Genomic DNA, 41,158 nt, shown 5'->3' with positions numbered 1-41,158 from the left:
CTGCCCACCGGCGGCAGGACGAGTGCGAACGGGCAGGCCCCCGTGGTCTCCCTCGGCACCGGGCCCTCGCAGACCGGCCCCATGCCCGCCGTCCCGCCCTCGCGGGCCGCCCACGCGCTGCCCACCTATCCCGGCTACTCGACCGAGCCGCCTCCGCCCGCGCCCCCGGCGCCGCCCGTCCCCCAGCCGCAACCGCAGCCCCAGCCGCAGCAGCAGGCTCCGGCCCCGCCCGCCTCGTCCGGCCAGGGCGGTTCGGCGGGCTCGCCGCAGTCGCCGTACGGCTCGGCGGGCACCGGCGGGCCCTCGGCCTACCGGCCGGGTCAGATGGGCGCCTACACCGGGCCGCACCCCGCGCCCGTCCCGCAGCAGAGCACGGGCGGCAACGGCACGACCACCCTCTCCGAGGCGGTGAAGGCCGCGCACAAGGAGGGATACGACTTCGGCGAGTCCGTCGCCAAGGACGCCCCGGCCCTGTGGCTTGAGGCCGTGCTCGCCCGCAAGCCGCGGATGCCCTCCGACCTTGAGGCCCGCCTCCTGCAGGGTTCCTCCCTGCCGATCGACTTCCTGCTGCACGACGAGGTCCGTCACGCCCTGCGCCGGGGCTTCTGGGACGCCCTGGAACGAGCCCGCCGCTAGTCCCGGGCCCCGGGGCCGCCGCGTGAAAGCCGTCGCCTGAAAACGGTGAGGCCGCCGGGGAAGGTCCCCGGCGGCCTCATGCTCCGTGTCAGGAGAGGGCGTCGAAACCTGCCCTGAGATGGTTGAGACGGTGGGAGAGGTCGGACAGGGGGCCGACGAGGTTCGGGTCGCCGCCCTTGCGGGCCAGCTCGACGACCCGGGCGAGCTCCTCCTCAACGGCCGTCAGCCGCCCGGACAGCTCCGGCAGCACGGCCGTATGGACGTCGGCCTCCCCCGAGGGGATCTCGGAGGCCAGCCGGTCACGGAGCATGAAGGCCTGCTCGGCCAGACGGCGGTTCATGTTGTACAGCTCGACGAAGACCGCGACCTTGGCCCGCAACACCCAGGGGTCGAACGGCTTGGTGAGATAGTCGACCGCCCCGGCCGCGTAACTGCGGAAGGCGTAGTCGGGGGCGCTGTCCACCACCGTCAGGAAGATGATGGGGATGTTGCGGGTACGCTCACGGCGCTTGATGTGCGAGGCGGTCTCGAACCCATCCATGCCGGGCATTCGCACATCCAGCAGGATCAGTGCGAACTCCGTGTTGAGCAGGGCCTTCAACGCCTCCTCTCCCGATCTGGCCCGTACGGGCACCAGATCGAGCGAACTGAGGATCGCCTCAAGCGCGATGAGGTTCTCCTCCCGGTCGTCGACCAGGAGGATCTTGGCGCGGTCCGCCATCTACTGTGCCCCTTCGTTGGAGTCGTCCGCCGGCCTGCCTCTGGTGAGCCAGCCGCGCAGCCGTTCCAGTAGCCGGTCGACGTCCACGGGCTTGGGAACGTAATCCGAGGCACCCGAGGCTATGCTCTTCTCCCGGTCGCCGCGCATGACCTTGGCGGTCAGCGCGATGATCGGCAACTCGGCGAACTGGGGCATCCGGCGGATCGCCGACGTGGTCGCCCAACCGTCCATCTCGGGCATCATGATGTCCATCAGCACGAGGGCGACGTCCTCGTTGCGTTCGAGCTGCTCGATGCCCTCACGGCCGTTCTCCGCGAAGACGACCGTGGCGCCGTGCCGTTCGAGCACGCTGGTCAGCGCGAACACGTTGCGGATGTCGTCGTCCACGATCAGGATCTTGGTCCCGGTGAGCGGATCGTCGCCCTTCCACGTCTTGGTCTCCTGCTTCGGGAAGTGCGAGACCGGCATCTCCTCCGGCATCGGGATCTCGGGCAGCTCCTCGGGCTCCTCGGCCACCCCCACGATCGTCTGGCCGCGCGGCAGCGTCTCGGAGACGGCGGCGCCGCCGTCCCGTGAGGCCAGCGGGCCGACGTAGGAGGGCGGGAGGTACAGCGTGAAGGTGCTGCCCTGCCCGACCTCGCTGGCGACGTGGATCTCACCGCCGAGCAGACGGGCGATCTCCCGGCAGATCGACAGACCGAGGCCGGTGCCGCCGTACTTGCGGCTGGTCGTCCCGTCGGCCTGCCGGAACGCCTCGAAGATGAACTCCAGCTTGTCGGCGGCGATGCCGATGCCGGTGTCGATCACCTCGAAGGCCAGGGTGCCCTCGGCGCCGCGCAGGGTGTCGTCGACGTAGGGGACGTTCGAGGGGGCGCGGACGACGCGCAGCCGTACCTCGCCCTTGGGGGTGAACTTGATCGCGTTGGACAGCAGGTTGCGCAGCACCTGCTGCAGGCGCTGCTCGTCGGTGCGCAGCTCCTGCGGGACCGAGGGGTCGACCTCGACCGCGAACGACAGCCCCTTGTCCTGCGCCAGCGGGGCGAAGGTGGCCTCGAAGTAGTCGACGAGCTTGGGCAGCGAGATGCGCTGCGGATGGATGTCCATCCGCCCCGCCTCGACCTTCGACAGGTCGAGGATGTCGTTGATCAGCTGGAGCAGGGCGGAACCCGCGCCGTGGATGGTCTTGGCGAACTCGACCTGCTGCACGGTGAGGTTGCCCTCGGCGTTCTCGGTGAGCAGCTTGGCCAGCACCAGCAGGCTGTTCAGCGGGGTGCGCAGCTCGTGGGACATGTTGGCCAGGAACTCGGTCTTGTAGCGGGAGGAGACCGCCAGCTGCTCGGCCCGTTCCTCCAACGTACGGCGCGCCTGCTCGATCTGGAAGTTCTGGATCTCGATGGCGCGGTTCTGCTTGGCCAGCAGGGCGGCCTTGTCCTCAAGCTCGGCGTTGGAGCGGCGCAGCTCCTCCTGCTGGCGCTGGAGCTCGTCGGAGCGTTCACGGAGCTCGGTGGTCAGACGCTGCGACTCGGTCAGCAGGTCCTGCGTCCGGGAGTTGGCGATGATCGTGTTCATCGTGACGCCGATTGTCTCGACGAGCTGGTTCATGAAGTCATGGTGTATCTCACTGAACTGGCTGAAGGAGGCCAGTTCGAGCACTCCCAGGACCTGCGTCTCGAACAGGACGGGCAGCACGATGATCTGGGCGGGCACCGAACTGCTCAACCCGGTGTCCACGGTCAGATATCGGGCGGGCACCTCTCCCAGGAAGATGCCCTTGCCGTCCATGGCGGCCTGCCCCACGATGCCCTCGCCGGTCGCGAAGCGCTGCCTGATCCGCGAACCGGGGCGGGCGCCGTACCCGGCGATCAGGTGCAGGTCGTGGTCACCGGACGGGTCGGCGAGGTAGAAGGCGCCGTAGTGGGCCGCGACCAGCGGGGTCAGCTCGCTCATGATCAGCCTGGCGACCTCCATCAGGTCGCGGTGGCCCTGCATCAGACGCGAGATCCTGGCCAGATTGGACTTCAGCCAGTCCTGCTCCTGGTTGGCCTTCGTGGTGTCGCGCAGGTTGGACACCATCGTGTTGATGTTGTCCTTCAGCTCGCCGATCTCACCCCCGGCGTCCACGGTGATCGAACGGGTCAGGTCACCCCTGGCCACGGCCGTGGTGACCTCGGCGATCGCGCGGACCTGCGTGGTCAGGCGGCCCGCGAGCTCGTTGACGTTCTCGGTGAGCCGCCGCCAGATGCCCTCGACGCCCTCGACCCGGGCCTGGCCGCCGAGCTTGCCCTCCGAACCCACCTCACGGGCGACCCGGGTGACCTCGGAGGCGAAGGAGGACAGCTGGTCGACCATGGTGTTGATGGTGGTCTTCAGCGCCAGGATCTCGCCCTGGGCGTTCACGTCGATCTTGCGGGTGAGGTTGCCGTTGGCGACGGCGGTGGTGACCTCGGCGATGTTGCGGACCTGGTAGGTCAGGTTGTTCGCCATCGAGTTGACGTTGTCGGTGAGGTCCTTCCAGACGCCGGAGACGCCTCGGACGCGGGCCTGGCCGCCGAGTTGCCCCTCGGTGCCGACCTCGCGGGCGACGCGGGTGACCTCGTCGGCGAACATGGACAGCTGGTCCACCATCGTGTTGAGGGTGTCCTTGAGCTGGAGGATCTCGCCCTGGGCGTCGGCGGTGATCTTCTTGGACAGGTTGCCCTGCGCCACCGCGGTCGAGACGGCCGCGATCTGCCGGACCTGCGTGGTGAGGTTGTTGGCCATGACGTTGACGTTGTCCGTCAGGTCCTTCCAGGTGCCCGAGATGCCGGGAACCTGTGCCTGACCGCCGAGTTGCCCCTCGGTGCCGACCTCGCGCGCCACCCGGCTCACCTCGGAGGCGAAGGAGGACAGCTGGTCGACCATGGTGTTGATGGTGGTCTTCAGCGCCAGGATCTCGCCCTGGGCGTCGACGTCGATCTTCCTGGTCAGGTCGCCGTTGGCGACGGCGGTGGTGACCTCGGCGATGTTGCGGACCTGGTAGGTCAGGTTGTTCGCCATGAAGTTGACGTTGTCGGTGAGGTCCTTCCAGACGCCGGAGACGCCTCGGACGCGGGCCTGGCCGCCGAGCTGCCCCTCGGTGCCCACTTCGCGGGCGACGCGGGTGACCTCGTCGGCGAACATGGACAGCTGGTCCACCATCGTGTTGAGGGTGTCCTTGAGCTGGAGGATCTCGCCCTGGGCGTCGGCGGTGATCTTCTTCGACAGGTCGCCCTGCGCCACCGCCGTGGCGACGGAGGCGATCGCGCGGACCTGCGTCGTCAGGTTGCCCGCCATGAAGTTGACGTTGTCGGTGAGGTCCTTCCACACGCCGGAGACCCCGCGGACCTGCGCCTGACCGCCCAGCTCACCCTCGGTGCCGACCTCACGGGCCACCCTGGTGACCTCCTCGGCGAACGCCGAGAGCTGGTCGACCATCGTGTTGACCGTGGTCTTCAGCTCGAACATCTCGCCGACCGCGTCGACGGTGACCTTGCGGCTCAGGTCGCCCTTCGCGACCGCCGTCGTGACCAGCGCGATGTCACGCACCTGCGCCGAGACGCGGCTGGACATCGTGTTCACGGCCTCGGTCAGGTCCTTCCAGCTGCCCGACATGCCCCGCACGTTCGCCCGGCCGCCCAGACGACCCTCGGTGCCGACCTCGCGCGCGACCCGGGTCACCTCCGAGGTGAACAGCGAGAGCTGGTCGACCATGCCGTTGATCGCCTTGCCGAGGCGGCGCACCTCGCCCCGGGAACCGCGAACCAGGTCGATCCTGCGCGACAGGTCGCCCTTGGCCACCGCGTCGATCACGTCCGCGGCCCCGCTGACCGGGCCGACCAACGCGTCGATCAGAGCGTTCACCGAATCGACGCTCTCCGTCCACGAACCGACCCCGGGGCCGGGGGAGAGACGTTCACCGAAGCGGCCCTCCCGCACCACCTCCCGGCGCACCCGGTGCAACTCGTTCGCGAGGTGCTCACGGCGGTCGGCCACCTCGTTGAGCAGCAGGCGGATCTCGCTCAGGATGCCCGGCGGGGCATGCGGCACCCGGCGGCGGAAATCGCCATCGCGCCAGGTGATCAGTGTCTGGAGAATCGGCTGCAGGTCCGATTCGGTGTACCGTCGTTCTTCGACGCCAGACACGGTGTTGGCCGTGGTCATGAGACCTCCTTGACTCCCGGGGGGCGCAGCCGTGAGTCATCCCAGTCTGTCACGGTGCGCAACTCCGAGTCCCGCCTTCGATTTACCCCATGTCAGCAGCAAGTGTGGTAGGCACGGAACAGTGACGAACGCTCCCCGCGCCGTCCTGGCCGCGACATTCGCCCCAGGAGACACGGCCGTCCCGGCAGCCAGGCGGTTCACCATGGAGGTGATGACCGCCTGGGCGGCCGCGTCCCTGCTCACGCCCGCCGAGCGGCTGGTCGCGGAGTTCGCCCGCCAGGCCGGGGACGCGCCGTTCGAGGTCGTCTGGAGTCACCTCGGCGACGGCCTGCGGATCGAGGTGCGGCGGCAGGACACCTCGGAGCCGGCGTTCGAACGCCCGACCGTGCCGGTGGAGGAGTGGGGCGTCACCTTCACCGACGACCAGCGTACCCACTGGGCGGTACTGGGCCTGTCCGGCGAGGCCGAGGGACAGGCCGCCGAGTGGAAGGCGGAGGAGCCGAGCCGCGGGCCGCTCTGGATGGGCTTCCTCGCCAACGCCAGCGACCTGCTCGCCGGAACCCTCAACCCCGACATGGTGCCCGCGATCATCTCGCAGATCGTGGTGCCCCGCCTGGCCACCTGGTGCGCCGTCTACACCTGGAGCGACAACGGCGGCCCGCAGCGCCCCGCCTACCTGTGGCACACCGACGAACGCGGCATCGACGGGCTGCGCGAGGAACTCGCCACCGTCCAGATACCGCAGGCGGGCGGCGCCATGCAGCTCGGCGACTGGCAGGTGCTCGTCGTCCCGCTGCTGGCCAGGGGCAGGGCACTCGGCGCGATGTGCCTGGGGCGCCCCGACCACTTCGCCGAGGACGTCTTCCAGTACGCCGAGGACATCGGCCGCCGCGCCGCCCTCGCCATGGACAACGCCAGGCTCTACGCCACCCAGGCCGCGGCCAACCGGGCGCTCCAGCGCAGCCTGCTGCCTCCCGACGAACCCGGCGAGATCCCGGGCCTCGACCCGGCCGTCGTCTACGAGCCCGCCGGTGAGACCAACGAGGTCGGCGGCGACTTCTACGACCTGTTCGCGGCCGGGGACGACTGCTGGCGCTTCGCGGTCGGCGACGTCTGCGGCACCGGCCCCGAGGCCGCCGCCGTCACCGGCCTCGCCCGCCACACCCTGCGCCTGCTCGCCAGAGAGGGGTACGGCGTCGCCGCCGTCCTCGACCGCCTCAACCAGGCCATCCTCGAAGAGGGCGACCGTGCCCGCTTCCTGACCCTGCTGCACGGGGAGATCAAGCCGGTGCCGACCGGGCTGGACGTCTCCATGGTCTCCGCGGGCCACCCCGAGGCGCTACGGCTGCGGCCGAGCGGCGTCGTGGACACGGTGGTGACCTCCCAGTCGCTGCTCGGCGTCTTCCCCGAGGCGACGTTCAAGGCCCAGCTCGTCCACCTCGACCCCGGCGACGTCCTGCTCGCGGTGACCGACGGGGTGACCGAACGCCGCCAGGGCGGCAGGCTGCTCGACGACGACGGGGGACTGGCCAAGCTGTTCGCCGAGTGCGTGGGACTGTCCGCGCGGGCGGTCGCCGAACGGATCCGCCGCGCCGTACAGGACTTCGCCACGGAACCCAGCGCGGACGACCTGGCGATCGTGGTTCTAAGAGCTAGGTGATCAGGGGCCTGGGGTTATGTGTTTGCGGGCGAAGTCGAGTTGGGCGGACATCTGGGTGATGCGTTCGGCGACGACCAGGGAGCCGTGGCCGGCGTCGTAGCGGTAGACCTCGTGGGGGTGGTCGCGTTCGGCCAGGCGGGAGACGTAGGTCTCGATCTGTCCTATGGGGCAGCGGGGATCGTTCTCTCCGGCCAGGATCAGCACCGGGGCCTCGACCTGGTCGACGTAGGTGATGGGGGAGCACCTCGCGTAGCGTTCGGGCTGTTCCTCGGGGGAGCCGCCGAGCAGGGCGCGGTGGTAGGCCCGCAGCGCCTCGGTCTCCTCGCGGTAGGTGGCCAGGTGGTCGGCGATGGGCACGGTGGCGATGCCCGCCGCCCACATCCCCGGCTGGGTGCCCAGGCCGAGCAGCGTGAGGTAGCCGCCCCAGGAGGCGCCCGCCAGCACGAGGCGGGTGGGGTCGGCGATACCCCGTTCGATCATGGTGGTCCGCACCGCGGCCACGTCGGCCAGCTCGATGTGGCCGACCTCACCGACCAGGGCGTCCCGCCAGGCGGAGCCGTACCCGGTCGAGCCTCGGTAGTTGATCCGCACGACGGCGAAGCCGTGGTCGACCCAGGCGGCCACCTGCGGCACGAAGGAGTCGTCGTCCTGCGAGGTCGGGCCGCCGTGCAGCAGGAAGACCGTGGGGAAGGGGCCGGAGCCGCGTTCCGGGCGTGAGACCAGGGCGTGGATGCGCCCGCCGGGCCCCTCGACGTCCAGGTCCTCGACCGGTACGGACAGCGGCGCGGTCGGGCCGCCGTGGCTCACCACGATGTGGCCGTTGGTCGACCTGATCACCGGTGGGTGGGCGCCGCTCGACCAGGAGTACTCGACGGAGTCGTCGGGCCGGGGCGTGGCACCGTCGATCACCCCGTGCGGGGTGTCGATCGGGGACATCCTGCCGCCGGGAAGGTCGTAGTGGTGCAGGTACGTACGGCCCCGGTTGGCCCGCACGAGCAGCAGGGAGCGGCCGTCGTCGTACCAGTCGGCGGTGATCTCGCCGGAGTCGCGCAGCCAGATCTCCCGCTGGTCGCCGGTCTCCGGGTCCCAGACCAGGGGTTCCCTGCGGCCTCTGCGCTCATGCAGGGCCAGCAGCCTGCGGTCGCCGAGCACGGGCGCGAAGCGCAGGCCCAGCACGCCCTTGCCCTCGCCGTCGCGCAGGTCGCCGACCACCGTGCCGTTGCGTCTGAGCACCCGCAGCGCGGGGTGGCGCGAGTCGCCGTGCTCGCTGTGGCTGATCGCGATGAGGGAGCCGTCCAGGGAGATCGCGGCGACGGAGGCGGCCTCGGTGTGCTCGTAGATCACCCGGGCGGGTTCGCCGGGCCGTACGAGGCTGACGGTGAAGCCCTCGCCGGGCCTGGCCATGCCGATGGCCGCCTCACCCGTCGCGGCCAGGGCGATTCCCGAGGGGAAGCCGGGCTCCAGGTCGATGGGCTCGTCGGGGCCGCCGTAGAAGGGCTGGCGCATCCAGCCGCCCCACTCGTCACCGTCGGTGTCGGAGAACCACCAGATCCACTTCCCGGTGGGGTCGATCGTGCCGTGCGAGGTGCCCTTGGGACGCGTGGTCACCTGGCGGGTCGCGCCTGTCGTGCGGTCCCAGGCGTAGATCTCCCAGGTGCCCGAGGCGTTGCTCCGGTAGACGTTCCTGGCGGGGGCCCGCCGCGCCCACACGGGCAAGGTCACGCGGGGCGCTCGGAACCTGGATTGCCAGCGTTCCTCCGCCTTCATATATCGCTTCCCCTCGTCAAGGCGTGGCTTCAAGCGTCCAGGCGCGGGCTCGCCGGATTGCCGTCCAGTATGTCGCCTCCACCACTGGTTTGCTTCATTAATGTGTGGGAATTTCGGACTAAATGTCACTCCAGTAACACGAATCTCGGCGGCATCTGTCAAGTTAACGGCTTGATCAGAGACGGCGGTGAAAGATAGACATATAGAAAGAAGCCGTCACTTCACTGGATTCCGGTAGGTCTGCGATCCTCGCTCGCATAGCGTGAGAATCGGTGTGCCAGGCGCTCGGTCCCATGCCCACGACGGCCTCGACCGCGTCACGTCCGAGGGTCATGCCGAACTCGTGCAGGCTCCGCCCGGCCTCGACGAACCGGTCGCCCAGGCTGTCGGCGACCCGCCGCTCCTTGTCCTGGTCGACCGAGAGCAGCCCGAGCCGTTCGACCAGCGGTTCCAGGTGCCTGGAGGTCGGGGTGACCACGACCAGCGTGCCGTCGGGCGCGAGGACCCTGGCGAACTCGGGACCGTTGCGCGGCGCGAACACGTTCAGCAACACCTCGGCCGAACCGCTCCTGAGAGGCAGCGGTCGCCACACGTCGGCCACGACGGCGCCGAGCCGGGGATGGGCCCGCGCGGCCCGCCTGAGCGCGTGCTTGGAGACGTCGAGCGCGACACCGACCGCCCCCGGCAGCCGGTCGAGCGCCCCGGCCAGGTAGTGCCCCGTGCCCGCCCCCGCGTCCACGACCACCCCGGCGTCCGTACGGCAGGCACCCGCGACGGCCTCGGCGAGGGGGGCGAAGTGCCCGGCCCCGAGGAAGGCGTCCCTGGCCGCGACCATGTCCGCGCTGTCGGCCGTCCCCGGCGCCCGCGAACCGGTCAGCAGGCTGACGTATCCCTGCCTGGCCACGTCGAAGGTGTGTCCCGTGTCACACCGTACGGCCCGCTCGTCGAGGGCCAGGTCGCCGCCGCAGACCGGGCAGACGAGAAGATGGACGACGTCGGCCAGCATCCGTCCATCATCCCGCCTCCCGGGGAGTGCCCCGCCCCGGCCCCTCGTCCTGTTCTGAAGGGGAATTCAACTCAGTGCCGTACAAGCCGGTTCCAAGTGGCGGGCCGTACAAATTCGAAGCATGAGAAGGACATTTTTCGCCGGTGCCGTCCTCGTGGCCCTCGCGGCGGGCCCGGTCACCGCGCTTCCCGCCGCGGCGGACTACCGGCTGGGGTCGGTCAGGACCTCGGCCGGCCACGGCGGCTACGCGAAGGCGACCGTCAGGATCACCTCTTTCGGCGCCGAGACGTTCAAGGTGTACGGCACGCTCTACGACCGCGACCCGCACCGTGACCACTGCGCCTACATCAGGGCCAGGTTCCACTACACGGGCGGCGGGACGGGGTGGGCGCAGCCGCGCGTGACATGCGCCCCCAGCGGCTCCTACCGGCTCGGCTCGGACGGCGAGATCACGAGGGTCGACATCAAGATCTGCCTTTACGACCGCAGGACGCGTTCACTCGGGTACTGCCGGGTCGACTCGATCAGGAACGAGGACCTGGCGTACTGAGCGGGGTCGGCGAGGCTTGACACCCCTGGCGCCCTGGTCGGGAGACCTCGGACGGGTCGGCACGGGGAGAGGAAAGGGGCGGTGAGGGAGAATGGGCGGATCATCGCACGCGGCCCGGCCTGCGGTGCGTCACACCCACATTCGCCATAGCGCCGTCAAGCCGTGGACGAACAGGAGAGCCGATGCCACATCAGCCGATGACAGTCGCCGGAGTCGAGGTGTTCCCCCTCTGCGACGCCGTGGGCCCGATGGGCGGGACGGTCCGGCGCCCGCTGACGGAGCTGTTCCCCGGGGGCGGGCACCGGGAGACCGACGAGTGGGTGCTGCACTTCCACTGCTACCTGCTGCGTGACGCGGCCGGCCGTACGGTGCTGGTGGACACGGGGGTCGGGCCGGAGGACTCGCCCGCCGCGAGCTGGGCGCCGGTTCCCGGCGTGCTCGGCGCGGAGCTCGCGCGGGTCGGCGTCGCCGCAGAGGAGATCGACGCGGTGGTCGTCACCCACCTGCACAGCGACCACGCGAGCGGCGTCGTGGTCGGCGGGTCGCCCGCCTTCCCCAACGCCAGGCACCTGCTCCAGCGGGCCGAGATCGAGACGGCGGAGGAGACGGCCCTCGACCGGTTCGTCAGGCCGCTGGGCGAGCGGGTCCAGGTCGTCGAGGGCGGGGCCGAGGTGTTCCCCGGCATCAGGGTCCTGCACACCCCGGGCCACACACCCGGCCACCAGGTCGTCCGGGTGGGAGACCTGGTGCTGACCGGTGACGTGGTGCTGCACCCGGTGCAGCTGGCCGATCCGTCGATCCCCTATCTGTACGACGACGATCCCGACCTCGCCGTGGTCACCCGTACGAAGCTGCTCGAACAGGTCGAGGCCGAGCGGGGCGTGATCGCCACCGCCCACTTCGCCGAGCCGTTCACCCGGCTTGGGGGGTGACCTCGGGCTCGGCCGTCCGTACGGCCGCCAGCAGCCTCCGGGTCCTGCGCCGGTAACGCAGGACCTGGAGGGCGCTCAGCGCCCAGATCGGATACTGGACGGCCAGGGCCCAGCGGAAGGACTCCAGGGTCGTCTGTCCCGTCAGGTCGAGGACGATCCCGACCAGGGCGATCAACGACATCGAGGCCACGAACCCGCCGCCGTTGACGATGCCGGTCGCCGCGCCGATCCTGGCGGCCGGGTTGAAGGTCCTGGCGTAGTCGAAGCCGATCATCGACCCCGGCCCGTTGGAGGCCAGCACGACCACGAGCACCACCAGCAGCCACAGCGGGGCCCGTCCCGGCCAGGCCAGTACGGCGGTCCACGCCGCGGCCGTGCTGCCGACCACGACGAACACCATCCGTGAGCGGTGGAAGGGGAAACGGCCCGCGAGGTAGCCCATCAGCGGTCCGCAGACCATGCCGCACAGCGTCAGCGTGGACAGCAGCACACCCGCCGTCGCGGGGGACAGGCCCTGCCCCTGGACCAGGAACGGATACCCCCACAGCAGCAGGAACGCGGCGGCCGAGCACTGGGTCGCCGCGTGGGTCCACATGCCGAGGCGGGTCCCCGGCTCGGCCCAGGCGGCGCCCAGGCTCGGCCGCTCCGCCGTCCGCACGGGCCGGGCGTCGCGGAGCACGACCAGCAGCAGCACCGCCGAGACCGCCCCGAGCCCGGCCGCGCCGACGAAGGTCGGGGTCCAGCCGTTGACGCGCAGGGAGTGGATCAGCGGCACCGTGGAGGCGATCGCGCCCACCTGTCCGATCAGGCCGGTGAGCTGAACCATCAGCGGGTTGCGGCGGGCGGAGAAGTGGACGTTGACCAGCCGGATCACGCTGATGAACGTCATCGCGTCGCCGCAGCCGATCAGCGCCCTGCCCGCGATGCCGCCGGTCAGGCCGTCGGCGAACGCGAAGACCAGCTCGCCGCAGCCCATCACGACCGCGCCGGTCACCAGCATGCGCTTCGAGCCGAACCGGTCGACCAGCACCCCGACGGGCACCTGCATGGCCGCGTAGACCAGCAGCTGCAGCATCGCCAGGACGGAGAGCCCGGCCGCGCCGACCCCGAGCCGCGCGGCGGCCTCGATGCTGGAGACGCCGAGGGACTGACGGTGGAAGACCGCGATCACGTAGGCAAGGACGCCCACGGCCCAGAAGAGCCCCGCCTTGGCTCGTGGAGTCATGGGATGAATATACGTTTATGCCCTTTTTGCCGAACCATTGGGGTCCCCGGGGTGGGCTGTGGGCGGTACGTGTGCCCCGGGCCGGCTTTGGGCGGGCGGGATCGTGGTCGGGTTTCGGTGGTGTGTCCTGGGTGGGGCCGTGGGTGACGCTGATGTCGTGGATGGGCGTCAGCGTCGTGGGTAGCGGATGAGCAGGCTCGCGTGGACGTCCCGGTCGCCGACGGCCTCGTAGGAGTGCGGCACGTCCGACACCCAGCCGATGTGCTCGCCCGCCCCGGCCGTCAGCGTGCGGTCCGCGGCGACGACCCTGAGCGTCCCGGAGAAGACCGTGATGTGCTCGGTCACCCCCCGGTGATGGGCCGGGGAGGTCTGCGCGGCGCCCGCCGGGACCGTCATCCGGTAGAGCTCGTAGGTCACCTCCCTCTCCTCGAACACCTCAAGGAGCACGGCGGCGACGGCCGTACCCCTGATGGTGGTGCCCGGGGCGGCGGGGGCGGTGCCGAGGGCCACGGCCAGCGGCACGCCGAGTTCGGCGGTCACCGACCAGAGCGTCTCCAGGGTCGGATTGCGGGTGCCGTTCTCCAGGCCGGAGAGGGTGGCCTTCCCCACGCCCGCACGACGGGCCAGTTCGGAGAGCGACATGCCGCGTTCCTCGCGCAATTGGCGGATTCGCAGGCCGATGTCGTGAGTGTTGCTCTCCAGAGCCGGACGAGGGGTTTGTGAGTGGCACTCCATGGGGCTATGGTGCAGCATGCCCGCTGTTCCGTTTACGGAACGATCGTCCGCGCGTCGTTCGGAACGGGCCGGGTGAGATGCGCATGCCGTCGGGCGGGGTCGCGTGCCGCCGGGCGGAGAACGGAGAACGATGTCACGCCTTCTGCAACCGGCCCTCGCCGGGATCGTCACCGCGCTCGTCGGCTTCGCCAGCTCATTCGCCGTGGTCCTGGCCGGGCTGCGGGCGGTCGGCGCGGACCAGGACCAGGCGGCGTCGGGACTGCTCGCCCTGTGCCTGGCCAACGGGGTGGTCGCGATCTGTCTCGGGCTGTGGCGGCGGATGCCGATCACCATCGCCTGGTCCACCCCCGGCGCCGCGCTGCTGGTCGCAACCGGCGCCGTCGAGGGCGGCTTCCCCGCGGCCGTCGGCGCCTTCGTCGTCTGCGGCCTGCTGATCGTCGCCGCCGGGCTCTTCCCCGCGCTCGGCCGACTGGTCGCGGCCATCCCGGCCCCCATGGCCAGCGCCATGCTCGCCGGGGTCCTGCTCGACCTGTGCGTGGCCCCGGTCAGGGCGCTCGGCGAGGTGCCGCTGATGGCCGCCCCCGTGGTGCTCACCTGGGCGCTGCTGAGCCGCTTCGCCGCCCGGTGGGCCGTCCCCTGCGCCCTGCTGGTCGCGGTCGTGGCCATCGCGCTGACCAGCTCCGGCCTCGGTGCCGTGGACATCCGTCCGGTCGTGGAGCTCACCGTCCCCACCTGGAGCCCCCAGGCCATGATCAGCGTCGCCCTGCCGCTGTTCCTGGTCACCATGGCCTCCCAGAACGTGCCGGGCATGGCGGTCCTCGCCCAGTACGGCTACCGCCCCCCGCTGCGCGGCATCCTGCTCGGCACCGGCCTGGCCAGCACGGTCGGCGCCCCCCTCGGCGGCCACGCGGTGAACCTGGCCGCCATCACCGCCGCCCTGGCCGCGAGCCCCGACGCCGACCCCGACCCGGGACGCCGCTGGATCGCCTCCGTCACGGCCGGTGTCTCGATGATCGTCCTTGGCGTCGGCTCCGGACTGGCCACCGCGCTGGTCCTGCTCTCCCCGCCGGTGCTCATCGAGGCCGTGGCGGGCCTGGCCCTCGTCGGCGCGCTCGTCTCCGCGCTCGCCGCGGCCCTGGCGGACCCGGACGGCAGGCAGGCGGCCGTGATCACCTTCGTGGTCACGGCCTCCGGGATGACCCTGTTCGGGATCGGCGCCGCCTTCTGGGGTCTGGTCGCCGGAGGCCTGATGACCCTCCTGCACGGCGGACGGAAGGCTCCGGTGGCTCCGGCGGAGCCGGAGAAGGCCGAGCCCGCCCTACGCTGACCCGCCTTCCCGTCCGGCGGCCGGGCGCGAAGCCGTACCGGGCGGGAAGGCGCGGTCCCATCTCGTGGTCCCTACTTCGACGGGCGGGTGTGGCGGCCCGCGACGAGCTGGTCGGCCGAGTGCTGACGGGGGACCTCGACACGGGGGTGCGGGGCCGTCGTCTCGGGGTCGGCCGTCTCGGGGGTCTCCGCGAGCTTGCGTTCGAGCTCCTGCTTCTCCCGCTCCAGGCGGTTCATGCGGTCACGCGCCTCAAGACGGGAGGCGCGCAGCCTGCTTCGCCGTACGGCGGAGCGGCGGGTCCCGGCGATCAGCAGGGCCAGGCCGAGCAGGAAGACCGCGCCGGTCGCGGCTCCGGCGAAGAAGAACTCCAGCTGGGAGAGCTGGAGGGTGCGGTCGAAGACCGTGAACGTCGCGGTCGCCGTCGCGGTGGCGGCCTCGTCCCAGGAGACCGCGACCACAGTCGCGCCCGCGAGGACGATCAGGAGGACTCCAAGAACCAACATGTGACCTCATCTCGGGCTGCTTGTGCTGTGCTGGTCACCCAAACTGCCCCGGGACGGCCCGATTATGCGGGTCCGGCCGCAGGAGGGGGAATCGCCCGAGGTGGGCGGCCCGACACGGTCCGGTGCGCGTCGGGCCGTGTGTGGAGGCGTCCGCGGCTGACATGGTCAGGCGCGCGTTCGGCCGCGTGGGGGATTCGCGGGGGATTATCCATGGACGGGCCGTGGTTGCCAGGGAGCATGACGCAGATCGACGTCGTGGTCATCGGAGCGGGGCAGGCCGGGCTGTCCAGCGCCTACTTCCTGAAGAGGGCCGGTCTCGACTTCGTCGTGCTCGACCGCTCACCGGCTCCCGGCGGCGCCTGGCAGTTCCGCTGGCCCTCGCTGACCCTCGGCGCCACGCACCGGGTGCACGACCTGCCCGGCCTGCCGCTGGGCGACCCCGACCCCGGCCGTCCCTCGGCGGAGGTCGTCTCCGAGTACTTCGCCCGCTACGAGCGGACCTTCGACCTGCCGGTGCTGCGCCCGGTCGAGGCGCGTTCCGTCGAGGAGGGCGCTGAGGGCAGGTTGCTGGTGCGGACCTCGGCCGGTGACTGGTCGGCCCGTGCCCTGGTCAACGCCACCGGCACCTGGGAACGCCCCTTCTGGCCGCGCTACCCGGGGCAGGAGACCTTCGCCGGACGGCAACTGCACACCGCCGACTACGTGAGCGCCGAGGAGTTCGCGGGCAGGCACGTCGTGGTGGTCGGCGGGGGCGCCTCCGGGGTGCAGCTCCTCATGGAGATCGCCCGCGTCACCACGACCACCTGGGTCACCCGCCGCCCGCCGGTCTTCCGCGAGGGACCGTTCGACGAGGAGGCGGGCCGTGCCGCCGTCGCCAGGGTGGACGCCCGGGTCCGGGCGGGTCTGCCGCCGGGCAGTGTGGTCGGCGCGACCGGTTACCCGCTGACCCCCCAGGTGCGGGCCGCGATGGCGGCCGGGACGCTGAACCGGCTGCCGATGTTCGACAGGATCGTCCCCGAAGGGGTGGTCTGGGATGACACCGGTGATCTTGTCAGGGCCGACGTGATCCTGTGGGCCACCGGGTTCCGGCCCGTCGTCAACCACCTGGCCCCGCTGCGCCTGCGCGAGCCCGGCGGTGGCATCCGGGTCGAGGACACCGTCGCGGTCCTCGACCCCCGCGTCCACCTGGTCGGATACGGTCCCTCCGCGAGCACCATCGGGGCCAACCGCGCGGGCCGTACCGCCGTCAGGCACATCAGGAGGCTTCTCGAAGCCGTTTCCGAGGCCGCCTGACCGGGTTAGTGTGAAACGCCATGGACCGCACCCGCCTGTACCGCAACGGGGCTCTGAAGACCGAGGGTTTCCCCATCGACGAGGTCTCCGAGCATGTCGGGGACCCCTCCGCCGTGGTGTGGTTCGACCTGTGCTCGCCGACGCCCGCCGACCTGGAGACGATCAGCGAGGAGCTCGGACTCCACCGCCTGGCCGTCGAGGACGCCCTGCAGAGCCACCAGCGCCCCAAGCTGGACAGCTACGACAGCCACCTGTTCATCACCGTCTACGGTGCCAAGCTGCACAGCGGGAGTCTCGACCTCGTCGAGATATCCGTCTTCGTCACCAAGAACGCCCTGGTGACGGTGCGGGAGAACCCCGGGTTCGACATCGACGAGGTGGTCCGGCGCTGGGACGCCAACCCCGAGATGGCCAGGTACGGCGTGCCGTACCTGCTGCACGGCCTGCTCGACTACGTCGTGGACGGCTACTTCGACGTGCTGCAGGCCATGGACGACCGGGTCGAGGCGCTTGAGGACGACCTGTTCGCCGACGTGCCGGGGGACCGGGTGCACATCCAGCGGCTGACGTTCGAGATGCGCAAGAAACTGGTGCGTTTCCGGCGGCTGGCCGTACCGGTGCGGGAGGTCGTCGGCAGTCTCCTGCGGCGCAGCGTGGAGATGGTCGACCCGGCGCTGACGCCGTACTACCAGGACGTCTACGACCACACCCTGCGTGCGGCGGAGTGGACGGACTCCCTGCGCGAGCTGGTCGGCAACGTCAGGGAGGCCCACATCAACCAGCAGGGCTTCCGGCTCAACGACATCATGAAGCGCATCACCAGCTGGGCCGCGATCATCGCGGTGCCCACGATGATCACCGGCTTCTACGGCCAGAACGTCCCCTACCCGGGCTTCGGCCACACGGCGGGCTTCTGGATCTCCACCCTGGCCATCGTCATCACCTCGGCCGCCCTCTACACCGCCTTCAAACGCAAGGGCTGGCTGTAGCGTCAGGGCTGGTAGGGCGGCATGACGCCCCAGCCCCAGCGCGGCACCGGCTCCTCGCCCGGCTGGGAGACGCCCGGCTGGGAGAAGTGGACGGCCAGCCGGGTGCCCCATTCGATGTAGCCCGCGAACGCCGCCCTGAACTCCGGGTCGGAGGGCAGGCCGACCTCGTCGGCCGCGTCCATGAGCAGGCTGACCCATCTACGGCGCTGCGGTTCCGTGATGCCCCTGCCGAGGTGGTGGGAGATCATGTGCGAGTGGCCGCCGCGTTCTTCTCGATCACCTTCTCGTAGTGCCGCATCTCCTCGATGTTCGACACATACGGCTTGATCTCCGCGAAGAACTCCTGGAAGTGCTCACTGCCGCGGAAGCCCTGGAGATGGTCGTGGGCCGACGTCCAGGTGACGCGCAGGACGTAGCACTCGGGCTCCTCGACGCAGCGGGACAGTTCGTAGTCGAGGCACTGCGGCGCCCGCCCGAGCGGCACGACGGCACGCCGGTAGGCGGCCTCGAACTCCTCCCTGTCGGGAACCCGGTAGCGGATGTACTCAACAACCATCACACAACTCCCTTGTAACTATGTAATCGACATTACATCACCGTTTCATGCCACCTTCGTCGGCCTGGCGGGGGCCTCCGGTCCCGGGGGCGGTGCGTCTTCAGGGCGCCCGGTGCTCCCGCCTCCCGATGGGTCCTCAGGGACGCAGGCCGTGGAAGACGACGTCGAGTGCTCTGGTTCGTAGGGTCTCGTCCCAGTTCTGGTGTTGGGCGGCCAGGCAGGCGGCGGTCAGGAGGGCCAGGATCTCCGGCATCTCCACCTCCCGGCGCACCTCGCCCGCCTGCTGGGCGCGGACCAGCAGGGTCTCGACGGCGCCGCGGATGTCGTGGGCTCCCGCGGTCGCGGCCTTGACGTCTATCCCGGCCTCGGTCAGGGCGTCGGCGAAGATTTTCTTCGGGGTGGCGTCCTCCACGACGCGGGCGAAGAAGGCGAAGAACGCGGCGCCGGGTTCGGCCGCCTCCGCCAACGCCCGCGCCTCCTCGGCGAGCCTGCGTTGACGGTCGACGACGATCGCCTGGTAGAGGGCCTCCTTGGTGGGGAACTGCCGGTAGATCGTGCCCACGCCGACCCCGGCCCGCGCGGCGATCGCCCGCATGGGGGCGGAGAGGCCGTCGCGGGTCAGGACCTCCTCCGCCGCGCTCAGCACGCGCGCCAGATTGCGCTGTGCGTCCGTACGCATCCTCGCCCCCTGTCCTTCACGATCGTTGACAACCGGAACAAGCGTTCCGTATCGTTTCGCGCATTCCAAGCGGAACACTGGTTCCGATTCTATCGGGGGTATTTCCATGGATCACGTACGGCTCGGCGGCTCCGGCCTGAAGGTCTCTCGCGCCTGCCTGGGCACCATGAACTTCGGCACCGGTCCCGGCGTGGGCGGCTGCGAGGAGGCGGAGGCGATCCGCGTCATCGACGCCTTCCTCGGCGCGGGGAACAACTTCATCGACACCGCCGACATCTACCACGCGGGCGAGGCGGAACGGATCGTCGGCAAGGCGCTGCGCGGACGCCGGGACTCGGTGGTCGTCGCGACCAAGGCCTTCGGTCCCCAGGGGCCGGGCCCCAACGACCGGGGACTGTCCAGGGCGCACCTGACCAGGGCGCTTGAGGCGAGCCTGCGACGTCTCGGCACCGATTACATCGACCTCTACCAGTGCCACCAGTGGGACCCCGAGACCCCCGTTGAGGAGACGATGGCGACCCTCGACGGGTTCGTCCGTTCGGGAAAGGTCCGCTATCTGGGCTGTTCCAACTTCACCGCGCCGCAGATCGTGGAGGCGCAGTGGGCCGCCGAACGCGTCGGGGGCACGAGAATGGTCAGCCTCCAGCCGCAGTACTCCCTGCTGGCCAGGCTGATCGAGGCGGAGATCCTGCCCGCGTGCGAACGCCACGGTCTGGGCGTCGTCACCTACGCCCCGCTCGGCGGCGGTGTCCTGGCGGGCCGCTACCGCAGGGGTGTCGCCCCCGGCCCGGACAGCAGGATGAGTTCCCTGCTGGCGATGTCCAGCCCCGCGGCCGACCGCTGGGCGGGGGAGATGCTCAGCGAGCGCAGTCACGGCATCGCGGACGAGGTGGCGGGGGTCGCCGCCGAACTGGGCGTCACGCCGGTCGAGGTGGCCATCGCCTGGGTCGCCGCCAGGCCGGGCGTCACCTCGGTCGTCATCGGCCCGCGCGACCTGGGGCAGTACGAACGGAACGCGGCCGGATTCGCCCTCGGTCTTCCCGCCGAACTGGCCGCCCGGCTTGAGGAGGTCTCCCGGCCCGCGCACCGTCCCGTGACCGGGGCGTCCTTCTGATCGAACTTCGGAAAAGCTGATATTTCCGGGTATGGCATGCCGTACCCGGCAGATAACCCGCTTTCCGGCTGTTCTATTCTGCGAAGGCCATTCTGACCAGCAGGCGAAGGAAATCCCGTGACCTTTTCGGCTCTGAACCTCGACGAGCTGACCGCTCAGCATGACCGCGCCCGGCGTGACTACGACGCGCTCGTCCAGCGCGGTCTCTCGCTTGACCTCACCCGGGGCAAGCCTTCGGCCGGCCAGCTGGACCTGGCCTCCGCCATGCTGACGCTGCCCAGCGGCCACACCGCCGCCGACGGGACCGACTGCCGTAACTACGGTGGCGGACAGGGTCTGGCCGAGCTTCGGGCGATCTTCAGCGGCCTGCTCCAGGTGCCCGCCGCCCAGCTCGTCGCGGCGAACAACTCCAGCCTGTCCCTGATGCACGACACCCTCGTCCACGCGCTGCTCAGCGGTGTGCCCGGTGGCGAACGCCGCTGGGTGGACGAGCCGAGGGTCGCCTTCCTGTGCCCGGTGCCGGGGTACGACCGTCACTTCGCGCTGGCCCAGCGCTTCGGCATCGAGCTGATTCCGGTGCCGATGAACGACCAGGGCCCCGACATGGACGTCGTCGAGGACCTCGTGCGGCAGGACGCCCAGATCAAGGGCATCTGGTGCGTGCCCAAGTACAGCAACCCCAACGGCGTCTCCTACGCCGACGAGACCGTACGGCGCCTGGCCGCCATGCCGACGGCCGCCTCTGATTTCCGGATTTATTGGGACAACGCCTACGCCGTACACCACCTGACGGACACCCAGGTCGAGATCGCCGACATCCTGGCGCTGTGCGCGGAGCACGGCAACCCCGACCGCGCCTTCGTCTTCGGCTCCACCTCGAAGATCACCTTCGCCGGGGGCGGCGTCGCGTTCTTCGGCTCCTCCCCGGCGAACGTGTCCTGGCTGCTCGGCCACACCGGCAAGCGCACCATCGGCCCCGACAAGATCAACCACCTGCGGCACGTGGAGTTCCTCAAGGACGAGGCGGGCGTTCTCGACCACATGCGCCGCCACCGGGAGCTGATCCGGCCGAAGTTCGACACGGTCGACCTGATCCTCGGCAAGGAGCTCGGCGGAACCGGCCTGGCCACCTGGTCCAAGCCCCTCGGCGGCTACTTCATCAGCCTCGACGTGCTGCCGGGGTGCGCCCGCCAGGTGGTCAGCCGCGCCGCGGAGGCGGGCATCGCGCTGACCCCGGCCGGTGCGACCCACCCCTACGGCGACGACCCCGCCGACAGCACCATCCGCATCGCGCCCACCTACCCCGAGCTGCCCGAGGTCGAGCTGGCGATCAGCGGCCTGGCCGTCTGCGTCCGCCTGGTCGGCACGGAGAAGCTGCTTGAGCAGGCCCGGTAACGGCTTGGGCGAGCCTGACTGGTCGCGGCTGTTCCACGCCTACGGCGTCGCCGTCGACGTCCCCGCCCACCTCGACGCGCTGGCCGGCGACGACGAGCGGGCCCGGGTCAAGGCCGTCGACCACCTGTGGGCGGCGGTGATCCACCAGGGAACGCCCTGGTCGGCAACCCCGCCCGCGGCGCTGGTCGTCGCCGGGCTGCTGTCCGATCCCCGTACGGCCCGGCGCCGGGTGGCCTCGGCGCCGCTGCGGGCCGTACTGCTGGACTTCCTCGGGGAGGTCGGCGAGGCCGCCCAGCCCGAGGTGCCGCAGGAGGAGATCAGGGCCGCGGCCGACCCCCGGGGACGGGAGGCGGAGATCGCCGCGACCCTGGAGACGCTGCTCAGCGAGGACCCCGAGGACTCCGAGGACTCCGAGGACTCCGAGGAGAGCGAGGACGTCTGGGACGAGGAGGCCATTGAGGTGATCATGGCCCAGGTCGTCCTCGATCTCAGGGCCGCGGTGCCGTACCTGACCGAGGCGGTGGCCGCGTGCCTGGCCGACGAGGAGTCCGCGGTGCGCGACGCCGCCTCGAAGGCGCTGGCCGTCCTCAGGCGCGTGCCGACGGACGGTTCCTCAGGCACGTAGGGGCCGGCTCACGGGTACGCCGGCCAGGCGCGCGGCCGGCTCGCGGGTGCGCCGGCCAGGCGCGCAGGGCCGGTTTCGCGGGCGCGGCGGTCAGGCGCGCAGGGCGCTGACCAGGGTCCGGAGCTCGGAGACGCGCAGCGCCCACGCGGCCAGGCCGTACAGCAGGCCCCCGCACGCGCCCGCCGCGAGCACCACGGCGAGCGAACCCGCCCACCCCGGTCCGGTGACCTGCCCGGTCAGGCGCGCCACGACGGCCGCGGCCCCGCCCGCGACGAGCGCGGCGGGAAGCATCCGGCCGTGCGCGCGCAGCAGACGGTGACCGTCGACCCTGCCGAGTCTGCCCCGCAGTACGGCCGCCGCCACGAGGAATCCGGCGCAGTTGGCCAGCGCGTACCCGACCGCGGCCCCGACGACCATCCGTGGGCCGGGCACCAGCCACGCCGAGACCACCGCGCCGCCGATCGTGGTCGCCGTGACGAGCAGCCCGATCATGGCCGGGGTACGGGTGTCCTGCATGGCGTAGAAACCGCGCAACAGAACCTGATAGCCGCAGAACGGCACCAGGGCCAGGCCGTAGGCGGCCAGGACCGACCCGGTGAGGGCGGCGGCCGAAGGGGTGGCGTTGCCATGGGCGAACAGGGCCGTGGCCAGGTACGGGCCGAGCACGACCAGGAAGGCGGCCACCGGCAGGAGCACCACGCCGGACAGCCGCAGACACCGGGACAGTTCGGCCGTCACCAGCGACAGGTCCCGCCGCGCCGCGGCCCGGCTCAGTCCCGGCAGCACTCCGGTGACGATGGACACGGTGACGACCGCGTAGGGCAGCTGGAACAGCGTGTAGGCGTTGGCGTAGGCGCCGAGGGCTCCCTCCCCCGAGGCCAGGGCGAGCCGGTTGACCACGACGATCGCCACCTGCGCGGCGGCCACGGACAGGAGCGTCCAGCCCGCCATGGCCGCGATCCGCCGGACACCGACCCCTCGCGGGTCGGCGCGCAGCCGTATCCGGAATCCGGTGCCGCGCGTGGCCAGGCAGAGCACGAGCGCCTGTACGGCGACGCCCGCCGTGGTGCCCACGCCGAGCAGCCAGGTCTGGGCGACGGTCAGCCTCTCAAGGCTGCCGGTGCCGCCGATCGCCAGGTAGGCGGCGGTGGTCGCGACGACCACGAGGTTGTTGGCCACCGGCGCCCACATCGGTACGGCCTGGCGGCCTCGGGCGCTCAGGACGGCGGCCAGGGTCGTCCCCACGCCGTAGAACAGGACCTGCGGCAGGAAGAAACGGGTGAGCACGATCGCCACCCGCCGCTGGTCCGCGCCGAGGTCACCGGCGCACAGGTCCACGATCTGCGGGGCGAACAGGGTGGTGACCACCACGGTGGCGCCCAGACCGTAGACCACCAGCGACAGCAGCCGTTGCGCGTAGAGCTCGTCGGGATACCGGACGAGCAGCGGGACCAGGACGCTGGTCAACGCCCCGCCGAGCACCAGGTCGTAGATCGAGTTGGGCAGCGTGTTGGCGACGGTGTAGATGTCGAACAGGCCCTTCCCGAGCCCGAGCGCGGCGACCAGTGCCAGTGTGCGCAGGAAACCGGTGACCCTGGAGACGAACGTCCCCACGGCCATGGCCCGCCCCGCACGCGCGAGTCCTTCGTCCATGAACGCCATATTTCATGAACAGGACATGGAAGGTGAGACGTTTGACGGGAATCGGATCAGGAATTTCGGTCAAATATGCTTATATTGGGCAGAAAGTTCTACGATGTGTGAGCGTCGGCGTGGATGGCTCCGGCTCTATTCCGCTCAAGCTGCTTGACCTCTGTTGATGTGCCGTACACGCTCAGGGTGGCGATTTGCGACCTTGGGGGTGCAATCTCATGCAAGGTTCCGGCGCAGCCAAGCCGATCACGGTTACCTTCTTCTGCAAGGACCCTGACTCCAAGGATGAGGAAGACTGCCCCAGCCTCTACCGCACCAACCGGGGAAGCTGGATGGTTCAGGGTCTCCGTCATGGTGAGGACGTCGCGGTCCAGCTACGCGCCTTGAAGGATGACGAGAGTTTCGTCGAAATCTCCGAGGCGCTGGTGGAGCGGTTCGTGAGGATGTATGTCAAGGAGCACTATGGAGTCGATCTCAGTCCAACGTCGGGCTGAACTGGCGCGGGCGAGTCGAGACACCCGCAAGCTTGAGCTACACGACTATTACGGTGCTGACAAGGAGGATCTGAAGCTCTTCCTGGCGGGTGATCTGGACGCTGTGGACGCCTCCTACCGGCAATGGGCCGCCAAAGTCGCCGAGAAGGAACGCGAAGGCAGACATCTGCGCCGAGTGAGACTGGTCTCCGAACCACTCTCGGACTACCAGCGCATGTCCCTCCGCTACTCCGGCAGCGCGGTCGACGCGGGTGAGGATCTGCGCTGGCTGCCCCGGCGGCTCGCTTCCACGGTGCTGCTTCCCGGCAACGACATGTTCGTCCTGGACGGCAGGCTCGCCATGTTCAACGTTCTGGACGGGAACGGGGAGCGGGCCGACATCCAGTTCACTGACGATCCCGCTGTCGTCGCTCGCTGCCTGGAGATCTTCGAGGCGGCTTACTCCGCAGCGATTCCACATCATGAGTACCGCCCGGTCTGACCCACGTGCAAGACCAGTCGGCTGAGGCGCGGAAAGCCTTCGGCATCAGACTCCGGGATCTGCGCCGAGACGCTGGACTGAACGGCAAGAAGCTGGCCGACCTCACGGGCATGCACCCCACCAAGGTCAGTCGTATCGAGCATGCCCGGCAGAATCCCTCTGAACAAGACATTCGTGACTGGTGCACAGCCTGTGGCGTCGAGGGCCTCGTTCCCGAGCTGATCGCTGTCCACCGTGACGTGCGACGCATGTGGCAGGAGTATCGGACGACCTTCCGCACGCACAGCCAGCAGGCAGTTCAGGCTCGCGGTACCCCGTTGTACGAGCGGACCAAGCTCTTGCGGGTGTACGAAGCCATCGTCGTGCCCGGCATCCTGCAAACTGTGGGCTACTCGCGTGGCATCCAGACCATCAGTGCCATGCTCCATGACCTGCCGATGGAGGGCGTGGAAGGAGCAGTTCAGGCCCGCCTGGGGAAACAGCGCTTTCTCACCGGGGGCACGGCTCATATGTACAGCTTCGTTATCGAAGCCGCCGTTCTCACCTATGCCTACGGCGACATGGATGCGATGAACGAGCAGTTCGACTTCCTGTCACGGGTTACCCGCTTGCCCAACGTTGCGTTTGGCATTATTCCACCCGGATTCCGCAAGATTTGGGGTGGAGAATGCTTCTATATGTTCGACTCCGGCCTTGTGCGCAGCGAGATGTGGTCTGGGCGTTTCCAGACCACTCGTGCCGAAGACCTCGCCTACTTCATGAAGGTTTTCACCCTGCTGCAGGGGCAGGCCGTTTATGGGGACGAAGCACGGGCCCTTATCGAACAGGCGCGTGACTTTCTGCAATCACATGAAATCTCCTAGCCTCCGCTCCGGGCCGTTGGCACATTGAGGTCGTGACCTTCACTCGGCACCACAAGCGGTGCCTGAGAGAGGCCGCCGACATGTGCGTCGACGTCTGAGCGGGCTTGGTCCCGTGGAAGCCCGGAAACGAAGGGAACCCGATGAGACCTCTGGTGGGTAAGCACGACGACGACAAGAAGTCCGGCGACAAGCCGTTGCCCAAGCAGCCGAAGCCGTCTCAGGATGGTCAGCAGCCGGGTGGGCAGGGAGACGGCAAGCACGCGGGCGGCGGTAAGAAGTGACCGATCTCATCGACCGGATAGCCGGGCCCTTCGAGGCGCTGGGCCCTCGGTGGCTGGAGGCCCTGAAGGCGAACCCGAGAGAGCTGTTCATCCCAGGCCAGGCATGGGTGTCGCCGGGTGACGGGCCCGGCTATGTGATCGACCGGGACGCGGACACCTCAGCCTGGGAGAAGGTCGTCTACAGCGACATCTCGATCGTCACCCAGATCGACGACGGGGCCACACCCCTGGTCGAGGGGTATGAGGAGGGAAGCCTCTACAGCTCCTCCAACTCCATGCCCACGATCGTGGCCACCGAGCTTGGGCTTCTCGGCCTCCACGCCGACGACCACGTGCTGGAGATCGGCACCGGCACCGGCTGGACGGCGGCGCTCGTCTCCAGTTTCGTCGGCGGTGGCCAGGTCACCAGCGTCGAGATCGACGCCGACGTCCACCGGCAGGCGCGAGCCAACCTGGCGCGGGCCGGTCGCGACGCCGTCCGGTTGGTCCATGGGGACGGAGCCCTGGGGTATCCAGGCGGTCAGCCGTACGACGCGGTGCATGTCACCGTCGGCGCGACCGAGGCGTCACCCGCGTGGATCAGGCAGACGCGGCCGGGCGGCACCGTCGTGTTTCCGTGGATGCCGATGTGGCGGTATGGCGCGTTCGTCGTCCTGCGTGCCCTCGGCGACGGTACGGCGGTTGGTCGTGTCGAATCGGGCTGTTCGTTCATGATGATGCGCGGTCAGCGTCCGGAGGAGCTTCGGGGGCTCGGCGATGACGTGCGCAGGCGTCCGGCCCGGATCGACCCGCGGAGGATCACCGGGGAGTGGGCCGCCTCCGTCTTCCTGAACGCGATGCTGCCCGGCGTCGTCTGTACCACTGAGCACGACGGTGGGTTCGTCCTGTGGGCGCACTCCGACACCTCGGCCGCCTACGTGGCCTGGAGCGAAGGGGAGAACGACTGGATCGTGCGGTACAGCGGCGACCGTGACGTGTACGGCGAAGCCGAGGAGGCGTTCCTGCGCTGGATCTCCTGGGGTTGCCCGGCCGACGACCGGTATGGCTACACCGCCACGCCTGAAGGCGACGTCATCTGGGTGGACCATCCAGGACGCGTCGTCAATCCGTGACGGTCAGAAGGGGCGGCCGCCGCCTGCGCCGAAGTTGGTTTCGTGGCTCCACAGGTGGGTGCAGCCGGGGCACTGCAGGTGCAGCAGGCTTCCCGTGGTGCGGATGAGATAGCGCCAGTGGTCCGAGCAGTTGCGGCCGTCGGAGCAGGGGGCGCAGTCCCTGTCGTCGCGGCATCCCGGGCAGGGGACCCAGGCCCTGCGTCCCAGGTCGGCGTGCGGATCAATCGGCAGCATGCCCCGCCCCCCGGTACGGCAGGACCCCGGCGGCGACGAGCATGTCGTAGGTCTCCTGCTGCCGCTCGTCGAGGCCCGAGTAGAGCAGGTCGTAGGCCTCCTCCTCGCCCCGCATCACCGCGATCGGGTCCCAGTCGTCTCCCAGGGCCTCCATGACCGCGGCCCGTCGCCGGGCCTCCTCAAGCGTGAGGTCGATCTCGACGACGACGTGTGCGTTGCTGTTGTCCTGACTCATGAGACTTTCCTGTGGGTCGCTCTGGGCTTTCCTTGGCGGGGTTTCGCGGGAGCCGGGCCCGTGGGCTTCCCCGCTGCTTCGTGGGGCTCGCGGAGCTCATGGGCTTCCCGCATGCCTTCACGAGGTTTCCGTGACGGAGACGTGGCGGATCTTTGTGATCAGTCGGACATCCGGCGACGCGCCACGAGGCCTCTTTATACCTTTTTATACCTTATGTCGTTTTTCTTGCCTAGTTCGTGACGTGTCTCACGGGATGTCGTGCCATGGTTGACCTGAACATACGTTGAGGTCTTAGTGTTCGGGGAGGCCACACCTGGAGGGCGGTCACGCCCCGTCTCCACGCGGACGCGGTCACGCGGCGGTTTTGTCGGTGACGGATGAGAGCCTTTCGGTGTCGTCAACCTGTTCGAAGAGCGGTCGGAAGGCCACCACCCCCCGGAGAAGAGCGATGGACATAGAAGTCACCGCGTGGACGTCGATGTACCACGCGATGCACGCCCAGAACGAGCGCAGGCCCTTCTCCCGGGCGACCCTGCGGCGCATCGGCGCCTTCGCCAGGCCGCACCGCCGGTTCCTGACGTGGTTCCTGCTGCTCAGCGTCACGACGGCGGTTCTCGCGGTCGCGACTCCCGTGCTCGCGGGCCGGGTCGTCAACGCGATCGTCGAGGGCGCCGACTTCGGCCTCGTCGTGCTCCTGGCCTCCCTGATCGCCGTCATCGCGGTCGTCGAGGCCGGGCTCGGGCTGGTCACCCGCTGGTTGTCGGCGAGCATCGGCGAGGGGCTCATCCTCGACCTGCGCACCACCGTGTTCGACCACGTGCAGCGCATGCCGATCGCCTTCTTCACCCGCACCCGCACCGGCGCCCTGGTCAGCAGGCTGAACAACGACGTCATCGGGGCCCAGCGGGCCTTCAGCGACACCCTCTCCGGCGTGGTCGGAAACATCGTGACGCTCGTGCTCACGCTCATCGTGATGGTCGGGACCTCCTGGCAGATCACCCTGCTGGCCCTGCTCCTGCTGCCGCTCTTCGTGCTGCCGGCCCGCCGGATGGGCACCCGTCTGGCCAGGCTCGAACGCGAGTCGGCCGACCACAACGCCGCGATGATCACCCAGATGACCGAGCGCTTCTCCGCGCCGGGCGCCACGCTGGTGAAGCTCTTCGGCAGGCCCAGGCGCGAGTCGGCGGAGTTCGAGGGGCGGGCCAGGCGGGTGCGCGACATCGGCGTGCGCACGGCCATGTCCCAGTCGGTGTTCGTCACCGCGCTGGTGCTGGTCTCCGCGCTCGCCCTGGCCGTCGTCTACGGCCTCGGCGGGTTCTACGCGCTGCGCGGGCAGCTCGAACCGGGCGCGGTCGTGGCGATGGCGCTGCTGCTCACCCGGCTCTACGCCCCGCTGACCGCCCTGGCCAGCGCGCGGGTCGAGGTGATGACCGCGCTGGTGAGCTTCGAGCGGGTCTTCGAGGTGCTCGACCTCAAGCCCCTCATCACCGACGCCCCGGACGCCAGGCCGGTGCCCGAGGGGCCGGTCTCCATCGAGTTCGACGGGGTCGGCTTCGCCTATCCCTCGGCCGACAAGGTGTCGCTCGCCTCACTTGAGGAGGTCTCGACCCTCGACACCCGTGGTGGCGTCGAGGTGCTGCACGGGGTGTCCTTCCGGGCCGAGCCCGGGCAGATGGTCGCGCTGGTGGGCTCCTCGGGGGCGGGCAAGTCGACGATCGCGCAACTGGCGGCACGTCTCTACGACGTCGACAGCGGCGCGGTGCGGCTGTCCGGTGTCGACGTCCGTGACCTGAGCGCCGAGTCGGTGCGTGAGACGCTCGGCATGGTGACGCAGGACGGGCACCTGTTCCACGAGTCCGTCCGCGCCAACCTCCTGCTGGCCCGCCCTGAGGCCACGGATGAGGAGATCTGGGAGGTGCTGCGGCGCGCCCGGCTGGCCGACCTCGTCTCGGCGCTGCCCGACGGGCTGGACACGGTCGTGGGTGAGCGCGGATACCGCCTGTCCGGTGGTGAGCGTCAGCGTCTGACGATCGCCAGGCTGCTGCTGGCACGCCCCCGGGTCGTCATCCTCGACGAGGCGACCGCCCACCTGGACTCCACCTCGGAGGCCGCCGTCCAGGAGGCCCTGGGTGAGGCGCTCGCCGGGCGGACTTCGGTGGTGATCGCCCACCGGCTCTCCACCGTCCGCGCCGCGGACCTCATCCTCGTGGTCGAGAACGGCCGCATCGTGGAGCGCGGCACCCACGCCTCCCTCCTCGCCGCCGGCGGCCGCTACGAGGAGCTCCACCGCACCCAGTTCAACCAGTCAGAGGAGAAGGAGCCCGTCCACTGAGCCAGTCTCCACGGTCTGAACTCGTCCCTACGGTCTGAGCCCTCCTTCTCAAGGGCTCGGGGCGTGGGGACGCAGCCGATGAGACCGCGGACCGGGGAAACGGTGGGGCGCGCGGGGGGAGCGAACGGGCGCCGGAGGGGCCGCGACCGGTGCCCCCGGCGACCAGCGGGAAGGTCAGCTCAGGAGGTTGGGGAGGCGGTCGTTGACGATGCCGTACAGGAGGTCCAGGCTCTCCTCGACCGGGAGGTTCGTGTCGAAGCGGACCAATCCCTCCTCGTCGGCGACGATCTGGTAGTTCATGTAGAGCTGCTGGTCGTGGTCGGCCTCGATGTAGGAGTCACGCCAGTCGGTACGGCGTCCGACCCGGCCCTGCGAGACCTGGAAACCCGGGTCGCACAGCAGCGTCAGGTCCGGCCTGGGCACGTGCTTGCAGATCTCGAAGAACCACTCCTCGTTGGCGAAACCGCGTGCCCGCATCTGCGCCAGCGCCGTGAAGACGTACCTGTCGGTGATGACCGTGCGCCCCTCGCGGAGCGCGGGCAGCACCACCTCGTGGAGGTTCTGCAGCCGGTCGCTGGTCAGCAGGCAGATCAGGGCGCGGTAGTCGACCTGGTGCCGCTCCTCCGGGTGGTAGATGTAGCGGGTGAACAGCGGGGACTCCCGGGCATACCTGGACGGCTGCATGGTCACGACCGGTTCCACACCACCCGAGGCCAGCCGCTTGGAGAGCCCCTCGATGAGGCTGGTCTTCCCACTGCCGTCCATGCCGCAGAAGGCGATGAACGTGCCGGGGAGGTCGTGGTCGTAAAGGGGAAGGGCCATGTCCGGGCTCCTCTCAGAGTCCTCTCTTGGGCAGATGACGGTACAGCTGATGGGGCGGCCACGGGGCAAGCCGGTTCCTCTCGGGGCCGGACGGTGCTCCGGCCCCGGGCCGGGTCAGATGGCGGTGTAGCCGCCGTCCACCAGCAACTCGGTGCCGGTGACGAACCGGGCGTCGTCACCGGCGAGGAAGTGGATGGCACCGGCGATCTCCTCGGGGCGTCCCTCGAAGCGTAGCGGCGCCCCGAAGGAGTGACGTTCCCGCCGGGGACCGTCGGCGGAGGTGTAGACGGTCTCGGCGAGTCTCCGGGTGTTCTCGCCGAGCCGGGTGGCCGTCCGTCCCGGGCTCACGATGTTCGCCCGCACGCCGTACGGGGCGTTCTCCACGGCGAAGGCGCGTACCAGCTGCACCAGGCCCGCCTTGGACGCCTCGTAGGCGGCGCACCCGCCACCGGCGCCGATCACGTGGGCCGAGACCGAGCCGACCGCGACGACCGAGCCGCCGGAGGAGAGCCGCAGCAGCGGCGCCGCCCGCTTCAGGCACAGGAAGGGGCCGGTGAGGTTGACGCCCAGGATGTAGGACCAGTCGTGTTCCGACATGTCGGAGACGAACCCGTCGCTGGTGACGCCCGCCGCCAGGACCAGGGAGTCCAGCCCCCCGGCGTCCGCGATCCGGGCGAAGAGGTCCTCGACCTGCTCGGCCACGGAGACGTCCACCGCGTACGGCCGGACCCGGTCGGCGCCGTGTTCGGCGGCCAGCCGTTCGGCGGCCTGGGTGAGGGCGGTCTCGTCGCGGTCGACCAGGGTGACCTGGTCGCCGCGCGTGAGGAAGATCTCGGCGGCGGCGTGACCGATGCCGCTGGCGGCGCCGGTCACGCACACGCGACGGGGAGCCGTCACCGCCTGCCTCCCAAGGCACCGGGAAGTTCGCCGCCCGAGGCGCCGGGAAGTTCGCCGCCCGAGGCGCGGGGGAGTTCGCCGCCCAAGGCACCGGGAAGTGCACCGCCCAAGACGCCGGGAAGTGCGCCACCCCAGGAGCCCGGAGCCTCGCGGGGCGTCTGACGTTCCCGGGAGGTCGTCACTCCCACTCCACGGTCGCCGGGGGCTTGCTGGTGATGTCGTACACCACGCGGCTGATGCCCGGCACCTCGTTGACGATGCGGTTGCTCACCGTCGCCAGGAAGTCGTGGGAGAAACGCGACCAGTCGGCCGTCATCCAGTCTTCGGTGTCCACGGCGCGCAGGGCCAGGACGTCCTCGTAGGTCCGGGCGTCGCCGAGCACGCCGACGGTCCGCTCGGAGGTGAGGACGGCCAGCGCCTGCGCGGTGTGCCGGTAGAGACCGGCCGCGCGCAGCTCCGAGATGAAGATGTGGTCGGCCCGGCGCAGCCGTTCCAGCCGCTCCCGGGTCACCGCGCCGGTCATCCGTACGGCGAGGCCGGGGCCGGGGAAGGGGTGGCGGTCGACGATCTCCTCGGGCAGGCCGAGGCTGCGGCCCACCTGGCGCACCTCGTCCTTGAACAGGAACGACAGCGGGTCCAGGAGTTCCAGGCGCATGGTGTCGGGCAGCCCGCCCACGTTGTGGTGCGTCTTGATCTTCGCCGCGGCCGAGGAGTGGCGCTTGGAGTCGCCGGCGCTCTCGATGACGTCCGGGTAGGTGGTGCCCTGGGCGAAGAAGTCGGCGTCGCCGAGGGTGGGGGCGACCTCCTCGAAGACCTCCATGAAGCTGCGGCCGATCCGGCGGCGCTTCTCCTCGGGGTCGACCACGCCGTCGAGGGCGCTGAGGAACTTCTCGCTGGCGTCCACCTTGACGACGCGCATGTTCAGGTGGCGGGAGAACACGTCCATGCACTGCTCGGCCTCGCCGAGGCGCAGCAGCCCGTTGTCGACGAACACGCAGGTCAGCTGGGAGCCGACGGCTCGGGAGACCAGGGCGGCGGCGACGCCGGAGTCGACTCCGCCCGACAGCGCGCAGATGACGCGCCGGTCGCCGATCCGGGTGCGCAGCCAGTCGACGGTGTTCTCGATGAACGACGTGGCCGACCAGTCGCCCGCGCAGCCGCACAGGTCGAGGGCGAAGTTGCGCAGCAGGTCGCGGCCGAAGGCGGTGTGCGCGACCTCGGGGTGGAACTGCACGCCCCAGAACAGGGCGCCGTCGCCGATGACGGCGATCAGGCCGTCGCCGCTGCGCGCGAACACCTCGAAGCCGGGCGGCACCTCGACGATGTGGTCGGTGTGGCTCATCCACGCGACGGAGTTCGACTCGACGCCGGTGAGCAGGGGGGAGTCACCTTCGAGGAGCACCTCGGCGCGGCCGAACTCCCGGCTGGGGGCGGAGGCCACCCTGCCGCCGAGGGAGTGAGCGAGCAGCTGGGCTCCGTAGCAGATGCCGAGGACGGGAATCCCCAGGTCGAGCAGTCCTTCGGGCAGTCCGGCGGCGCCGTCGTCGTAGACGCTGTGCGGGCCGCCGGACAGCACGATCCCGCGCGGTTTGCGCGCGGCGATCTCCGAGACGTCGGCGGTCGCGGGCATCAGTTCGCAGTACACGCCCAGTTCGCGGATTCGGCGGGCTATCAGGAGGCTGTACTGCGAGCCGTAGTCGAGCACGACCAGCTCAGCCTGCTCGACGGAGGGGCGGTTGAAGGTGGGGCTCACGTCGGAGCGTGACATGCGAATCCATTCGGGCGGTCTCGGTGGTCCCACGCGGGTTCCACAAGTACTCAGATCATACGTATTAAGTATGAGGACGAGGCCTGGAAACAAGCCCCGCGTGAGGCCCTTCACATTTATGCAGGTCAAGGCCTCGTGACTGCTTGGAGAGCCAGCGGATCCGGCCCTCATGAACGGTAAACCTTCTTAACTATAGGTCCTTGACACTACCAAAGTCATACGTATGATGAGGCTCACTTGTAAGCCCGTTTGTGGGCTAATGGGTGCTTTGGCCGCCTGAAAAAGCGTGTCTCCCGCCCATAACTCTGCAGCTGGGAGTGAGCACAGATGTCCACCAAATCTGAACTCCAGCGGTCCATCGACGGCGGGGCCATCCCTCCCTTCGTCTACTGCTATCCGGTGCGTTCCTCCTACCGCCCGCTGGATCCGGGACGGGCCGTCGAGGCCATCTGGGAAGAGGACCTGAGCCATTCGCCGACGCGCGAACTCAACCTCTACCTGCACGTTCCCTTCTGCAGGTACAAATGCGGGTTCTGCAACCTGTACACCGTCATCTCCGAGGACGCGGACGTGTACGACGCCTACACCGAGGCGCTGTGCGCGGACATCCGCAGGCACGCCTCGGTGATCCGGGACCGGCGATTACGGACGGTCTACATCGGCGGGGGAACGCCGAGCCTGCTGCACCGCCGCAACTTCGACCAGATCTTCGACACGCTGACCGAGGTCTACCCCAACTGGCGCAGCACCACCGAGGAGGTCGCGGTCGAGGCGACGCCCGACTCCATCGTCGACCGGCCCGACACCCTGCGCCACCTGATCGCACGCGGCCTGACCAGGGTCAACATGGGCATCCAGTCCCTGCGGCCGCAGGAGATCCGTGAGGCGGGACGCGGCCAGGCCAACGAGCGCACGGTCCGCAAGGCGATCGAGATCGTCAAGACGACGGACCTCGCCAACCTCAGCACCGACCTGATCATGGGATTCGCCGGACAGGACGACCAGTCCTGGCGCGAGTCGGTCGACGAACTGGTCTCCCTGGCCCCCGAGACGATCAGCACCTACTTCCTGACGATCCGCCCGGACGCCTGGTTCTCCAAGACCGGCAGGTACCGGTACATGCGCAACGGCGCCCTGTACGACCGCTACGACTACGCGCAGGAGAAACTGCTGTCGGCGGGATACGTCCAGGAGTCCAACGTCCGGTACAAGAAGCCGGGACGCGGGGGCTACGTCCAGAAGGTCCTGCAGTTCCACGGCGTCCCCGTGCTCGGCCTGGGCGCCGGGGCGCGGACCTACACCAACACGGTCGACTACATCGTCGGCGGCAGCGCCAACCCCACGCTCGCCGAGGTCGGCGACTACATCAAGGGCGCCACCACCGGCAGCCTCGCCCCCCGGGCCGGGTTCGTCTACGACGACGTCGAGCGGATCCGCAAGCGGCTGGCCCTGGACCTGTTCGACCTGAACCTGCACGACCTCGACAGGTACGGCTACCGCGAGCACGCCCACCTGTTCGAGCCCGTCCTGCTCGCCGCCGAGGAACTCGGCCTGCTGACCCGCCTGCCCGGGGACCGGGTGCAGCTCACCAGGACCGGCTTCAAGTACCGCGACATCATCTCCTGGATGTTCTACTCCCCGGAGGTCGTGCGCCTCGACGAGGAGTTCTACCGGGAACTGCACAACCAGAACTCCCGGGCCACCCGCCTGCTCGGCAACCCCTCGTTCATCTCCGGCCTGTCGGCCGCGGTCTGAGAGGGGACGAGATGCCGGTACTCGCCGTCCTCGGAGCCCACTGGGGAGACGAGGGCAAGGGAAAGATCGCGGCGGCCCTCAGCCGGGACGCCCACGTGTGCGCCCGCTTCCAGGGCGGGCCGAACGCCGCCCACTCGGTGCTCGCGCCGGGCCGTACCGAGCCGTGGGTGCTGCGGATGGTGCCCAGCGGGATCCTGAGCGGGGCCGTCGGCGTCGTCGGCGGCGGCTGCGTCATCGAGCCCAGGATGCTGCTGAACGAGGTGGCGACGCTGCGCGCCGCCTTCCCCGACGTCACGGACCGCCTGCGCGTCTCCCTGCGGGCCCACGTCATCACCGCCGACCACCGGGAGGCCGACAGCGCCGGAAGCGGCGTGGGCAGCACCCGGATGGGCGTCGGCCAGGCCTACCGCGACAAGGCGGCGCGCACGGGACTGCGGGTCAGGGACCTGCTGACCGGCGGGGACCGCCTGCCCGCCGACCTGCGGCCGGTCGCCGAGGAGTTCGCCGACCTGATCGGTCACTGCTGTGTCGACGAGGTCGCCTACCTGCGCGACCGGCTCGACCACGGCGCGCGGGTGGTCGCCGAGGGCGCCCAGGGCAGCAGGCTGGACCTCGACCACGGCGACTACCCCTACGTGACCTCAAGCAACACCACGGTCGGGGCGGTCCTCACCGGCCTGGGGGTCGGCCCCAGGGACATCGCGAGCGTCCTGCTGGTGACCCCCGCCTACGTCACCAAGGTCGGCGGCGGTGAACTGCCCTCGCGGCTGTACGGCGAGCTCAACGCCGAACTGCAGGAACGCGGCGAGGAACTCGACCGCGCGACCGACCTGATGCGGGACACCGGCTGGCTCGACATCGGCTGGTTGCGCAGCGCCTGCCGCCTCAACCAGGCGGACGGGATCGTGATGACCAAGTTCGACGTGCTCGCGGGCTTCCCGGCGATCGGGCTCTACGACCAGGACAGGGCCCCCGCGGTACGGATGCTCCCCGGCTGGAGCGCCGAGGACGTCGCCGCCGCGTCCGGGGGCGCCGAGGCGCCCCCCATCGCGGCCTACCTCGCGGAGGTCGAGCGGCACTGCGCCACCCCGGTGGTCGCGGCGGGCCGCGGGGCGGGGCTGGACGACTGGTGGTGGCGCGGTGACGAGGAAGACCTGTGGAGGTCGCCCGACCAGGCCCTGGTCGTGAACTGATGATCGAGGTCGACGTGGGCGACGCCGTACTCGGCAACCTGCGGATCGGGATCAGCCCACTGTGGGAGACGGTCGCGAGCCTGTCGCTGCTCAGCAGGCGGGACGCCTGCCCGTGGCCGTACACCGTGTGGGCCAGGAACGCCAGGCAGGCGCTCGCCAGGGGACGCGGGGGTGAGGCCCTGGCGTGGTTCGCCGGGGTCGGGCTCCCGCTGCCCGCCTTCCTCACCCCGGCCCCGCCGCCGGGAGCGGCCGGGATCGACGAGGAACTCGCCGCGCTGCGCGCCGTACCCGAGGAGACGGTCAGGGAGGAACTGGCCCGCCGCCACCCGTCGGGGACGCCGGAGCCGTTCGCCCGGTTCGCCAGGAAGCCCCGGGAGGCGCTCGACTGGTACGCGGACCTGCTCCAGGACTACTGGGCGGCCACGGTCGCGCCGTACTGGTCGGCCATGCGGCCCGTCCTGGACCAGGAGGTGCTGCTCCAGGCCAGGGTGCTGGCCACCGCGGGCGGCGGGGCCGTACTCGGCAGGCTCGGCGGGCGGTTGCGCTGGGACCGGCCGACGCTGAGCCTCAACGACTCCTCGGCGTCCCGGCGCGACATCCGGGGCGCGAGCAGGCTGGTGCTGGTCCCGCTGCTCTTCGCCCGAGGCACGCCGTTGTGCGCCACCGGCTCGCAGGAGGAGGTGGCGATCGCCTACCAGGCGCGCGGCTCGGCCGTACTGGCCGGGGGACGGGCGTCGGGGGCGGTCAGGCAGGACGCGGAGCCGGAACGCGGTGACCGGCTGGCGATCCTGGTGGGACGCGGCAGGGCCGCCATCGTCAGGGCGCTGGCGGTTCCCACCACCACCTCGGTGCTGGCGACGACCCTCGGCCTGGCGGCGAGCACGGTCTCGGAACACCTGACGGCTCTGGTCGCCGCCGGTGTGGTGCAACGGCATCGAATCGGTGTACGTGTGATGTATGAGCTGAACCGGTCAGGTCGGGCGCTGCTGGAGTATCTCGACAACGAGACCGTGCACCCGGCCGCCTGACGCCTGTTCCAGGAAGGACCACCGCATGCCACCGACGACGACGCCGTTGATGACGCCGTCCCTCACCGCCGACGAGAAGACCACGCTGCACGCCTTCCTGCGCTACCTGCGGGAGTCCGTGATCGCCAAGTCGGCGGGCGTCGACGACGAACAGGCCGCCAGGGAACTCGTTCCCTCGGGCAAGAGCCTGCTCGCGCTGCTCAAACACCTGACGGTCATGGAGCTCGGCTGGGTGAGCTGGGCGTACGCGGGCGTCGACCTCCCCTCCGAACTGTGCGACCAGGAGGTAAGGCCAGGGGAGACGGCCGAGGAGGTGATCGCGGCCTACCGCGCCGCCGCCGCCCGCTCGGACGCCGTCATCGACGGCTGCGCGTCCCTGGACGCACCCGGCGTGCGGACGCTGCGCCCGACCGCCCCGGCCACGCCGACCATGCGCTGGGTGCTGGCCCACCTCATCGAGGACACCGCCCGGCACACCGGCCACGCCGACGTGCTGCGGGAGCAGATCGACGGGCTCGCCGGGAACTGGAAGGGCAACACCCGGTGGTGAGCGGGCTCCACGAGGTGGAGACCGTCTTCACCGAAGGGCACGTCGAGATGCTCGACTGGTCGGGCGGCCCGGTGCTGGCCGACCAGGACGAGAAGGGCGTGCTGCTCACCGGCCCCGACGGTACGGTGCACCGGATCGACGACGAGGCCGACGTCACGATCTTCGCCGGGGACGAGGCCGCCTTCCTGTCCGTCCACCGGGACGGCACGACCCTGCGGGTCGTCCAGCGGCCCCTGCGCGGTGACCCGGTCACCTGGGAGGTTCCCCTGACGGGTGCCGCCGCGCGGGGGTGGGCGCCGTTCGACGCCCTGCCGGGACGGCCGGTCGGCGGGACCCGGGGCGTCGCGCTGGTCATGGAGACGGACACGGGCGCCCAGGCGATCCTTGAGGCCTTCCCCGGCGGGACCGGGCGGATCCACCCGAACCGGTGGCCCGGCGAGTCGCCGGTCCACGTGGACGGCGGCCTGAACCTGGCCGTGACCCAGCTCCACGACGCCCCCGACCGGCCGGTGCTCCACGTGTGGCCCCTGGATCCGGACCTTGACGACCCCGTGGAGAGACGGGTCGAGGGACGCTGGCTCGACGTCCGCGACGGCCTGGCGCTCGTCGAACGCGACGGCAGGCCGGTGACGTGGCGGCCGGGCACGGACGTCGTCACCGACGAACTCCGGATCGAGGGAGACCTGGTCGACGCGCGTTTCCTGGGACCGGGCACGGACACGATCGCCGTGGTCGTCACCTCCGAGGGCGCCGACAGCCTGGTCGTCGTCGACCGGGCGAGCGGCGCCCGGCGGGCCGTACCGCTGCCGCCGGGCCGGATCCGGGTCTGCTCCGCCCACGCCGGGGGTGTCGGGCTGCGCCTGACCTCCGTCGTGAACGGCGGCGTGTGGGCCTGGCTGGCACCGGACGGGACAACGCGCACCGCGCCGGGAGGCGTCCCGCCGCTCGGCGGCGGCGCCGTCTCCAGCCACCGCTGGCAGGGCGCCACCCCCATCCACGTCCACCTGCCGGGAGGCAGGCCGACCGGCGTGGTGATCTCCCTGCACGGCGGGCCGGAGATCGTCGAACGGGACGAGCTCCGCTTCGACGGGCTCTACCGGAGACTCCTGGAACGCGGGATCGCCGTCCTCGCGGTGAACTACGCCGGATCGTCGGGCTACGGGGCGGCCCACACCAGACGCGCGTGGCGCGCCTGGGAGGAGACCCTGCGGGAGGACCTGACGGCCTGCCTGACGTTCGCGGAGCGCAAGGGCGTGCCCCGCGACCGGACGATCCTGCTCGGCGCCAGCTTCGGCGGCGGCCTCGCGCTGCTCGGCAACGCCATCCTGCCCGGTACGGCCGGCGTGGTCGCCTGCTCGCCCCTGGTCGACCTGGTGCGCCACGTGCGCAGGATGGTCGAGGAGGACCCCCGCTGCCGGGCCTGGTTCACCCGCAGGTTCGGGGACCTGACCGCCGAGGGAGCCGTCGCCCCCCTGGACCCGGTACGGCTCGCCTGCCCGGGGAGCGGTCCCGTCTTCCTCATCCAGGGCGACCGGGACCCGATCTCCAGCCTCGGGGACGTCCGGGACCTCGCACGGCTGGCGGCCGAACGCGGCCTGCCCTGGGAACTCGTCGTCGAGCCCGGCGTCGGCCACCGCCCCGCCACCCTCAGACAGGCGCTGAACCGCCACCGCAACCTCATGGAGGCCCTGGAGAAGTTGGCCGGTCAGTGGGGGCATTCGGCTGGAACCGAATTCCTTGTCGGGCCCGCGGACGCCACCTAGGGTCACGATGGCGATCAGCCGTCCGTCCAGGAACCCCTGAACCCGGGAGAACCCATGAAGCCGTACGTCAGACCGCAGCCCATGTCCGAGGAGCCCCAGGAGGAGGGCTCGGCCGAGTCCTCCAAGCCCCTGAAGCCCTACGTCAAGTCGCAGGCCAAGCAGGTCGCCTACAACACGGTGCTGCGCGTGGTCGCCTGAGCAAGGACTCCCCCCAACCCCTGAGGTGCACATGTGCGGTCTGGCCGGTCTGGCCCGTATCGACGGCGGCCACACGGACGCCACGACGGACGCGCTCCTGGAACGGATGGCGCGGATCATCGCCCATCGAGGCCCCGACGACCGGGAACTGCTGCGGCAGGGACCGGTCGGCCTCGCCTTCACCAGGCTCTCCCTGGTCGATCCGGAGAGCGGCGGCCAGCCCCTCTCGACGGAGGACGGCGACCTCGTCCTGATCGCCAACGGCGAGGTCTACAACCACCGTGAGCTGGCCGCGAGGCTTCCCGCGGGCACCCGGCTCAAGGGGGGCTCCGACTGCGAGGTCCTCCTGCACCTGTACCGCGAGCGGGGCGACGCCTTCCTCGACGAGGTACGCGGCATGTTCGCCATCGTGCTGTGGGACCGTCGCCGAGGACGGCTCGTCCTGGCTCGCGACCGGTTCGGCATCAAACCGCTCTACTACCACCGTGACGGCCGGCGCGTGGTGTTCGCCTCGGAGATCAAGGCGCTGTTCGCCGACCCGGCCACGCCACGCTCCCTGGACTGGGAGCAGGCGCTCACCCACCCCATGCTCAGCGCCGCGCCGTACCCGCACCGGGCGGAGGTCCCCTCCACCTGGTTCACCGGGATCGAGTGCGTCCCCGCGGGCCGGATCGTGCAGATCGACCTGGCCGACGGGACGACCCGCGAGCACACGTACTGGTCCCTGCCGACGGCCGACGCGGACGCCTCGGAGGAGGAGTTCGTCCGCCGCTACGGCGAACTGCTGGCCGAGTCCGTGGCCGAGTGCGCGACCGCCGACGCCGAACTCGGGGTCTTCCTCAGCGGCGGCGTCGACTCGGCGGCCGTCACCGCCCTGGCCACGCCGTACGCGGGACGGCTGCACACCTTCACCGTGCTGTCGGCGAGCACCCTGCGCAACGGCGACGCCGAGCACGCCTCCTGGCTCGCCGGGAAGCTCGGCCTGCCCAACCACCAGGTGTGCTTCGAGGCCGACCGGATCCCCTCCCCGGACGAGTGGAAACGGCTGCTGTGGCTGATGGAGCACCCGCAGTGCGGACCCGAGCAGTACTACAAGCACGAACTGCACCGCTACGCCAAACAGGCCAGGCCGGAGCTGCGGGGCATGCTCCTGGGGGCCGCCAGCGACGAGTTCAACGGCGGCTACTCGGTGGACTACAGCGGGGGAGGCGGCTGGGACGCCTTCGTCGCGACCCTCGACTCCATGGCGTGCTCCGGCGCCCTGCGGACCCACCCCGGCCTGGCGCCCTGGTGGACGCGGACCGACGTGCCGCTGCTGTCCAGGGAGCTGCTCGCCGTACGTGAGGACCCCTACCGGGCCTACCTGGCCGCCGAGTACAGCAAGATCCAGCAGTACAACTGCTGGCACGAGGACCGTACGGCCGCGGGCAGCGGCATCGAGGCGCGGGTGCCGTTCCTCGACCACCGCCTGGTCGAACTGGTCCTGTCCATCCCGCCGAGCCACAGGAAACGGCTGCTGTGGGACAAGACGATCCTGCGGGAGAGCATGCGGGGCGTGCTGCCGGACCGGATCGCCGCCCGGGAGAAGGTCCCCTTCTTCTACGGCG

At 70.2% G+C, this 41,158-nt stretch carries 38 protein-coding genes and 1 pseudogene (1 of these 39 running past the window's edge); 23 read left to right on the top strand and 16 right to left on the bottom strand.

Features of this window, described 5'->3' with window-relative positions:
* Positions 1-636: pseudogene (locus ACFOYY_RS06575) on the top strand (NYN domain-containing protein); the annotation flags it as partial.
* Positions 637-724: 88 nt separating this feature from the next.
* On the opposite strand, the gene ACFOYY_RS06570 reads toward ACFOYY_RS06575, so the two are convergent.
* Both ACFOYY_RS06570 and ACFOYY_RS06565 read right to left on the bottom strand, forming a co-directional pair.
* Positions 725-1,357 (bottom strand): response regulator, encoded by a 633-nt coding sequence (locus ACFOYY_RS06570; RefSeq protein WP_352011096.1) that lies wholly within the window; start codon positions 1,355-1,357, stop codon positions 725-727.
* A complete protein-coding gene (locus ACFOYY_RS06565) occupies positions 1,358-5,536 on the bottom strand; it encodes a HAMP domain-containing protein (RefSeq protein ID WP_352011095.1) in 4,179 nt (1,392 codons plus the stop codon).
* 121 nt (positions 5,537-5,657) lie between these two features.
* On the opposite strand from ACFOYY_RS06565, the gene ACFOYY_RS06560 reads away from it, so the two are divergent.
* Entirely contained in the window at positions 5,658-7,196 is a 1,539-nt protein-coding gene (locus ACFOYY_RS06560) for a PP2C family protein-serine/threonine phosphatase (protein ID WP_352011094.1), read from the top strand.
* Here the strand turns inward: ACFOYY_RS06560 and ACFOYY_RS06555 are convergent, their stop codons facing one another.
* Together ACFOYY_RS06555 and ACFOYY_RS06550 are read right to left on the bottom strand one after the other, a co-directional pair.
* Positions 7,197-8,963 (bottom strand): S9 family peptidase, encoded by a 1,767-nt coding sequence (locus ACFOYY_RS06555; RefSeq protein ID WP_362912345.1) that lies wholly within the window; start codon positions 8,961-8,963, stop codon positions 7,197-7,199.
* Between the two features lie 175 nt (positions 8,964-9,138).
* Positions 9,139-9,969, bottom strand: coding sequence for a putative RNA methyltransferase (locus ACFOYY_RS06550; protein WP_386188625.1), 831 nt, complete (start codon positions 9,967-9,969; stop codon positions 9,139-9,141).
* 121 nt (positions 9,970-10,090) lie between these two features.
* Between ACFOYY_RS06550 and ACFOYY_RS06545 the strand changes: the two genes are divergently transcribed.
* On the top strand, positions 10,091-10,519 hold the full coding sequence (locus tag ACFOYY_RS06545; protein WP_386188623.1) for a hypothetical protein: 429 nt from the start codon (positions 10,091-10,093) through the stop codon (positions 10,517-10,519).
* Between the two features lie 197 nt (positions 10,520-10,716).
* The gene (locus ACFOYY_RS06540; RefSeq protein WP_386188621.1) at positions 10,717-11,451 is read left to right on the top strand and encodes an MBL fold metallo-hydrolase; all 735 of its coding nucleotides are present in this window, start codon (positions 10,717-10,719) and stop codon (positions 11,449-11,451) included.
* On the opposite strand, the gene ACFOYY_RS06535 is transcribed toward ACFOYY_RS06540, so the two are convergent.
* The gene (locus ACFOYY_RS06535) at positions 11,432-12,676 is read right to left on the bottom strand and encodes an MFS transporter (RefSeq protein ID WP_386188619.1); all 1,245 of its coding nucleotides are present in this window, start codon (positions 12,674-12,676) and stop codon (positions 11,432-11,434) included. The two genes, ACFOYY_RS06540 and ACFOYY_RS06535, sit on opposite strands and share 20 nt — an antisense overlap.
* Positions 12,677-12,844: 168 nt before the next feature.
* On the bottom strand, positions 12,845-13,411 hold the full coding sequence (locus ACFOYY_RS06530) for a helix-turn-helix domain-containing protein (RefSeq protein ID WP_352011088.1): 567 nt from the start codon (positions 13,409-13,411) through the stop codon (positions 12,845-12,847).
* A 130-nt stretch (positions 13,412-13,541) separates the two neighbouring features.
* Here ACFOYY_RS06530 and ACFOYY_RS06525 point away from each other — a divergent pair, with 130 nt between their 5' ends.
* Positions 13,542-14,738 (top strand): benzoate/H(+) symporter BenE family transporter, encoded by a 1,197-nt coding sequence (locus ACFOYY_RS06525; RefSeq protein WP_386188617.1) that lies wholly within the window; start codon positions 13,542-13,544, stop codon positions 14,736-14,738.
* 71 nt (positions 14,739-14,809) lie between these two features.
* On the opposite strand, the gene ACFOYY_RS06520 is transcribed toward ACFOYY_RS06525, so the two are convergent.
* Complete coding sequence (locus tag ACFOYY_RS06520; protein ID WP_352011086.1) at positions 14,810-15,241, bottom strand: hypothetical protein; 432 nt, start codon at positions 15,239-15,241, stop codon at positions 14,810-14,812.
* 237 nt (positions 15,242-15,478) lie between these two features.
* On the opposite strand from ACFOYY_RS06520, the gene ACFOYY_RS06515 reads away from it, so the two are divergent.
* Together ACFOYY_RS06515 and ACFOYY_RS06510 are read left to right on the top strand one after the other, a co-directional pair.
* Positions 15,479-16,534 carry an FAD-dependent oxidoreductase gene (locus tag ACFOYY_RS06515; RefSeq protein ID WP_386188615.1) on the top strand — a complete coding sequence of 352 codons (1,056 nt, stop codon included), beginning with the start codon at positions 15,479-15,481 and terminating at the stop codon, positions 16,532-16,534.
* 20 nt (positions 16,535-16,554) lie between these two features.
* A complete protein-coding gene (locus ACFOYY_RS06510; RefSeq protein ID WP_386188613.1) occupies positions 16,555-17,523 on the top strand; it encodes a magnesium transporter CorA family protein in 969 nt (322 codons plus the stop codon).
* Positions 17,524-17,525: 2 nt separating this feature from the next.
* On the opposite strand, the gene ACFOYY_RS06505 is transcribed toward ACFOYY_RS06510, so the two are convergent.
* The 3 genes from ACFOYY_RS06505 to ACFOYY_RS06495 form a co-directional block, all read right to left on the bottom strand.
* A complete protein-coding gene (locus ACFOYY_RS06505) occupies positions 17,526-17,771 on the bottom strand; it encodes a hypothetical protein (RefSeq protein ID WP_386188611.1) in 246 nt (81 codons plus the stop codon).
* Positions 17,768-18,079: a putative quinol monooxygenase gene (locus tag ACFOYY_RS06500; RefSeq protein WP_386188609.1), complete on the bottom strand. Its 312-nt coding sequence runs from the start codon at positions 18,077-18,079 to the stop codon at positions 17,768-17,770. The genes ACFOYY_RS06505 and ACFOYY_RS06500 overlap by 4 nt, the downstream gene beginning before the upstream one ends.
* A 136-nt stretch (positions 18,080-18,215) precedes the next feature.
* Positions 18,216-18,758 carry a TetR/AcrR family transcriptional regulator gene (locus tag ACFOYY_RS06495; RefSeq protein ID WP_352011082.1) on the bottom strand — a complete coding sequence of 181 codons (543 nt, stop codon included), beginning with the start codon at positions 18,756-18,758 and terminating at the stop codon, positions 18,216-18,218.
* A gap of 106 nt (positions 18,759-18,864) precedes the next feature.
* Between ACFOYY_RS06495 and ACFOYY_RS06490 the strand changes: the two genes are divergently transcribed.
* The 3 genes from ACFOYY_RS06490 to ACFOYY_RS06480 all read left to right on the top strand — a co-directional run bounded on the left by ACFOYY_RS06490 (position 18,865) and on the right by ACFOYY_RS06480 (position 21,892).
* Positions 18,865-19,872: an aldo/keto reductase gene (locus tag ACFOYY_RS06490; protein ID WP_386188607.1), complete on the top strand. Its 1,008-nt coding sequence runs from the start codon at positions 18,865-18,867 to the stop codon at positions 19,870-19,872.
* Positions 19,873-19,989: 117 nt separating this feature from the next.
* Positions 19,990-21,267, top strand: coding sequence for an aminotransferase class I/II-fold pyridoxal phosphate-dependent enzyme (locus tag ACFOYY_RS06485; RefSeq protein ID WP_386188605.1), 1,278 nt, complete (start codon positions 19,990-19,992; stop codon positions 21,265-21,267).
* Positions 21,251-21,892 carry a hypothetical protein gene (locus ACFOYY_RS06480; protein WP_386188603.1) on the top strand — a complete coding sequence of 214 codons (642 nt, stop codon included), beginning with the start codon at positions 21,251-21,253 and terminating at the stop codon, positions 21,890-21,892. Before ACFOYY_RS06485 ends, ACFOYY_RS06480 begins: the two co-directional genes overlap by 17 nt.
* Positions 21,893-21,982: 90 nt before the next feature.
* Here the strand turns inward: ACFOYY_RS06480 and murJ are convergent, their stop codons facing one another.
* Positions 21,983-23,545, bottom strand: a complete 1,563-nt coding sequence (gene murJ, locus ACFOYY_RS06475; RefSeq protein WP_386188601.1) for a murein biosynthesis integral membrane protein MurJ — start codon at positions 23,543-23,545, stop codon at positions 21,983-21,985.
* 218 nt (positions 23,546-23,763) lie between these two features.
* Here murJ and ACFOYY_RS06470 point away from each other — a divergent pair, with 218 nt between their 5' ends.
* The 5 genes from ACFOYY_RS06470 (at position 23,764) to ACFOYY_RS06450 (ending at position 26,776) form a co-directional block, all read left to right on the top strand.
* Positions 23,764-24,039, top strand: a complete 276-nt coding sequence (locus ACFOYY_RS06470) for a hypothetical protein (protein ID WP_352011077.1) — start codon at positions 23,764-23,766, stop codon at positions 24,037-24,039.
* Positions 24,008-24,520 (top strand): DUF6879 family protein, encoded by a 513-nt coding sequence (locus ACFOYY_RS06465; protein WP_386188598.1) that lies wholly within the window; start codon positions 24,008-24,010, stop codon positions 24,518-24,520. The genes ACFOYY_RS06470 and ACFOYY_RS06465 overlap by 32 nt, the downstream gene beginning before the upstream one ends.
* A gap of 5 nt (positions 24,521-24,525) precedes the next feature.
* A complete protein-coding gene (locus tag ACFOYY_RS06460) occupies positions 24,526-25,383 on the top strand; it encodes a helix-turn-helix domain-containing protein (RefSeq protein ID WP_386188596.1) in 858 nt (285 codons plus the stop codon).
* 140 nt (positions 25,384-25,523) lie between these two features.
* Complete coding sequence (locus tag ACFOYY_RS06455; protein WP_352011074.1) at positions 25,524-25,664, top strand: hypothetical protein; 141 nt, start codon at positions 25,524-25,526, stop codon at positions 25,662-25,664.
* The gene (locus ACFOYY_RS06450) at positions 25,661-26,776 is read left to right on the top strand and encodes a methyltransferase domain-containing protein (RefSeq protein WP_386188594.1); all 1,116 of its coding nucleotides are present in this window, start codon (positions 25,661-25,663) and stop codon (positions 26,774-26,776) included. The genes ACFOYY_RS06455 and ACFOYY_RS06450 overlap by 4 nt, the downstream gene beginning before the upstream one ends.
* Positions 26,777-26,779: 3 nt before the next feature.
* Here ACFOYY_RS06450 and ACFOYY_RS06445 read toward each other — a convergent pair whose 3' ends face one another.
* Positions 26,780-27,010: a hypothetical protein gene (locus tag ACFOYY_RS06445; RefSeq protein WP_352011072.1), complete on the bottom strand. Its 231-nt coding sequence runs from the start codon at positions 27,008-27,010 to the stop codon at positions 26,780-26,782.
* The gene (locus ACFOYY_RS06440) at positions 26,997-27,245 is read right to left on the bottom strand and encodes a DUF6400 family protein (RefSeq protein ID WP_362777814.1); all 249 of its coding nucleotides are present in this window, start codon (positions 27,243-27,245) and stop codon (positions 26,997-26,999) included. The genes ACFOYY_RS06445 and ACFOYY_RS06440 overlap by 14 nt, the downstream gene beginning before the upstream one ends.
* 448 nt (positions 27,246-27,693) lie before the next feature.
* Here ACFOYY_RS06440 and ACFOYY_RS06435 point away from each other — a divergent pair, with 448 nt between their 5' ends.
* Complete coding sequence (locus ACFOYY_RS06435) at positions 27,694-29,577, top strand: ABC transporter ATP-binding protein (protein WP_352011070.1); 1,884 nt, start codon at positions 27,694-27,696, stop codon at positions 29,575-29,577.
* A 174-nt stretch (positions 29,578-29,751) separates the two neighbouring features.
* On the opposite strand, the gene tmk is transcribed toward ACFOYY_RS06435, so the two are convergent.
* The 3 genes from tmk to guaA form a co-directional block, all read right to left on the bottom strand.
* Positions 29,752-30,399, bottom strand: coding sequence for a dTMP kinase (gene tmk, locus ACFOYY_RS06430; RefSeq protein WP_352011069.1), 648 nt, complete (start codon positions 30,397-30,399; stop codon positions 29,752-29,754).
* Between the two features lie 114 nt (positions 30,400-30,513).
* Positions 30,514-31,296: an SDR family NAD(P)-dependent oxidoreductase gene (locus ACFOYY_RS06425; protein ID WP_386188591.1), complete on the bottom strand. Its 783-nt coding sequence runs from the start codon at positions 31,294-31,296 to the stop codon at positions 30,514-30,516.
* 178 nt (positions 31,297-31,474) lie between these two features.
* Positions 31,475-33,064, bottom strand: a complete 1,590-nt coding sequence (gene guaA / locus ACFOYY_RS06420) for a glutamine-hydrolyzing GMP synthase (RefSeq protein WP_352011067.1) — start codon at positions 33,062-33,064, stop codon at positions 31,475-31,477.
* Between the two features lie 327 nt (positions 33,065-33,391).
* On the opposite strand from guaA, the gene ACFOYY_RS06415 reads away from it, so the two are divergent.
* The 7 genes in view from ACFOYY_RS06415 to asnB are tightly spaced (at most 54 nt apart) and all read left to right on the top strand, a layout consistent with a single transcriptional unit that may run on beyond the window.
* Complete coding sequence (locus tag ACFOYY_RS06415; protein WP_386188589.1) at positions 33,392-34,819, top strand: coproporphyrinogen-III oxidase family protein; 1,428 nt, start codon at positions 33,392-33,394, stop codon at positions 34,817-34,819.
* Between the two features lie 11 nt (positions 34,820-34,830).
* Positions 34,831-36,012 (top strand): adenylosuccinate synthetase, encoded by a 1,182-nt coding sequence (locus tag ACFOYY_RS06410; RefSeq protein WP_386188587.1) that lies wholly within the window; start codon positions 34,831-34,833, stop codon positions 36,010-36,012.
* Positions 36,012-37,040 (top strand): ArsR/SmtB family transcription factor, encoded by a 1,029-nt coding sequence (locus ACFOYY_RS06405; RefSeq protein WP_386188585.1) that lies wholly within the window; start codon positions 36,012-36,014, stop codon positions 37,038-37,040. The genes ACFOYY_RS06410 and ACFOYY_RS06405 overlap by 1 nt, the downstream gene beginning before the upstream one ends.
* 25 nt (positions 37,041-37,065) lie before the next feature.
* A complete protein-coding gene (locus tag ACFOYY_RS06400; protein WP_352011063.1) occupies positions 37,066-37,590 on the top strand; it encodes a DinB family protein in 525 nt (174 codons plus the stop codon).
* Positions 37,587-39,353, top strand: a complete 1,767-nt coding sequence (locus ACFOYY_RS06395; RefSeq protein ID WP_386188583.1) for an alpha/beta hydrolase family protein — start codon at positions 37,587-37,589, stop codon at positions 39,351-39,353. The genes ACFOYY_RS06400 and ACFOYY_RS06395 overlap by 4 nt, the downstream gene beginning before the upstream one ends.
* 54 nt (positions 39,354-39,407) lie before the next feature.
* Complete coding sequence (locus tag ACFOYY_RS06390) at positions 39,408-39,551, top strand: hypothetical protein (protein ID WP_352011061.1); 144 nt, start codon at positions 39,408-39,410, stop codon at positions 39,549-39,551.
* Positions 39,552-39,582: 31 nt separating this feature from the next.
* A protein-coding gene (gene asnB / locus ACFOYY_RS06385) for an asparagine synthase (glutamine-hydrolyzing) (protein WP_386188581.1) crosses the window boundary here: on the top strand, positions 39,583-41,158 show its 5' portion. Its footprint extends 608 nt past the window's final position; only the first 1,576 of its 2,184 coding nucleotides appear in the window; the start codon lies at positions 39,583-39,585; its stop codon lies off the right edge, out of view.

Origin of the sequence: Streptosporangium jomthongense, assembly GCF_042650425.1 — a bacterium.
In the GTDB taxonomy this organism is placed as follows: domain Bacteria; phylum Actinomycetota; class Actinomycetes; order Streptosporangiales; family Streptosporangiaceae; genus Streptosporangium.
Note: the sequence above shows the minus strand (reverse complement) of the source record. Positions and strands in the feature narration are given on the sequence as shown.

Coding starts and splice junctions, on each gene's coding strand:
- ACFOYY_RS06570 (WP_352011096.1), bottom strand. CDS start 1,357: ATGGCGGACCGCGCCAAGATCCTCCTGGTCGACGACCGGGAGGAGAAC.
- ACFOYY_RS06565 (WP_352011095.1), bottom strand. CDS start 5,536: ATGACCACGGCCAACACCGTGTCTGGCGTCGAAGAACGACGGTACACC.
- ACFOYY_RS06555 (WP_362912345.1), bottom strand. CDS start 8,963: ATGAAGGCGGAGGAACGCTGGCAATCCAGGTTCCGAGCGCCCCGCGTG.
- ACFOYY_RS06550 (WP_386188625.1), bottom strand. CDS start 9,969: ATGCTGGCCGACGTCGTCCATCTTCTCGTCTGCCCGGTCTGCGGCGGC.
- ACFOYY_RS06545 (WP_386188623.1), top strand. CDS start 10,091: ATGAGAAGGACATTTTTCGCCGGTGCCGTCCTCGTGGCCCTCGCGGCG.
- ACFOYY_RS06540 (WP_386188621.1), top strand. CDS start 10,717: ATGACAGTCGCCGGAGTCGAGGTGTTCCCCCTCTGCGACGCCGTGGGC.
- ACFOYY_RS06535 (WP_386188619.1), bottom strand. CDS start 12,676: ATGACTCCACGAGCCAAGGCGGGGCTCTTCTGGGCCGTGGGCGTCCTT.
- ACFOYY_RS06530 (WP_352011088.1), bottom strand. CDS start 13,411: ATGGAGTGCCACTCACAAACCCCTCGTCCGGCTCTGGAGAGCAACACT.
- ACFOYY_RS06525 (WP_386188617.1), top strand. CDS start 13,542: ATGTCACGCCTTCTGCAACCGGCCCTCGCCGGGATCGTCACCGCGCTC.
- ACFOYY_RS06520 (WP_352011086.1), bottom strand. CDS start 15,241: ATGTTGGTTCTTGGAGTCCTCCTGATCGTCCTCGCGGGCGCGACTGTG.
- ACFOYY_RS06515 (WP_386188615.1), top strand. CDS start 15,479: ATGACGCAGATCGACGTCGTGGTCATCGGAGCGGGGCAGGCCGGGCTG.
- ACFOYY_RS06510 (WP_386188613.1), top strand. CDS start 16,555: ATGGACCGCACCCGCCTGTACCGCAACGGGGCTCTGAAGACCGAGGGT.
- ACFOYY_RS06505 (WP_386188611.1), bottom strand. CDS start 17,771: ATGATCTCCCACCACCTCGGCAGGGGCATCACGGAACCGCAGCGCCGT.
- ACFOYY_RS06500 (WP_386188609.1), bottom strand. CDS start 18,079: ATGGTTGTTGAGTACATCCGCTACCGGGTTCCCGACAGGGAGGAGTTC.
- ACFOYY_RS06495 (WP_352011082.1), bottom strand. CDS start 18,758: ATGCGTACGGACGCACAGCGCAATCTGGCGCGCGTGCTGAGCGCGGCG.
- ACFOYY_RS06490 (WP_386188607.1), top strand. CDS start 18,865: ATGGATCACGTACGGCTCGGCGGCTCCGGCCTGAAGGTCTCTCGCGCC.
- murJ (WP_386188601.1), bottom strand. CDS start 23,545: ATGGACGAAGGACTCGCGCGTGCGGGGCGGGCCATGGCCGTGGGGACG.
- ACFOYY_RS06470 (WP_352011077.1), top strand. CDS start 23,764: ATGCAAGGTTCCGGCGCAGCCAAGCCGATCACGGTTACCTTCTTCTGC.
- ACFOYY_RS06465 (WP_386188598.1), top strand. CDS start 24,008: ATGGAGTCGATCTCAGTCCAACGTCGGGCTGAACTGGCGCGGGCGAGT.
- ACFOYY_RS06455 (WP_352011074.1), top strand. CDS start 25,524: ATGAGACCTCTGGTGGGTAAGCACGACGACGACAAGAAGTCCGGCGAC.
- ACFOYY_RS06445 (WP_352011072.1), bottom strand. CDS start 27,010: ATGCTGCCGATTGATCCGCACGCCGACCTGGGACGCAGGGCCTGGGTC.
- ACFOYY_RS06440 (WP_362777814.1), bottom strand. CDS start 27,245: ATGAGTCAGGACAACAGCAACGCACACGTCGTCGTCGAGATCGACCTC.
- ACFOYY_RS06435 (WP_352011070.1), top strand. CDS start 27,694: ATGGACATAGAAGTCACCGCGTGGACGTCGATGTACCACGCGATGCAC.
- tmk (WP_352011069.1), bottom strand. CDS start 30,399: ATGGCCCTTCCCCTTTACGACCACGACCTCCCCGGCACGTTCATCGCC.
- guaA (WP_352011067.1), bottom strand. CDS start 33,064: ATGTCACGCTCCGACGTGAGCCCCACCTTCAACCGCCCCTCCGTCGAG.
- ACFOYY_RS06415 (WP_386188589.1), top strand. CDS start 33,392: ATGTCCACCAAATCTGAACTCCAGCGGTCCATCGACGGCGGGGCCATC.
- ACFOYY_RS06410 (WP_386188587.1), top strand. CDS start 34,831: ATGCCGGTACTCGCCGTCCTCGGAGCCCACTGGGGAGACGAGGGCAAG.
- ACFOYY_RS06405 (WP_386188585.1), top strand. CDS start 36,012: ATGATCGAGGTCGACGTGGGCGACGCCGTACTCGGCAACCTGCGGATC.
- ACFOYY_RS06400 (WP_352011063.1), top strand. CDS start 37,066: ATGCCACCGACGACGACGCCGTTGATGACGCCGTCCCTCACCGCCGAC.
- ACFOYY_RS06390 (WP_352011061.1), top strand. CDS start 39,408: ATGAAGCCGTACGTCAGACCGCAGCCCATGTCCGAGGAGCCCCAGGAG.